We start from the raw sequence: 56,706 nt of genomic DNA on the forward strand, positions 1-56,706 counted from the left end.
GCTGATTCCTGCGACGCCGTTGATGGCGCGTAGGCTCTCAAGCGCCACATCTGTAGATAGTTCACCCTCGCTGTATCGGCGAAGGTTCCGATTGTAAATCTCCGTGAGAGATCGCAGCAGGTTTGCGATTCCGCGATTAGTTAGCCCTGGAACACTTTGCGGAGAGTTCCCTATTTGGCCAAGAGTGGATTCGATCCAGTCGGCGGAGAAGCGGAGCACGTGGATCGCGGTGTGCGGATCTCCATGAAATCTTCCGTTCAAGGTTCCAATAGTCGAGATGATCTCCTCGGCCAGCTGCGGCCATATGGGCCGCCGGCGTTTGGAATTAAGTATGGCCGTGCTGGCACTTTCCAGCGCTTGAGTTGCGGAGGCTAGAACCTTTACGTCCAGGTCTCCCTGGAAGGCAATCGTCTGACGTTGGAACTCGGACACGTGGCGCACCATTTGTTGGGCGCTGCGCGATCGTGCAATCAGATGAGCCCGATCCGCCAGCACCTGATGCGGACTGAGGCCGCGGTAGATGAATCCAATGAATGGAAAGATTAGAAAAATGAGCAATGCGGTGGATCCGATGCTGATTTGACTAATCCGCTTCCCTTGCATACAGAGGTTGTGGCCAGCAGTAAGGCAAAGGCGCCCCCCGCTCAGTTTCTCCCCATCTGCTGCATAGGCTACTAGTAGACACCACAGTACGATAGCAGCGAAAAGAAAGAGGTAAAAATTAACCTCCCAGGTGAAAGAATGTCGGTAGCTGATTCGCCCTCGCGCTTGGCCGAGATCGCTAGAAAGGAGCACCATCGAAAACGCCAGGCCGAACACGGTCAGCACGGACGCGGATACAGACAGAAAGAAGTCGGCGCGAACTTCATTTCCGTTGAGTGGCCATATTCTTGCCAGTGCGGCAGCGGCTACTGTCGAGAGGCCGCTTTGAATAAAGAGCCTTGCTCTTCGAGTGTTATTCAATGTGTCTCAGTGACTTCAATGTCAGTCAGTGCGTCAAAATGAAGGGCCCCGAAAGGGGCCCTAGGTTCACTCGTTGTTTCCGGTTTCAGACGGATCCGCGTCGCCGCTCCGCTGGCGTGCGAGTGCGACGAGGCGTCCCGTGGCACTAGAGATCACGTTGGTCATCCATGCGTCCGGATTCTCCAAGGCCGTGTACTTGTCGCTGACCTTCTCGTACAGGCGAATTGCTTCTTCGAAGTCGCCAGCATTGATGGCGGCGGTCAATGCGTTCGTCCAGAGACCAAATGCATTCTTCGAGTCTCCGAGTTCCTCGGTCCGTGTAGCGACCTTGGATACAGCAGATTGGAGGCGATCCCAGAGGTCAACATCAGTCGTCATGGCAATGGAATGTACTGCAGGAGCCGCAGCCTTGTGGGGTGAACGGGCAACATTCAGCCGCTCCAGTTGCTCCATGTTGCCCCCGCGTACGGCACCCAGTGCCGGGGGGCGCGGGAAGAGATCGTTCTTTCATGACGGTAATGCACGCATATGCAGGTAAAGCGGGCCTGCTGTGACCATATCTGCTCGGTTCGGGGGAAAGGTGATCTCTCTCGCGTCGCGCAGGTTGACAAGCAATGCTCCGCGCCTGTCGATCACGGAGAGGCCGGTGGAGCGGCTTTAGGGTCGCGCCAAAGCGGCTCCGTAAAGCCGTGGAGCCGACCGCCCCAGCCACGACGTCCCCCTTTTTTCTGGCGTCGGGCGGCTTGCCCCCGTCTTTGAATTCGATTGCCGAGGCCCATTCGTCTGCGCCGATACTTCGGGCATGAGCAGAATCGCCCAGGTCATCGTGTTGGCGCCGTATGCGGACGAGGTGATGGATCCCCTGTCCCGGCCGGATTCCCTCGCGCAGCTGGCAGGGTCACTTCGAGCCGCTCGACATGTTCGTGGGCGGATGGCTCGTTGAGTTCAATCGGATGCGCCCCCGGGAGGGGCTGATGCAGCACCCGGAGTCCCTGGCGTGGCCGGATCCGGCGAGTGTGCAGGTGCTGATCCATGACAAGGATGACGACTGCTTCGGGCTGGGGATGATGCGGACCGACGTGTTGACCGAGGTGCCACTGCCCAGCCATAGGCGCCTGTACCGCCCGGCACCAGCGACTGATGAGTTCCCTCCCGATCCGGGAGTGCTGGGGCGGACAGAGACGGCCGCGCTAACCGGCTATTCGACGGAACGCCGCGATCATCGCCCCGCCTGGGCTCAGTCGGTTATGGGAGGTTGATTGCTGTGGGTTATCTCCGGCGGTCAAGGGTAGATCGTCAGGCCGGTCCCGAAGCAGCAGCCGTCTATGAGGCTGCTTCGGTACTGGATGTGGCGTAGACCGCGTCGGATGCAGTGCCTGAGGTGCTCAGGGGTGCTGACGTTGGAGAGCCAGCCACGTCGCAGCAGGGACCAGATGCCCTCGACGGGGTTGAGGTCCGGTGCGTACGGCGGTAGGTAGTAGATGGTCAGCCAGGCCGGGGCTGCGGCGAAGTCCTGCAGTCCGGCAGCCTTATGGACGTTGAGGCCATCCCAGACGAGCACAATCGGACCGCCGAGCTGCTGGTGTGCGGCGATCAGCACATGCAGGGGTCACCCCCTCGCGACACCACGCGTTCAACCTCAGTAGGCGGCGCGTTGGGCAGGGTCGGTGGTTCGGACAGGGACGGCGGGGGACCACCTGACCCTGTCCGGGAGACGCAGCGCCGTCGAGCCGAAGGGGCGGGGTCCTTCAGCGTTGTCCGGCTGCCATGCGCTGCCGTACGGCCTCGTAGGTGAAGAGGGCGGCCGACACCGCGACATTGAGCGAGTCCACCTGACCGAACATGGGGATCTTCGCCTTGGTGTGGCTGCCCGCAAGCCACTGGTCCGACAGGCCGTACTTCTCACTGCCGACCAGGATCGCCGTGGGACCGGACATGTCGACGTCCGCCATCAGGAGATCCGTGTCGGGGGTCGTGGCGACGACCTTCACCGAGTGCTCGGCCAGCCAGTGCATGACCTCCTTGGAGTCGGCCGAGGCGATCGGGACGGCGAAGACAGTGCCCTTGCTGGCCCGGATCACATTGGGGTTGCCCCAGTCGGTCACCGGGTTGGCCGAGATGACGGCGGTCACTCCGGCCGCGTCCGCGGTGCGCAGCATCGAGCCCAGGTTGCCGGGCTTCTCGACGCTCTCGCACACGAGGAAGAGCGACCTGTCGGCGACCTCGATCCGGGAGAGGTCGGTCTCGATGTCCGGTACGACGGCGAGCCAGCCGTCCGGGCCCTCGCGGTAGGCGGCCTTGTCGAAGGCCTGCCGGCTCAGGCTGAACAAGGCGGCACCGCGTTCGGCCGCGCGCGCCAGGACGTCCCTCGGGTCCGAACCTCCGGTCAGCGCGGGGCAGAAATACAGTTCGCGGGGACGGACACCGGCCCGCAGGGCGAGATCCAGCTCCTCATATCCCTCCACGAGGGTCACTCCGGAATTCTGCCTGTTCCGTCGGCGACGGAGGGCTGCGAGTTCCTTCACATGAGGATTGCTGGGGCTGGAAATTTCCTTGGGCGAACCAGCCCGCGGGATCGACGGCATCGGCGGTGGGAATCACGGCGCCCTTCGGGCTCCGATCCTCCGTCCCCTTTCTCTTGTGCACTGCGCGCGGTCCCGGCCAGGGTACCGGACCTGGTGGGCCGCCGCTTCGCGCCGGCCAAGCGCACGACAGGGCGCGGCCACGGCTGTGTGGGGCACTGTGGGGCGGGCGATGGCGATGGTGACGTCGGTGGAGGTGTCCGGGGTTCCGTGGGACGGGGCACGGGTATTTCGGTCTGCTGGTGGAATTCGGTTAATGGTGTCGTGTGTGGAGAATGGGCTTGCAAGTGGGTTGCCGGGCGGAAATTAATCGATCCCTGGGGTCGGTGGGTCGATATTGCCGAGTTAGGTGATGGGCGGGGAATTGCCGGTTCGTGCGCTCGGCGGGCGCGATGTCTGCGATATGTTCTGGGCTCGGACGCTCGTGCGCTCCGCGTGCGTGGGACCGGGGGCATGCGCCGAGGTGGCCGGTGGGGCCGGTGGACATGCCGGCGCTTGCGTCGGGTGGCGGTGGGACGGGCCCGCTCGTCGGCGGGCGGAAATGTGCGCTACCGGTCAGAAAATCATCCGGCACGAGGAGAACCAAAGGACTCCTGGCGACCTCTTGGTTAACGGTTAGCATCGCGTGCACAGTCGTCGGCAGGGATGGGGTGGGTGTCGTGTCGCAGGCGCAGCAGGAGCCGGGGCCCCGTATCGCCGTCGCCGTCGTCACCATGGGTAACCGTCCCGCCGAGGTCGATGCCCTCCTCACTTCGGTGGCCAAGCAGGATCTCGCCCCGTCCCGCATCGTCGTCGTCGGCAATGGCTGCCCCCTCCCCGAGTTCGCCGAGCGCCTCGGCCTTCCCGGTGAGGTCACCTGCATCGAGGTCGACGAGAACCTCGGCTGCCCCGGCGGGCGAAACGTTGCCCTTGCCCGGCTCCGAGAGTTCGGGGACGTCGATGTCGTGGTCGAACTGGACGACGACGGGCTCCTGGTGGACGCCGACGTACTCCGGCGCGTACGGGATCTCTACGCGGCCGACCCCCGGCTCGGCATCGTCGGGTTCCGGATCGCCGACGAGCACGGCGAGACCCAGCGGCGGCACGTGCCGAGGGTCGGGGCCGCCGATCCCCTGCGGGGCGGACCGGTGACCGGCTTTCTCGGGGGCGGGCATGCGCTGTCGATGGCGATGCTCGCCGAAACCGGGGACTGGCCGGCCGAGTTCTTCTTCGCGCACGAGGAGACGGACCTCGCCTGGCGCGCCGTCGATGCCGGCTGGACCATCCTCTACGCGCCCGAACTGCTTCTTCAGCACCCGAAGACCTCACCCGCCCGGCACGCCATCTACTACCGCGTCACCGCGCGCAACCGCGTGTGGCTCGTGCGGCGGCGGCTGCCTCTGCCGCTCATCCCCGTGCACCTCGGGGTCTGGATCGCTGTCACCCTTCTGCGGACACGATCGGTCGGTGGGCTCAGGGCCTGGTTCGGCGGGTTCGTGGAGGGTCTGCGGACCTCGGGCGGCGAACGGCGGCCCATGCGCTGGCGCACCGTGTGGCGACTGACGAGGCTCGGCCGACCGCCTGTCCTCTAAAACGCGTCCTCGAGCGGAACGTCTGGAACCTTCTTGAGGAGAACGTGCTTGGGTGGAACCGTCCTGAGTAGAACGACGTCCTTGAGTAGATCCTCGGCGAGCCGGGGGCGGATGGCCGGGGAGAGGCTGTCGGGGCGGGTGTGGAAATCCACTCCAGGACCCCGTTCCCGGGGCCTCGTCCCAGGACCCGGCCCGTTCCCCAGGTTTCCCGAATGACGAAGGACCCGGTCGTTCACCTCCGCCGACCGGGCCCTCGTGCTTCCGGAATCCGGCCACGGCGGCGACACTCCCCCGAGCTGCGCATCTACGCGCGCACCGTCGGGCCAGATCCGATGAAGGGATCAGATCAGGCCACGCCAACAGATCGCTAACATGTGGCCAACGGTTCTGGAAGGAGCCGCGAGCCGGCCGGTCCTCCGGAGGGCAACGGGGGCCGGACGGCCGGAACTCGCCGCACGCGGATGCGAAGTCCACGGCGGAACGCGGCGGTCGTGCCGCGCGGCGGGGCGGTGCGCGGCGCTTGGGCCGCACGGCGAATGATGCACGGCGAATGATGCACGGCGGTCGGACCGTGCGGAAGGGCAGCGGGGCACCTATGCGGTACGGGCTGCGGTTCGGACTGCTGGGTCCGCCCGTCGTATACGACACCGGTGGCGAGAGCCGGGCGATCGGCAGCGGAAAGATGCGTGCTCTGCTGGTCGCGCTGTTGCTGGAGCCGGGCCGGGTGGTCTCGGTAGACGCGCTCAAGGACGCTCTCTGGGGTGGCTCCCCACCGGCCTCCTCGCAGGCGTCCTTGCAGAATCACGTCACCCGGCTGCGCCGCCTGCTCGGCGAGGACGGCCCGGAGCGGCTGCGGGCGGTGCCGCCCGGCTATCTTCTGCGGGTCGACGAGGGTGAGTTGGACGTCCGTGTCTTCGAGCGTCACGTTGTCGCGGCCCGCGCCGCACACACCGACCGCGACTGGGAGCGCACCGTCGACGAGGCGTCCGCCGCGCTCGCGCTGTGGCGCGGAGCCCCACTCAGCGGACTGTCTCCGGACGCCGGCGGACACGCGCTTGTACAGCGCCTGGAGGAGGCGCGCCTGCTGGTCCTGGAGTGGCGGTACGACGCCGAGCTGCACCTCGGTGGTGCCCGGCTCGGCGGTCTCGCGCCGGAGCTGGCCGCGCTCGTGGCCGAACACCCGCTGCGGGAGGGCTTCCACCGGCTGCTGATGCTCGTACTGCACCGCACCGGCCGTCCGGCCGAGGCACTGGCCCTCCACCGCGATCTGCGCGAACGGCTCATCGAGGAACTCGGGGTCGAGCCAGGGGGTGCGGTGCGCGAGGCCCATCTGGAGATCCTCCGGGACGATCCGGGGGTGCCCGGATCACGGCGGGGGAGCGCCGGCCCTGCGCACACCGGTGGCGCGCGGGGGGAAGGCAGGGACGCCGACGGCAGGAGCAGCGCCGACACCGAAACCGGCGGCAGGACGAGCGACGGCAGGGACACCGGCGGCAGGACGAGCGACGGCAGGGACACCGGCCGCAGGACCAGCGACCGTACAGACGCCGACCGGACGCCCCCCTCAGGACACCCCGGTGCTCCCGTTGCCCCCGGCGCGGGCGTCCCGGCCGCGTCCGACGTGCTCGGGACCGCTCATGCCGTGCCCAGGCCCGCCCAGCTTCCCCCCGCGCCCGCCCACTTCACCGGCCGCGACGACGTTCGCGGCCAACTGCTGCGCTTCCTCGGAGCCGAACGGGATGCCCCTCGCGTCGCCGTGCTCAGCGGCATGGCCGGGGTCGGCAAGAGCGCGCTCGCGCTGTATGTGGCGCATGGCTTGCGGAAACGTTTCACCGACGGCCAGCTCTACGTCAATCTGCATGGCGCCACACCCGGCATGACCCCGCTCACCCCCGAGCAGGCGCTCACCGCTCTGCTGCGCGACCTCGGCGCCGAGCCCCGCCACATTCCCGGGCATCCGGACGCGGCGGCCGCGTTGCTGCGCTCACTGCTCGCTCCCACCCGCACCCTGATGGTGCTGGACGACGCCGCGAACGCAGCCCAGGTGAGGCCACTGCTGCCCGGCGGACCCGGATGCGCGGTGATCGTGACGAGCCGTTCTCCGCTCACGGCGCTGGACGGCGCCCACCGGGTTCCGCTCGCACCGCTGTCCGATGAGGACAGTGCGGCCCTGCTCCGCGTGGTCTCCGGCCGGGACGGGCTGGACGCCACGCATCCGCTTGTGGAACTCGCCGGACGGCTGCCCCTCGCCCTGCGCGTGGTCGCCGCACGGCTGGCCGCCCGCCGCGCGCTCGCCCCGGACGTCCTGGCCGGTCAACTGGCCGCCACCGAGGGCCGGCTGCACCACCTGGAGTACGACGACCTGAGCGTGCGCAGATCGCTCGCCGTCGCCCACGACGCCCTGCGGGCCTCGGACCGCGAGGCGGACCGTGACGCCGCGCGTGCCCTCGCCCGTATCGGCGCGCTGGACCTGCCCGGCTACGGGGCGGCGCTGCTGGCCCGTCTTCTCGGCACGGACGAACGCCGGGCCGAGGCCGCTCTCGACCGGCTCGTGGATGTCGCCCTTCTGGAGGAGACGGCCTACGGGCGGTACGCACCGCACGACCTCGTCCGTGACTTCGCCCGGGAGACCGCGGTGAACGAACAGGCCGCGGACCATGGAACGGGGGACCACGGAACGAGGGAACGGGGCATGAAGGAACGTGGCCCGAGGGAACGCGGCACGACCCATCCCGAGGATCACTGCCCCGCGGATGTCGCCCTCCGCTGGTACACGGCCATGGCCGCCCGTGCGTACGAGGCAACCGTCGAATCGGGTGCCGAGCGTGAGGACCGCCTCCGGGCGACCCCGTCGCAGCCCCGGACGTACGCGGCGGACGTGGCGGCCGGGCCTGTCTTCGGCTCCGCCCGGGCCGCCACCGACTGGATCGTCCTCGAACTGGAGAACGTGGTCGCCCTGGTGGAGCGCCATGCGGACACCTCCGCCCATGTCCCGCCGCTCGTCCGCCTGATCGCTCCTCATCTCCAGCGCCGCCGTCACGTCGCCGAGTCGGAGGTGCTCGTCCGTGCCGCCCTGCAGGGCGCGCGTCGGCTCGGTGACGCGCCCGCGGAGGCGTTCGCGCTGCTGGACCTCGCCGGGCTGAACTGCCTGAAGGGCCGTGGCAACGACGCGCTCGCCCAGCTCGACGAGGCCCTGGAGATCTGGCGGCGCCTCGACCACCTCTCCTGCCTGCTCCGTGGTCTCAACCACCGCGCGGTGCTGCTGGAGCGACTCGGCCGGTACGAGGAGACCGGCGAGACGCTGCGGCAGTGCCTGGAGTACACACGTGTCCTCGACGACCCGATGCAAGAGGCCATCACCTACCGCAACCTCGGCAACCTCTACGCGCACACCGACCCGCGGGCGGCCGTCGCTCACCACCAGCGGAGCCTGGATATCGGCGAGCGGATGGGCCACGTCGTCCTCCGCCGCACCGCACACTGCAGCATCGGCTTCTCCCATCTCACGCTCGGCGAACCGGACGCCGCCGTATCGCACTTCGAGCAGAGCCTGCGGCTCCTCGGCGGCGACGGGCACTGGCAGGGCGAGTCACAGACCCGGCTCGGGCTGGTACGGGCGCTTCGGGGGCGAGGCGACTCGGAACGGGCCGTGCAGGAGTGCGATGTGCTGCTGACGCTCGCCGGCCGACGCGGCGACTGTTACGCCGAGGGTCTCGCCCGCCACCAGCGCGGTCTGCTTCACCTGGCGGACGGCGAGGCCGAGGAGGCCCACCGGCAGTGGACGGCCGCCCTGGCCGCACTGGACGGCACGGACAGCCCGGTCGCCGGGGAACTCCGGGAGCTGCTGGCGCGGCGGTGAGCCGGACGACCCGCCAACCCTCGAGGCGCACTCTCGCGAGGTCTCAGGGCCGCGCTCCTACGAGGCCCTCAGGGCGCGCTCCCACGACGGCCTCCTGGCGCACGGCATGGCGATCCGCGTGTCGCGCCCGCACGGCGTCCCGGTTTGGCACCCGCACGGCGTCCCCATTGCGCACCCGCATGGGGCCCGCGCAGCGTCCTCACTTGGCGTCCGCATAGCACTCCACGACGGCCGTGGTGAACGGAATGCGTACCGGTGTCTCGCCGAACGTCAGCCGCATGGCCAGGTCCGAGGCCTCCCGGATCGCCTCGACCACCGTGTCCGCCTCCTCCGCCGGGCAGTGCACGATCACCTCGTCGTGCTGGAAGAAGACCAGCTCGGCGGCGAGTTCAGCGCAGGAGCGGCGCAGGGCGGCGAGGAGTACCAGGGCCCAGTCGGCGGCGCTGCCCTGCACCACGAAGTTGCGCGCGAAGCGGCCGCGGGCGCGGGGGTTCGTGGACGCGTAGCCCGGCATCCAGTGCTGGGGGTCACCGGCCGCGGCCTCCGGGCCGACCTCCTGCGGAATGCCCGCCTCCTCCGTGGCGTCCTCCGAGGCACCGGCCGCCGGTGGCGAAGTCCGCCCGAGCCAGGTCCGCACGAGCCGGCCTTCCTCGCCCGCACGGGCCGCGTCGTCGACGTACCCGACGGCTCTGGGGAAGCGCCGGCGCAGGGCGGCCAGGTTCTTCAGGCCGTCGCCGGACGTCTGGCCGTAGATCGCGCCGAGCACGGCGAGCTTGGCCTGAGCGCGGTCGCCGGAGAACGCGCGGTCCGACACCGACTGGTAGAGGTCGGTCTCGCGGGCCGCCACCTCCATGAACGCCGGGTCGCGTGAGATCGCGGCCAGGACCCGTGGCTCCATCTGGGCGGCGTCGGCCACGACCAGTCGCCAGCCCGGGTCGGCGACGACGGCGCGCCGGATGACCTTGGGGATCTGCAGAGCGCCGCCGCCGTTGGTGACCCAGCGGCCGGTGACTGTGCCGCCCGGCAGGTACTCGGGCCGGAAGCGGCCGTCGCGGACCCAGTCCTGGAGCCAGGACCAGCCGTGGGCGACCCAGATGCGGTACAGGCGCTTGTACTCCAGGAGGGGCTGCACAGCAGGGTGGTCGACGGACTCGATCTCCCAGCGGCGGGTGGACCGCACCCGGATCCCGGCCTGTGCGAACGCCTTGACGACATCGGCGGGCAGATCGGGTCTCACACGGCGGCCGAAGGCGGCCGACACCTCGTCGGCCAGCTCGGCCAGCCGCCGGGGCTCGCCGCCGCCCGCATACCGCTCGCCGAGCAGTTCATGGAGCACTTCGCGGTGGACGTCGGCGCTCCAGGGTAGTCCGGAGCGGTTCATCTCGCAGGCCACGAGCATCCCGGCCGACTCCACGGCGGTGAGCAGCCGCATGCGGTCCGGGTACGCCGTGGCCTCGTGCCGGCGCTGCTGGTCCGCGTACACCTCGAGGAGGTCCTTCAGGGGGAGGCGGACGGGGCGCGGTTCGAACAGGGAGGACTGCGAGCCGGGCTCGGCGGAGCGCGGCGGAGGATCCGGCGGTACGGGGCCGCCACGCAGCCGGGCGAGCGCGGCGGCGGCCGACCTGGGCTCGCCGAGGCGTCCCTCGTGGCCGAGGAGGAGGGACTCGGCGGCCTCGACGTCGTAGCACCGGTCGACTCGCACCCCCGTGGCGAGCAGACGCGGCTGGACCTCGGCGGAGGACCGCCACACCCATCGGGTGACCTCCGGCCGTGCCCGCACGGCCGCGCCGAGATCCCCCTCCCTGACCACAGGCCCGGCGGGCAGGCCGTCCGGGCCGAGGGCGGCGACCTCCACGCCACCGTCCTCGGCCGGAGCGAGAGCCCAGCGCCCGGTCATGTCTGCGAGTCTGACAGGGGGGTCTGACAACGAGGATGTTCGTGGCCTCGAACGTGCCGTGGTGCCGTCCCGGCCCGCTCAGTCCTTCTGTCCGAGGGCCTCGCTGATCTTGGCCAGTTCGCCGGTGAGGTGTTCCTCGGTCGTCGCCTTGTCGAGCCCGAGGCCGGACAACAGGCCCTTGCCGTTCTCCAGCTCGAGGAGCGCGAGGAGGATGTGCTCGGTGCCGATGTAGTTGTGGCCCAGGCGGAGGGCCTCGCGGAAGGTGAGTTCGAGGGCCTTCTTGGCGGCGGGAGCGTACGGCACGAGTTCCGGTACCTCCTCGGCGCGGGGCGGCAGGGCCGAGACCGCCGCCTCGCGCACCGCGTCCAGTGAGACGCCGCGCGCGACGATCGCCTTGGCGGCGAGCCCTTCCGGCTCGGCGAGCAGGCCGAGGACCAGGTGCCCGGGCACGGTCTCCGCGTTGCCCGCCTCCTTCGCCGCGTTGTGCGCGGCCATGATCACGTTCCGCGCGCGGGGTGTGTAGCGGCTGAACCCCTGGCTGGGGTCGAGGTCGGCGGACTCCTTGGGCACGAAGCGTTTCTGGGCCGCCTGCCGGGTCACCCCCATGCTCTTGCCGATGTCGGTCCAGGACGCTCCCGAACGCCGGGCCTGGTCCACGAAGTGGCCGATCAGGTGGTCGGCCACATCGCCGAGGTGCTCCGCGGCGAGCACCGCGTCCTGGAGCTGGTCCAGGGCGTCGGTGTGCACCTTCTTGATGGCTTCGATGAGGTCGTCGAGGCGGAGGTTCGCTGCGATGTGAGGCTTGGCCGTCATGTGTCAACGGTAGGTTGACAGTCGGCGGTCGTCAACCTGAAGTTGACAGTTGTGGAGCGTCTGCGCGCGCGGCACTCATGTCACGATCGAACGCGTGAGTACGACGACCACCGTGGACCGCGCCTTCCGCGCCGCCCTCTACGACGACACCGACGCCGCCCTGGACACCGGTGCCTCGCTGCTTACCGCCGATCCGGGGGCCGACGGCGAACTCGTCCGGCGCGGCGAGCAGTTCGTGGGCGCGGCCTGGCGGCGCGGCTGGCAGCCCGCCGACGTCGTACGCATGGTGCGGCGCGAACTGGACGACCCGCACGTACGCCTGGTGTCGGAGCTGATCCTCAAGGAGGCCGGGCAGCGGCCGTCTCCCGGACCGCGCTGGACGGCCCAGCTGAAGGACCTCGACGCGGAACCTCCGCGCGTCCCCGACCGTTTCTCGTATGCCACCGCCGTGCTGGAGCTGTACCGCCTGCTGCTGCGCCTCCCCGCCCTCGAACCGCTCGACGCGCCCGGGCGGACCGCCGCCCCCCAGCAGCCCGAGTCCCGGATGCTCAGCCGTATCCGCGCGCTGCTCGCCAAGGCGGAGGCGACCGGATATCCGGAGGAGGCGGAGGCGCTCAGCGCCAAGGCGCAGGAGCTGATGGCGCGGCACAGCATCGACGAGGCGCTGCTCGCCGCCCGGGCGCACACCAAGGACGCGCCGGGCGCCTGCCGCATAGGCGTCGACCCGCCGTACGAGACGGCCAAGGCGGTTCTCCTGGACGCGGTGGCGACCGCGAACCGCTGCCGGGCCGTGTGGCACGAGCCCTTCGGCTTCTCCACCGTCATCGGCTTCGAGCCCGACCTGGAGGCCGTCGAGCTCCTCTACACCTCGTTGCTCGTGCAGGCCACCGCCGCCATGACGAAGGCGGAGGCGGCTCAGCGCAAGGGCGGCCGTAAGCGCACGAAGACGTTCCGGCAGTCGTTCCTGGCCGCGTACGCGCACCGCATCGGCGACCGGCTCCGGGCCGCCGCCGAGAGCGAGGTGGCCGGGACCGAGGGAGACCTGCTGCCGGTGCTGGCGGCCAGGGACGTGGCCGTCGCGGACCGCACGGAGCGGATGTTCCCGGACACGGTCACCACCCGGCTGCGCGGGGTGGACGACGCGGCCGGCTGGGAGCAGGGGGCCGCGGCCGCCGACCGTGCCCGGGTCGGGGGGCGCCCCCGGACCGAGGAGCGGCCCCGCCTCCCGTGAGCTCCCGTGAACGCCCTTCCCGGATGTGGACCCGGGTGCTCCTCCCGGCGGGTCAGTCCCCGGCGACCTGGATCGGGCCCACCGAGGCGTCGGGGTTCTTGGGGCTCTTCAGTGCCACATCTCCGTACGACCACGGGTAGCTCTTCGCGTCACCGGCGCCCGGGATGGTGATCTTCACGGCCTTCGCCGGCGCGCTGAGCGAGCCGCCGTCCCCGCGGACGTACGTGATGGTGAAGGTCGCCGCCTCGCCCTTGTCCAGCGTCACCTTCGCGGGCGTGGCGGCCTTCTCCTCCGCGACGCTCCAGGAGGACTGGCCGCCGGTCATCTCGATGGCCGGGAAGCCCTGGAAGGTGCACTTGTTGCTGCCGCGGTTCGTGAGGGTGACCGGGACGTTCCCGGTGTCGCCCGCCGAGGTGGCCGCGTTGCCGGGTCCGACCTTGACGGCGACCACGCAGTCGGGGACGACGGCCTTCGCGCCGTGGTCGCCGCTCTTGCTGTCGCAGGCGGTCAGGACGAGGGCCGCGGCGAGCGCGGTGACGGCGAGGGGGACGGGCACGGGGACGGGGATCGTACGCATGAGGGTCCTCTGGGATCGTGACGGTGTCCAAGGATCATCACGCAGGCGGGCCGGGGTGCGTTGCGCGCCCCCTGAATCGTGCGTGCGCGCCCCGGCCGTGACGGGGTGATTCGTCCTTGAAGTCCCAACCGCGAAGTCCCAAGTGCGAAGTCCGATGCGCGAAGGCCTTCGTGGCACTCGTGAGCGTCGCGGGTCAGGCCGCCGATGACGGCCGAGGTGTCACTGGCCCAGGCTCGCCGTCGGCAGCCCGCTCGGCAGCTTGCCGCCCTCGGCCTTCGTGTAGGTCTCGGTGCCGATGCCGCCCTCCCACGTCACCTTCATGCTCGTGGAGTTCACGGAGTCGACCATGCCGGTCCTTCGGTTCTTGCTGCCGTCCGTGCACTTGAGGTGGATCATCTGCATTTTCGCCTCCTCGCCCGCGGTCCCGCTGCACACGGTGCCGCCCGTCGCGAAGAGCCCGGCCTGCTTGCCCGTGATCACCAGGGCCACGGCCTGGCCGCCGGTCGTGGCCAGCCAACTGCCCTCCATTTCACCGGCCTTGGCGCTCGGGGAACCACCGGTGTCCGACGCGGACCCGGCCGCGCTCGGCGTCGGGGAGCCGCCGCCCCCCGAGTTGCCGTCCCCGGAACCGCCGCTGCAGCCGGTCAGCAGGAGCGCGGCAGCAAGGCCCGCGCAGGTGAACGAGACGCGGGCCTGCCGGCGGGTGACATGGATGACATGGACGGGCGAAGTCACGGGAGTCTCCCAAGGTTGCCGGACGAGGTCGGAGGGCGGCCGCAGCAAGCTACCAGGAGGACGTGCGCACCCCGGGGAGATATCCGGCGTGCGCTTGCTCACGCGGATCGACCCGGGCAGGCCGAACGGTCCCGAGGCAGCCACGCGGCCATCGGCCGGGCCCCCTCTACGGGCGCCGCGCCCTTCTCTAGGGGCGCCGCACGCGTCGCCGTTGCTCCCCCACGTCCCGCGTCCCGATCATCGGCGGTCGCCGGTCACCCAGCAGACAGGTAGGAGATTCCCTACGTTTGACGCGTAGGAAAACGCCTACCTATCATGTCGCGCATGACCATCACTCACGCCTCCTTCGTCACCCTCCCCGTCTCCGACCAGGACCGCGCCCTGCGCTTCTACACCGGGCTCCTCGGTTTCGAGGTCACCGCCGACCTGGACATGCCGCAGGGCCGGTGGCTCCAGGTCGCCCCCAGGGGCGCACAGACCGTCTTCACGCTCTCCGGCCCGGGCATGGGCGGTTTCCAGCCCGGTGAGGCCCGGGGGATCATGTTGGTGACGACCGATGTCGACGCCGACGCGGCGCGGCTGGCCGCGGCGGGTGTCTCCGTGCAGGGTCCGGACGACCTCCCCTGGGGCCGGATGGCCTCCTTCCAGGACCCCGACGGCAACGGTCTGATGCTGCTCACGGAGAAGGAAGGCTTCTGATCGCGCCATGACCGGGACGGGTGTGGGGAATACGGCCGCCGGCCTCCGAGCGGCCGACGAGGACCGGGTGTTCGCCGCCCTCGCCAACGCCACGCGCCGGGAGGTGCTGCGCCTGTTGCGTGACGAGGGGCCGCAGCCCGTCCAGGCCCTCGCCGACCACTTCGCGATGCGCCGGCCCAGCCTCTCGGAGCACCTGAAGGTGCTGCGGGAGGCCGGGCTCGTCACCGAGCAGCGCTCCGGCCGCCAGCGCATCTACCGCCTCGAGGCGGCCCCGCTCGCCGAGGTGCAGGACTGGCTCCACCCGTACGAGCGGTTCTGGCGCGAGCGGCTGAAGGGCCTCGGAGATCTGCTCGACCGTATGCCCGACGATGACCGGCCATGAGCACCGCAGCCGACGACGACGACCTCACCACCATCCGCGTCGACCAGTTCCTGCCGCATCCGCCGGCCAAGGTCTGGCGCGCCCTCACCGAACCCGCGCTGCTCGCACAGTGGCAGATGCCCGGGTCCGAGAACTTCCGTCTCGAAGTCGGCCACCGCTACACGATGACCTCGGTCCCACGGCCGAACGCCGACTTCTCCGGCACCGTCGACGTGCGGGTTCTCGCCTTCGAGCCCGGGCGGATGCTGCGCGTCCGGTGGGCCGACGCCGATCCCGCCCGTCCCGCGGACTGGACCATCACCTGGACGTTGGAACAGGAAGGCCGCGGAACGCGTCTGTTCCTAGTGCATGAAGGGTTCGACCCGGATGATCCGGCACAGCTGATGGCGCGGAAGATCATGGGCGGGGGCTGGAGGTCGCATGTGTCGCGGGCTCTGGGGCAAACGCTTGACAGCCTGTAGTCAGGCGGCGTTCACGCCGTAGTCAAGGGACTGTAAAAGCTGTAATCGCAGGAACACCCCCCGTGCACGTGCATATGCGCCTGCACCTGCATGTGAACGGAGTTATGATCCGGAGCAGTTGACCGCTGCATCGAAGGCCATATCAGCCAATGCACCATCCGGGAGCGACCTGTGGACCACGACGTGTGCGACGTGGATGACGTGTACAACGGCATGGCTGCGACGGAGCTGCACGGAGTGGCCTGGCAGAAGAGCAGGCACAGCAACTCCCAGGGGTCATGCGTGGAGTTCGCCCGGTTGCCCGGGGGAGGGGTGGCGGTGCGGAACTCGCGGTTCCCCGAGGGGCCCGCGCTCGTCTACACCCGCGCGGAGATAGAGGCGATGCTGCTCGGCATCAAGGACGGCGAGTTCGACCATCTGATCACGTGACCCGTGCGGGCATCGCTCACACGTGTGGCTACCCGCGTCACGCGCGGGAATCGGAGGGGTGCCCGGCCGCCCCGCCGGCCGCTCGGTCCCCCGCCGGGCCGCAAGGGGGCTCGTCCTGCGGCACGCTCAGGCGCCGCAGGAGGCAACGCGCGTAGATGCGGCCTCAGCAGGCGCCGCGGGGCGCGACTAGGTGCACGCCGGCGCGGACGGCAGCCGGAACAGGGCCCAGACCACCTTGCCGTTCAACGTGCCCGCCAGCGGATGCCAGCCCCAGCTGTCGGCGAACGAGTCGACCAGGAACAGCCCGCGGCCCGACTCGGCCGAGAAGTCCTCGGAGTCGCCCGCGACCGGACTGTCGTGACTGGGATCGCGCACAGCGCACACCAGGCGCGTGGTCCAGCGCATCAGGTGCAGCCGCACCGGAGGGTCCTGCTCGCTCGTGCGTATACAGGGTGAGGGCACGGCGTGCCGCAGTGCGTTGGTCACAAGTTCGGAGACGACGAGACAGACGTCGTCGAATCGTTCGCCCACGTCCCACTGGCCCAGGGTTCCGCGGGTGAACTGCCGTGCTTCCCGCACCGCTTCGAGGCGGGCCGGCAGAGCACAGGAGGCTGCGCTGGACACGGCCGTGAGGTCGAGCGGCGGAAGTCCCTGCCGTAAGGGCTCGAGCATGGTCGATCCATTCGTCCCCATGCGAGGCACTCCCGGGTGTTCGCGGTCGGTGCGATGCAGCGGTGGCGCGGGACCATGGTTTCGGATGAGCCAGGCAGATGCAAGGGCAGATGCACGTGCACGCGCCGGAATTGGCCGTTCCCGTACCGCTTTCTGATTATTTCTGCTGCCACTTTCTTCCCTCGTGCTCACCCTTCCTGATCTTCGTTTCGTCTCAGCTTTGACTGCTTTCCATTTCTGTAACCGTACGAGTACTGCTCGAAGTGTTTTAGTGGCAGACTGCGCGGTCTGAAGGACGGTTGGGGAGGCTGACAAGTGAGCGCTGGTGACTCGAGCGGGTCGGTGGTGCGGCGCATTCTGCTGGGATCCCATCTCAGGCGTCTCCGGGAGGCGCGCGGCATCACCAGGGAGGCGGCCGGCTACTCGATCCGGGCCTCGGAGTCGAAGATCAGCCGCATGGAGTTGGGACGGGTGAGCTTCAAGACGCGTGACGTCGAGGACCTGTTGACGCTGTACGGGATCACCGACGAGGCCGAACGGACGTCCCTGCTCTCCCTGGCGAAGGAGGCGAATGTCGCCGGGTGGTGGCACAGCTATTCGGATGTGCTGCCGAGCTGGTTCCCCACCTATGTCGGCCTGGAGGGCGCGGCACATCTGATCCGTTCCTACGAGGTCCAGTTCGTGCACGGCCTGCTCCAGACCGAGGCGTACGCGCACGCGGTCGTCGCCCGGGGCATGAAGGGTGCGAGCTCGGCGGACGTCGACCGGCGGGTGGCCCTGCGGCTCGAGCGGCAGAAGTACCTCCTCTCGGAGAACGCCCCGCAGTTTCACGTCGTTCTCGACGAGGCCGCCCTGCGGCGCCCCTACGGCGACCGAGAGGTGATGCGCGGCCAGTTGCAGCACCTGATCGACATCTCGGAGCGGCCGAACGTACGGCTCCAGATCATGCCGTTCGGCTTGGGCGGGCACTCCGGTGAGAGCGGGGCCTTCACCATCCTCAGCTTCCCCGAGTCCGACCTGTCCGACGTGGTCTACCTCGAACAGCTCACCAGCGCCCTGTACCTGGACAAGCACGAGGACGTCCTCCAGTACGAGACCGCGATGAAGGAGCTCCAGCAGGAGAGCCCCGGACCGGACGAAAGCCGTGCCCTGCTGCGGAGCTTGCTCCAGCTTTCCTGAGAGTCCTCCCGCAGTATCCCGAGGCCCCCTCCAACTCCCTTTGAACGCCAGTACGATGACGCGTGATCAGGCCGTGACGCGATCGCGGGTGTGAACGGGTGTCTGCTTCGGCTGCAAAGGGATTGAGGGATCACATGTCGTCCTACTTCACCGATCTGGCTCAGCAGTACATCGGCGGTGAGTGGCGCCAGGGCACAGGCTCCTGGGACATCATCGACTTCAATCCGTACGACGGCGAGAAGCTGGCGTCGATCACGATAGCCACGGTCGACGAGATCGACGACGCCTACAAGGCCGCCGCGGCCGCCCAGAAGCAGTGGGCGGCCACCAACCCCTACGCTCGGCGCACGGTCTTCGAGAAGGCCCTCAGGCTCATCGAGGACCGTGAGGCGGAGATCACCGAAGTGATCACCGCCGAGCTGGGCGGCACCCGGCTGAAGGCCGCCTTCGAACTGCACCTCGCCAAGGAGTTCCTGCGCGAGTCGATCCAGCTGGCGCTGCGCCCCGAAGGCAAGATCCTTCCGTCCCCGATCGACGGCAAGGAGAACCGCCTCTACCGCGTGCCCGTCGGTGTGGTCGGCGTGATCAGCCCGTTCAACTTCCCCTTCCTGCTGTCGGTCAAGTCCGTCGCCCCGGCGCTCGCCCTCGGCAACGGTGTGGTTCTCAAGCCGCACCAGAACACGCCCATCGTCGGCGGCTCCCTCGTCGCGAAGATCTTCGAGGACGCCGGGCTGCCGGGCGGTCTGCTGAACGTCGTGATCACGGACATAGCGGAGATCGGTGACGCCTTCATCGAGCACCCGGTCCCCAAGGTCATCTCCTTCACCGGCTCCGACAAGGTCGGCCGGCACGTCGCCACCGTCTGCGCGTCGCTCTTCAAACGCTCCGTCCTCGAACTCGGCGGCAACAGCGCCCTGGTGGTCCTGGACGACGCGGACGTCGACTACGCCGTCGACGCGGCCGTTTTCAGCCGTTACGTGCACCAGGGCCAGGTCTGCATGGCCGCCAACCGCGTCCTGGTGGACCGCTCGCTCCAGGACGAGTTCACCGACAAGTTCGTCGTCAAGGTGAAGTCGCTGAAGGCGGGCGACCCGCGCGATCCGGAGACCGTCGTCGGACCGGTCATCAACTCCTCGCAAGCCGACGCGATCTCTGGCGCGGTGGAGCAGGCCATCGCCGAGGGCGCGACGGCGCTCGTGCACGGCGCCACCACCGACAACCTGGTGCGGCCGACCGTCCTGACGGACGTTCCCGCCGACTCCTCGATCCTCCGGCAGGAGATCTTCGGCCCGGTCGCCCTCCTCATCCCCTTCGACGGTGAGGAGGAGGCCGTCCGTATCGTCAACGACACCCCGTACGGCCTCAGCGGCGCCGTCCACACCGCCGACATCGAGCGCGGCGTGGCCTTCGCCAAGCAGATCGACACTGGCATGTTCCATGTGAACGACGGCACGGTCCACGACGAGCCGCTCGTCCCCTTCGGCGGCGAGAAGCACTCGGGCATCGGCCGGCTGAACGGCGAGACGACGGTCGAGGCGTTCACCACCCAGAAGTGGATCTCGGTGCAGCACGGACGGAGCGCGTTCCCGTTCTGAAGTTTTCTCAAGGACGTGGCCGTGGGCCCTTGCGGACAGAAACTGACCGCAAGGGCCCGTAGCGTCGTCGGTGTCGGGAAGAGGGCGATCCAGCCAGAACCGAGGAAGGCGGCCGGTCATGGTCACACACGTAAGCGCGGAGGAGCGGGGCGATGAGCGAGGAGCACTTCTCTCCTTCCTGGAGGAACAGCGAGGCGGTATTCGCCGGGCACTGCTCGGGCTGACGGAGGAGCAGGCACGGTCCCGTCCCAGCGCGAGCCAGCTGTCCCTGGGCGGGCTGCTCAAGCATGTGGCCGAGGTCGAGCAGACCTGGATCGCCCGGGCCAGGCAGGAGCCGCCTGCGGTGCGACGGACCGAGGCGAACTGGCACGAGTGCTTCGAGCTCCTGGGCGACGAGACGGTCGAGTCCCAGCTCTCGTACTGGGAGAAGGTCGCCGCCGAGACGGAGGGGTTCATCCGCTCGGTGCCGAGTCTCGACGACACCTGCCCGCTCCCCAACGAGCCCTGGTTCCCGCCCGCCGAGCGCGTCTCGATGCGGTGGGTCATGCTCCACCTGATCCGTGAGACGGCCCGGCACGCGGGCCACGCCGACGTCATCCGGGAGTCGCTGGACGGGAAGACGGCCTTCGAGCTGGTGGCCATGGAACGCGGCACGCCCACGGACTGATCTGCCGGGCGGCCCCTGGGCGGTGTCAGTGGTGGAAGCTCGTGGCGGTCGCCTTGTCGTGCGTCTGGGGGTACGGCTGCCGCCGCAGCTTGGGCAGCAGCCGGCTCAGATCCTCGATGAACAGGTCGGACAGATCCGTCGAGAAGCCGTTGCGGCACACGATCCGCAGGACGCACAGGTCCTCGCGGTTGGGCGGGAAGGTGTACGCGGGCACCAGCCAGCCGGACTCGCGCAGCCGCTGGGAGACGTCAAACACGTCGTACGCCGTCACCTCCGGCACGGTTGTGAACGCGAAGACCGGCAACTCCTCGCCCCGTGAGAGGAGTCGGAAGTCGCCCAGCGCCTCCACCCGGTCGGCGAGCCCCCGCGCCACGTCCCGTGTCGTCTGCTGGACCGCTCTGTAGCCCTCCCGGCCCAGTCTCAGGAAGGTGTAGTACTGCGCCACCACCTGTGCCCCGGGGCGGGAGAAGTTGAGCGCGAAGGTCGGCATTTCGCCGCCCAGGTAGTTGACGTGGAAGACCAGCTCCTCCGGAAGGGCCTCCTTCTCGCGCCACAGGACCCAGCCGACGCCCGGGTAGACCAGTCCGTACTTGTGGCCGGAGGTGTTGATCGACGCGACCCGCGGCAGACGGAAGTCCCACACCAGGTGCTGGTCGATGAAGGGGGCGATCATCGCCCCGGAGGCGCCGTCCACGTGTACGGGGATGTCCAGGCCCGTACGCTCCTGGAGGTCGTCCAGGGCCGCGCACAGGTCGGCGATCGGTTCGTACGACCCGTCGAACGTGGAGCCGAGGATGCCGACCACCCCGATCGTGTTCTCGTCGCACAGTTCGGCGGCGGCCTGTGGGTCTAGGTGGAACCGGTCGCCCTCCATGGGCACCTGGCGTGCCTCGACCTCCCAGTAGGCGCAGAACTTCTCCCAGCAGACCTGGACGTTCACCCCCATGACCAGGTTGGGCCGGGCGTCCCTGGAGGGGTAGCGGTCCGCGTTGCGCCGGGCCCAGCGGCGCTTGAAGGCCATCCCGGCGAGCATGCACGCCTCACTGGAACCGGTCGTCGAACAGCCCACGGTGGAATGCGGGTTCGGCGCGTTCCACAGGTGGGCGAGCATGGCCACGCAGCGGCGCTCCAGCTCAGCCGTGCGGGGGTACTCGTCCTTGTCGATCATGTTCTTGTCGAGGCACTCGTCCATCAGCGCCCCGGCCTGGGATTCCATCCAGGTGGTGACGAAGGTGGCCAGATTCAGCCGTGAGTTGCCGTCCAGCATGAGTTCGTCATGCACGAGCTGGTACGCGATCGAGGGCGGCATCGGCCTTTCGGGCAGCCGTTCTTTGGGCGGCGCCTCGGTCATCTCGGCGACCGGGTTCGCCTCCCCGTAGAAGGGGTTCATCGACCTGGGGCGCTCGTCCGGTTTACCCCGGCCCGTGTGCAGCGGCATGGTGTCTCGTCTCCTGTCGTGTCGTGTGCCGGCGCTGTGTGCCGTCACTCGTTCATCGGCCCGGCAGTGGCTCCCGGTTCACCGGCTCCCGGCGCTTCACTCCTGCGCGTGAATCCAGTCCCGGCGGTTCACTTGCTTGCCGGCCGCCTGTTCAGCGAGGCGCTGCCCCGTCCGTCCATGGGCTCTCGGCCCGTGCGTCCATCGGCTCTCCGTCCGTCCGTTCAGCGGATCGCGGCACCGTCCTCATGGAGCTGCGTCTGCGGGCGGCCGGTCACCGGAAGCCAGGCCGGCAGGTTCGCGGTGCAGAGCAGGGCCGGGACCGTCGGGGAGGGCCCACACGCCCCCTGGCAGCCGGGGCGCGGCCCTGCGGCCCGGCCAGAACGCCGGCGCGGTGTCGGTCGCCAGGAGCGGGTTCTCCGGAGCGAGGCTGGGACCGCCGGCACGGCACCCGAGCGGCCGCCGGCGGCAGGCCCGGGAGGACGGAGGGCGGCGGCAGGCCCGGGAGGACGGAGGGCGGCAGCGGGGCCGTGCCGGACAGCCCCGGGGTCGCCGGGCCGGGGCCCGCGTGCCCCGGCGCCAGAGGACCAGAGCGACCAGGACACCCGTCGAGGCGAGCACGACCATGATCCAGACCAAGGAGGAGGGACCGACGCCCGGCGCATCGGGCAGGTTCCTCCACAGGACGTTCGGGAGCCGCGTGGCGAGGCCGCTCACGGCGGGGTGGAGGAGACTGGCCCCGGTCCCGGCGACGAGCGCGGGGAGCACCAGCGGCAGCGGTCCCCGCGCGGGAGTCGCCGGGGCGGCGGATGCCTGCTGCGCGGTGTCCTGGGCCACGGGCTCACCATAAGTGGGCAAAAGGAGCATAACCGCCCTGGCGCGCGGGCGTTCCGGGCATGCCGTGGCGCCTGGAGCACATGCGGCTTGCACCTCACGCGGCGTGAGGCCCGAGCCTTGCATGCGTACCCAGAAGGGAGCGGAAGTGAGTTACTCGGTCGGCCAGGTGGCCGGTTTCGCCGGGGTGACCGTGCGCACGTTGCACCACTACGACGAGATCGGCCTGCTCGTACCCGGTGAGCGCACCTACGCCGGTCACCGGCGTTACGGTGACGCGGACCTCGACCGGTTGCAGCAGATCCTGTTCTACCGGGAGCTGGGCTTTCCGCTCGACGAGGTCGCCGCCCTGCTCGATGACCCGGACGCGGACCCGGGCGCGCATCTGCGCCGGCAGCACGAGCTGCTGACCGCCCGGATCGAGAGGTTGCAGAAGATGGCGGCGGCCGTGGAGCACGCCATGGAGGCACGCAAGATGGGCATCGATCTCACGCCCGAGGAGAGGTTCGAGGTGTTCGGGGACCAGGACCCGGAGCAGTACGCCGAGGAGGCCGAGCGCCGCTGGGGCGGCACGTCCGAGTACGCCGAGTCCCAGCGGCGCACCGCCCGCTACACCAAGGACGACTGGAAGCGCATACAGGCCGAAGCGGCCTCCTGGGGCGAGCGCTACGACGCCCTGATGGCCGCTGGGGAGTCCCCCACCGGGGAGCGGGCCATGGACCTGGCCGAGGAACACCGGCAGCACATCCGCACCTGGTTCTACGACTGCTCGTACGACCTCCACCGCTGCCTCGGCGAGATGTACGTCTCCGACGAGCGTTTCAAGACGTTCTACGACTCCATGCGGCCGGGCATGGCCGAACACCTCAAGGAGGCGATCGCGGCGAACGCGGACCGGCACGACGGGTGAGCGCGGGGCGGGCGCGAACAAAGCGGGTAAGGAGCGCCCTTGGAGGCGCCTCTTACCCTGCCCCGGTATCCATGGCGCACGGCTTCGGCCCGGTCCGCGCAGCGTGCATCCTTGAGACACCGGTGGAACCCGGCCGGGACACCGTACGTTGATAGCTTTGTCCGGCCATCGCCGTCGTGCCGGCCGCCCGCCGGCGCGCCGCGCCTCCCCTCACCCCTCAGGAGCCAGGAACCGTGATGACGCTTGCCCTCGGCCCGAGCTGGCTGGATCCGAACCACCTCCTGGACACCTTCGGTATCTGGGGCCTGCTCCTCGTCGTCTTCGCCGAGTCCGGACTGCTCATCGGCTTTTTCCTGCCGGGTGACTCGCTGCTGTTCACCTGTGGTCTGCTGATCACCTCGAAGCAGATGGACTTCCCCCTGGCGGGAGCCATAGCGTTGATCTGCGTCGCCGCGATCCTGGGCGACCAGGTGGGTTACATGTTCGGCAAGAAGGTCGGCCCCTCGCTCTTCAACCGCCCGGACTCCCGCCTCTTCAAGCAGGAGAACGTCACCAAGGCCCACGAGTTCTTCGAGAAGTACGGTCCGAAGTCCCTGGTGCTGGCCCGCTTCGTGCCCATCGTGCGCACGTTCACGCCGATCATCGCCGGCGTCAGCGGCATGAGGTACCGCTCGTTCCTGGTCTTCAACGTCATCGGCGGCGTCCTGTGGGGAGCGGGTGTCACCCTGCTCGGCTCCTGGCTGGGCAACATCGGATTCGTCAAGAACAACATCGAGGCGATCCTCATCCTGATCGTCGTCGTCTCGGTGGTCCCGATCGCCATCGAGTTCCTTCGGGCGCGCTCCAAGGCCAAGAACGCCCCGGCGCAGGCCGAGGACCCGCGGCAGCCGTCCGTCGAGCAGTCGCCCTTCGACCGTCAGCAGCCGCCCTTCGGTCAGCAGCCGCCGGCCATGGACGACGCGACGACCCGGCTGCGCGCCGTTCCTCCGGCCCACCAGGACCAGACCGGGGGCTACGGCCACCAGGACCAGGCACACGGCCACCAGGACCAGGCCTACGGCGAGCAGAACCACGGCGGGCAGGGGCAGCGGCCGTACGGTACGAACCAGGGCGGGGGCTACGACGAGTACTACGGCCGGCCCCAGCAGCCCTACGGGGGGCAGCAGTACCCCCAGGGCCACCAGCAGCCGCAGCAGCAGCCGTACGGTTCCGACCAGGGGTACCCGCAGCAGCCGCAGCAGCCCCAGCACCCGTACGGCCAGGGATACCCGCAGCAGCCCCAGCAGCCGCACCCGTACGGCCAGGGCTACCCGCAGAGCTGACCCGGGCGCCCGGCGCCCGCGCGTCAGAAGCCGCGCGTCCGCTTGGCCGCCCGGCGCCCCCCTGCGGAGCCGCCCGGGATCCGCAGGAACAGCCGGGAGATCTCCGACCCGAGGTTCACGCCGATGGCGATGGCCATGGCGAGGGACGCGGCCTTCGCCAGTGACACCAGGCCCTTGTCGACGTTGTTCTGGGCCATCGACAGCAGCCCGAAGTAGGTCGCCGAACCGGGCAGCAGGGGCCCGATGGCGGCGGTGGTGTACGGCAGCGCGGACGCGAACCGGTAGCGCGACAGCAACTGCCCGAACAGACCCACCAGACCGGCCGCGACGGCCGTGGAGGCGACCGGCGAGATGTGGCCCGGGTAGTGCATGGCGCCGTACACGACCCAGGCGACGCCCCCGTTGAGAGTCACCCACAGCACGGTGGACCGCTCCTGCTGGAGCAGCACGGCGAAGGTCAGGGACAGCAGCATCGACGCGATGATCTGCACGACCGGCCGCTGGTAGAGGTTCAGGGCCGCGTCCGGGTCCAGCTGCGCGCCCAGCTTCACGCCGAAGTACAGGATCACCAGGACGCCGATGACGATGCCGACGAAGAAGTACATGACCTCCAGCAGGCGCGCCGCCGCGGTGATGTAGAAGCCGGTGAGCCCGTCCTGCACACCCGCCACCAGGGCACGCCCGGGCAGCAGGGCGAACAGCCCACCGGTGATCACCGCGGACGCGTTGACGTTGACATCGGCCACCGTGAGGGCGACGCCGATCGCGGCCGGGGGCATCGCTGCCGCCGTGAACTGGTAGAACTCCGGCAGTCCGCGCCCGGCGCACAGCCACGCCAGCCGGTCGCCCAGCATCGCGCCGAGCGCCGCGGCGACGAAGACCACGAGGTCACCGCCGACGAGTATGGAGGCCGCACCGGCGAGCAGTCCGCTCGCCCCGGTCAGCGCCCAGCCGGGGTAGGGGTGCCGGTTGCGGCGAATCTCTGCGAGCCGCCGGTACGCCTCCTCCAGGGAGATCGCCGTCTCCGGGTCGCTGAGTTCGTCCACGAGCCGGTAGACGGCGGCCAGGCGGGTGTAGTCCGTGCCGCGGCGGCGTACCGTCCGCGAGGCCGACACGGGGTCTTCCACGAGGGACGGCTGGTACGAGACCGACAGCAGGGTGAAGGTGACGGTCGGCTCACAGCGGTCCAGCCCGTACGACCGGCAGACCGCGAACATCGCGGCCTCCACGTCCTCGGCGCCCTCGCCGCCCGCCAGCAGCAGTTCGCCGATGCGGAGGGTCAGGTCGAGCACACGCGGTACGGCGGGGCCCGTCTCTCCGGTCTTCTGCACGGGTTCCGGCGCGGGCCGCTCGGCGACCGGCATGCGCAGCATCGTGCGCATACGGTCCTGCCAGGGCGCCTCCGGGGTCAGCCGGATCGCGGGGATGCCGTACGGCGGGGTGAAGGCGGCCGGGGCCTGCCGGGCGCTGTAGGTGCTCGGCGGGCTGAACGCCGACCCCTCCGCCTCCGCCGGGAGCGTCTGCGGGACCTCGAGCCCGTCCGGGAGGGCGAACTCGGACGTCGTCTCCGACTCGGTACCGGTGGCCGGCACATCGAGGCCTGCGGGAACGGCGAACTCGGACGTCGTCGAGGAGTCGGCACCGCCGACGGCGGGCCCCTCGAGCCTCACGGGAATCGTGAACTCTGAGGTGATCAGCGCATCGTCGTCGCCCCGCCCGGGGGGCGCGAACGCACTCCTCGCCTCGTCCGACCGCGGCTTGCGGTCCTCCGTGTCCGGTTCCGTCACCTGCTTTCCTCTTGCCTTTCGTATGTCTGTGTCCCGTACGTACCTCCGGTACGCCTCAGTATGCGACGGGTACGCGAACGGGCCGCGTCACCCCCAGGGGGATCACACGGCCCGCGGGCGACATCGGGGTCAGTGACCGCCGTGCTCCTCGAAACGCTTGTAAGAGCGCTCGATCTCGGCCTCCGCGTCCGAGCGGCCCACCCAGTTGGCGCCCTCGACGGACTTGCCGGGCTCCAGGTCCTTGTAGACCTCGAAGAAGTGCTGGATCTCCAGACGGTCGAACTCGGAGACGTGGTGGATGTCCCGCAGGTGCTCCACACGCGGGTCGGACGCCGGCACGCACAGCAGCTTGTCGTCGCCGCCGGCCTCGTCCGTCATCCGGAACATGCCGATGGCGCGGCACTTGATGAGGCAGCCCGGGAAGGTCGGCTCCTCAAGGATGACCAGCGCGTCCAGCGGGTCGCCGTCCTCGCCGAGGGTGTTCTCGACGAAGCCGTAGTCGGCCGGGTAGCTGGTCGAGGTGAAAAGTCGACGGTCCAGGCGAATACGACCGGTCTCGTGGTCCACCTCGTACTTGTTCCGCGAACCCTTCGGGATCTCGATCGTGACGTCGAACTCCACCGGTGGCTCCTCCATGATCAACACATAGTTCTGGTGGTTAAGTGTCCCTCACGCTGGTGTGTGATCGCGAAAGGGGCTGGTGGTCGTGCCGGAGCTGAAGACCTGGCGGGCCGCGAGACCGCGTCTGGCGCGGGTCGCGCAGACCGTGAAACCGCGCCTCGCACGAGTGGCCCCGGCCGTGCGACCCCGTGCGCGGCGGGTCGCCGAGACCGTGAGACCACGCGTGGCACGGCTCACCGGAGCGGTGAAACCGCACGCCACGCGGGTCGCGCACCTCGCGCGCCCGCGCGCCGGGGGGCTCACCACCCCGCAGCTGGCGGCCGTGGCCACCGTCATGGGCCTGGCACTCGCGGTCGGGACCGCGACCGCCGCCGGTCCCTGGGACTCCACCGGTCAGCGTACGGCCGAGCGTGACCGGGCCGCAGCGTGGGGCCGCGAGGGTGGCACAGATCACGGACGTGGCGCCGGCGCGAGGGCGGAAGCACCGGCGCCCGCGCCGAGCGCCGCGCCCGTCCTCGCCGGCGTCGGCGGCACCACGACCATCAAGTCGGCGCCGGGCGTACGGACCCTGGCCGCCACCCTCGACAAGCTCCTGGAGGACGACTCCCTCGGCTCCCGGCGCACCGCCTCCGTCGTCGATGTCGCGACCGGCGAGCGCCTGTACGGCAAGAGCGCGGACGACGCGCTGACCCCCGCCTCCACCACCAAGATCGCCACCGCCGCGGCCGTGCTCTCCGCGGCCGGCCCCGACCACCGTTTCACCACCCGCACGGTCCTCGAGCCCGGCACCGACCGGCTGGTCCTCGTCGGAGGAGGCGACCCCACGCTGACGGCCCGCCCACAGGCCGGCGGCTGGGCGAGCCTGCGCACCCTCGCCGACACGACGGCCGCCGCCCTGAAGAAGCGCCACCTGGCCTCGGTGACGCTCGCATACGACTCGTCCCTGTTCACCGGTGACGCGCAGCACCCCATCGGAGTCAACCCCAACATCGCCCCGGTCACCGCGCTGACGGCCGACGAGGGCCGCATGGACGACTCCACCAGTGGGCCCGCCGGCCGCAGCACGGACCCGGCGGCGGACGCGGCCCGCACGTTCGGGGGCCTGCTGCACGACCGCGGCATCAAGACCTCCGGACCCGCCGCCTCCGCCGCGAAAGCCACGTCCCGCGCCGAGGCCCTCGCCTCCGTCCAGTCGCCGCCCCTGTCCGCCGTGGTCGAGCGGATGCTCACCAACAGCGACAACGACATCGCCGAGGCCCTCGCCCGCCAGACCGCCCTGGCCACCGGCGGCCGGCCGAGCTTCGACGGGGGCGCGGCCGCGATCGCCGCCCAGCTGAAGAGGCTCGGACTCCCGCTCGCCGGCGCACAATTCCACGACGGCAGTGGGCTGAGCCGCGACGACAGACTCACGGCGGACCTGCTGACGGCCCTGCTGGCCGCCGCCGGCTCCCCGTCCCACCCCGAACTCCGCCCGGTCCTGACGGGGCTGCCGGTGGCCGGCTTCACGGGCACCCTCAGCGACCGCTACGCGGACGCGGCCGAACGCTCGGGCGTCGGCCTCGTACGCGCCAAGACGGGATCCCTGACCGGCGTGAACACCCTCGCCGGGACGGTCGTCGACGCCGACGGCCGGCTGCTGGCGTTCGCGTTCCTGACGGACGGCTCGATGGACCAGACGACCGCCCGGGCCGCCCTGGACCGTACGGCGGCGGTACTGGCGGGCTGCGGCTGCCGGTAGCGCACGGCCTCGCGCTGCCCTGCCCGGAGCGGCGGAGCTCACGTACCGTTGACGCATGACGAGCATCGGTGGTGCCGGATCTCCTGGGATGGTCGACTGGAATCTCGCGGTGGCGACCGCGACCCGGCTCGTGCGGCCGGGCCCCGAGGTGAGCCGCGAGGAGGCCCGGTCCGTCGTCGCGGAGCTGCGCCGGCACGCGAAGGCCTCGGAGGAACACGTCCGGGGCTTTACTCGTATGGGCGAAGCGGGCGTGCACGACACTCCCGTCCTCGTCGTCGACCGCCCCGGCTGGGTCCGGGCGAACGTCTCGGGATTCCGGGAGATCCTCAAACCCCTCCTCGGCAAGATGGAGCAGCGGCGCGGGAACACCCCCGGCGGAGCGGTCCTCGGCGCCGTCGGCGGCAAGGTCACCGGCGTGGAGCTGGGCATGCTGCTGTCGTTCCTGTCCTCCCGGGTCCTCGGACAGTACGAGACCTTCGCCCCGGCCACCCGCGAACTGCCCGCGGGAGCGAACGGCGGCGGCCGCCTCCTGCTGGTCGCGCCGAACATCGTGCACGTGGAACGCGAACTGGAGGTCCACCCGCACGACTTCCGCCTCTGGGTCTGCCTGCACGAGGAGACCCACCGCACCCAGTTCACCGCGGTGCCCTGGCTGCGCGATCACCTCGAGGGCGAGATCCAGTCTTTCCTGGGGGAGACCGAACTCGACCCCATGACGGTCCTGGAGCGTGTCAGGGAGGCGGTCCAGTCGCTCGCCGGGGGCCGCACGGAGGGCGAGGAGGGCGATGACGGCCACTCGTTCGTGGAACTCGTACAGACGCCCGCCCAGCGGGAGATCCTCGGCCGGCTGACCGCGGTGATGTCCCTCCTGGAAGGGCACGCGGACTTCGTGATGGACGGTGTCGGCCCCGACGTCGTCCCGTCCGTCGCCGAGATCCGCGAGAAGTTTCAGCAGCGCCGCGTCAGGGGCGCCTCCCGCCTGGACCTCGCCCTGCGGAAACTGCTCGGCCTGGACGCCAAGCTCAGGCAGTACCGTGACGGCGAGCGCTTCGTGCGGGCGGTCGTCGAGCAGGTCGGAATCGACGGCTTCAACAAGGTGTGGACCTCCCCCAACACCCTCCCGAGCAAGGCGGAGATCGCCAAACCGGCGGACTGGGTCGCACGGGTGCATCGCAGGGCGGAGTCGTGAGCCCTGCGCGAGCGGCGTGAAACGAATCCGGCCGTCGGCAGGTGAACGCCCCGCCAATCACTCGTCCGAGGGACCGTGAGCGATGGATAGGCGTGCAATGCTCGGGGAACGGCCCGTTTCTGTCACCATCTACACACTCTGAGTGACCAGTATTCGGGCTCACCCCCCGACAACTTCATGAAGGGAACCGGACATGGGTCCCCATCCTGCGGTCGCGGCGATACGCCTGGCGGTTCGCCGCGTCCTCCACGACATCCTCACCGAGCAGACAACCGAACAGAACAGCGACTCCCCCTCCCACGAGTGCCCCTCCGCGCCGCTCGTGCTCGTCGCGTGCTCGGGCGGTGCCGACTCCATGGCGCTCGCCTCCGCCCTCGCCTTCGAGGCCCCCAAGCTCGGCATCCGCGCCGGCGGCATCACCATCGACCACGGACTTCAGGCCGGCTCGGACCTGCGCGCCGACGAGGTCGTGCAGCGCCTGGGTGAGCTGGGCCTCGACCCGGTCATCTCCGTCGCCGTGAGCGTCGGCCGCGCCGGAGGGCCGGAAGCCGCCGCCCGCGACGCGCGCTACGCCGCCCTGGACGCCACCGCCGAGCGCCACGGCGCCACCGCCGTCCTCCTCGGACACACCCGCGACGACCAGGCCGAAACCGTTCTGCTCGGTCTCGCCCGCGGCTCTGGCGTCCGCTCCCTGTCGGGCATGGCCGCGGTCTCGGGGGCCGGCGGCCGCTACCGCCGCCCCTTCCTGCACATCGACCGGCAGACCGCCCGCAAGGCCTGCATGGTCCAGTCCCTGCCCGTCTGGGACGACCCGCACAACGCCGACCCCGCCTACACGCGCTCCCGGCTCCGCCACGAGGGACTGCCCGCCCTGGAGAAGGCACTGGGCAAGGGCGTCGTCGAAGCGCTCGCCCGCACGGCCAGGCTCTCCCGCGACGACGCCGACGCCCTCGACGCCTGGGCCGGCCAGGCCGAGATCTCCGTACGCGACGCCACCGGCCTCCTGGAGTGCGCGAAGCTCTACGCCCTGCCCCCTGCCGTGCGCCGCAGGATCCTGCGGCGCGCCGCCATCGAGGCCGGCGCTCCGGCCGGTTCCCTCTTCGCCCGCCACATCGAGGAAGTGGACCGCCTGATCACCGGTTGGCGCGGCCAGGGAGCCATCAATCTTCCGGGCAAAGTCGTCGCCCAGCGTCAGGGTGGCAGACTGGTGATTCGGCAAGGCTGAAACGCGCCGCCTGCGGGAGGCGCCCGGCCCCCCTTCGGGGAGGGACCGGTCAGCTGTGCCAGCGAGCCGAAGGGGCGCGCCGCCGTCGCCGGCGACGGCGCACCGGCCGTGAGGGCTGTAGCCGTCGCGGCCACCCCGCGCGGGTGTCCGCGGACGGGTGACCGTCCACGGCGGCACAGGCGCCCCGAAGGCGAGCGGGCAATCAAAGCGGCGGGACGACCGAAAGTGATGCGGGTGGACGCGAAAGACATGGGTGCCGACCTCCAGCAGGTGCTCATCACCAAGGAAGAGATCGACGCGAAGCTGGCCGAGCTGGCCGCGAAGATCGACGCGGAGTACGCGGGCAAGGACCTGCTGATCGTCGGTGTGCTCAAGGGTGCGGTCATGGTCATGGCCGACCTCGCCCGGGCGTTGTCCACCCCCGTCACCATGGACTGGATGGCGGTGTCCTCCTACGGTGCCGGAACCCAGTCGTCCGGTGTCGTGCGCATCCTCAAGGACCTCGACACCGACATCAAGGGCAAGCACGTCCTGATCGTCGAGGACATCATCGACTCCGGCCTGACGCTGTCCTGGCTGATCTCCAACCTCGGCTCCCGCGAGCCCGCCTCCCTGAAGGTGTGCACGCTGCTGCGCAAGCCGGAGGCGGCCAAGGTGGCGATCGACGTCGAGTGGGTCGGCTTCGACATCCCGAACGAGTTCGTCGTGGGCTACGGCCTCGACTACGCGGAGAAGTACCGCAACCTCCCGTTCGTCGGTACGCTCGCGCCCCACGTCTACGGCGGCTGAGCCTTCAGGGTCCGGCCGTCGGCGACGGCGGCCGGACCCGAGGTCCGGGCTCTTTCGAGACGTCCGGGAACCCCAGCGGGTCTCGCGCCGTTGGAGCATGCGTGGACGGTATTGCCAGCGGTCCCCGCGGCTGCGGGTGACAATCCTGGGGTACCGTCAGAAGAACTGTCTTTATCAAACTCACTATGGCAGGAGGGACGGGGCGGCACCGCTCCGTATGGATGGACGTGAAGCGATACTTCCGTGGGCCGGTCATGTGGATCGTGCTGGCCGTCCTTGCCGTGGTCGTGTTGATGCAGGTCGTCGGCTCCTCGGGCGGCTACAAGACGGTGGACACCGGCCAAGTCGTTGCGGCGATCAATGACAACAAGGTCCAGCAGGCCAGGCTGACCACCGGCGACGAGCAGGTCGTCAAGGTCTCGCTGAAGGACGGCGTAAAGGTCGAGGGCAGCTCCAAGATCCAGGCGAGCTACATCGGCAACCAGGGCGTGACCCTGGCCAACACCCTGCAGGACAAGTTCCAGAAGAAGCAGATCCCGGACGGCTACACGGTCTCGCCGTCCAAGCAGAACCCCTTCGTCGGGATCCTGCTCTCCCTGCTGCCCTTCGTACTCATCGTGGTCGTCTTCCTGTTCCTGATGAACCAGATGCAGGGCGGCGGCTCCCGGGTCATGAACTTCGGGAAGTCCAAGGCGAAGCTCATCACCAAGGACACCCCGAAGACGACCTTCTCGGACGTCGCGGGCGCGGACGAGGCAGTCGAGGAGCTCCAGGAGATCAAGGAGTTCCTCCAGGAGCCGGCCAAGTTCCAGGCCGTCGGAGCCAAGATTCCCAAGGGCGTGCTGCTCTATGGGCCTCCCGGTACGGGCAAGACGCTGCTGGCGCGTGCCGTCGCCGGCGAGGCGGGCGTCCCCTTCTACTCGATCTCGGGTTCCGACTTCGTCGAGATGTTCGTCGGTGTCGGTGCCTCCCGAGTCCGTGACCTGTTCGAGCAGGCCAAGGCGAACGCCCCGGCGATCGTCTTCGTCGACGAGATCGACGCGGTGGGCCGCCACCGCGGCGCCGGCCTCGGCGGCGGTCACGACGAGCGCGAGCAGACCCTGAACCAGCTGCTGGTCGAGATGGACGGCTTCGACGTGAAGGGCGGCGTGATCCTCATCGCCGCCACGAACCGCCCCGACATCCTCGACCCGGCCCTTCTGCGCCCCGGCCGCTTCGACCGCCAGATCGCGGTCGACCGCCCGGACATGCAGGGCCGTCTGGAGATCCTCAAGGTCCACCAGAAGGGCAAGCCGGTCGCCCCGGACGTCGACCTGTCGGCCGTCGCCCGCCGCACCCCCGGCTTCACCGGCGCCGACCTGTCGAACGTGCTGAACGAGGCGGCCCTGCTCACGGCCCGCAGCGACCGCAAGCTCATCGACAACCAGATGCTGGACGAGGCGATCGACCGTGTGGTCGCGGGCCCGCAGAAGCGGACCCGGATCATGTCGGACAAGGAGAAGAAGATCACCGCGTACCACGAGGGCGGGCACGCCCTGGTCGCGGCGGCCTCGCCGAACTCCGACCCGGTCCACAAGATCACGATCCTGTCCCGCGGACGTGCGCTCGGCTACACGATGGTGCTCCCGGACGAGGACAAGTACTCCACGACCCGCAACGAGATGCTGGACCAACTGGCCTACATGCTGGGCGGTCGCGCGGCCGAGGAGCTGGTCTTCCACGACCCGACCACGGGTGCCGCGAACGACATCGAGAAGGCCACGTCCACGGCCCGCGCCATGGTCACGCAGTACGGCATGACCGAGCGCCTCGGCGCGATCAAGTTCGGCGGGGACAACACCGAGCCGTTCCTCGGCCGTGAGATGGCTCACCAGCGCGACTACTCGGAAGAGGTCGCCGCCCTGGTGGACGAGGAAGTCAAGAAGCTCATCGAGAACGCGCACAACGAGGCCTGGGAGATCCTGGTCGAGAACCGCGACGTCCTCGACAACCTGGTCCTCGCGCTGCTCGAGAAGGAGACCCTGGGCAAGGAGGAGATCGCCGAGATCTTCGCCCCGGTCGTCAAGCGCCCGCCGCGGCCCGCCTGGACCGGCTCCTCGCGCCGCACGCCGTCCACCCGTCCGCCGGTGCTCTCCCCGAAGGAGCTGGCACTGACGAACGGGGCGAACGGCGCGACCCCGGCGATCGCCAACGCGACCGAGTCCCTCCCCACCGAGGTGGCTCCGGAGGACCGCCGGGAGAGCTGATCCACGCTCGCCCGGGAGCACCGAAAGGCCCGGAATTCTGCCGCGCCCCCCAGGGTTCTAGCCTGGGGGGCGCGGCATTTCCTTCAGGGCCGCACACAGACGCGCAATCCGTGCACGTGGCAGGCGCAGGAACGAGGCACCAGATGACCGACCCGGTGACGCTGGACGGCGAGGGCACGATCGGCGAGTTCGACGAGAAGCGAGCGGAGAACGCCGTACGGGAGCTGCTCATCGCCGTCGGGGAGGACCCGGACCGGGAGGGTCTGCGCGAGACTCCCGGGAGGGTGGCGCGGGCGTACCGGGAGATATTCGCGGGCCTGTGGCAGAAGCCCGAGGACGTCCTGACGACGACCTTCGACCTGGGCCATGACGAGATGGTGCTGGTGAAGGACATCGAGGTGTTCTCGACCTGCGAGCACCATCTGGTGCCGTTCAGGGGGGTCGCGCACGTCGGCTACATCCCGGCCACGAGCGGCAAGATCACGGGCCTGTCGAAGCTGGCCCGGCTCGTGGACGTTTTCGCGCGCCGACCGCAGGTGCAGGAACGGCTGACGACGCAGATCGCCGACTCGCTCATGGAGATCCTGGAGCCGCGCGGAGTGATCGTCGTGATCGAGTGCGAGCACATGTGCATGTCGATGCGCGGCATCCGCAAGCCCGGCGCGAAGACGATCACCTCGGCGGTACGCGGTCAGCTGCGGGACGCGGCCACGCGCAACGAGGCGATGAGCCTCATCATGGCGCGCTGAGGCGCGCGTAGCTCAGCGCGGTTCTACGACACGGGTGTGATGGCACCGGCGTCTGTCATGGCACCGGTGTCGCGTCGCCGTTGTGTTCGTCGTCCTCCGGGAGGCGGCAGACGCGTTCCAGGAAGAAGGCGGCCGCTATGACGGCGACGCCCGCGAGGACCGAGAAGCCGGCGTAGATGGCCTGGTCGCGGATCGTGGGGATGTCCAGGGACTCCAGGAGGAAGACACCCGCGCCGCCGTACATGCCGGCGACCAGGGCCGCGACCAGGGCGCTCGCCTGACCGAAGACGACCGCGCGGGCCGCCATCAGCGGGTCCACGCCCTTGGCGCCCGGGCGGCGCTCCCGCTGGGCCTTGAGCCGGGCACGCAGGGAGAGCGCCGTGGCCAGCAGGACCACGGCGATCAGGGCGAGGACGACCGGCGCGGCCAGGGGGACCCGGGGGAGTGTGTCCACCGCGCTCCACAGGCGGGCGGCCGCCCAGGACAGTACTCCGGCGACTACGAACACCGCTGCCAGCGTCCTGATGCGCAGCTCTTTCACGATGCCCCTTCGTCAGCCGTCGGTCGTCCGTACACGGTCGTGGCGCCGGGAGCGTCCCGACCCGGTAGACCTTAACGACTATTCCGGCAGCCGGAGTTCCAGGTCGGGGCGGGGCGTGACGCCTTCGCGGGTGACGGCGTCGAGCAGATCCGCCACCGGCCCGTGGGCGGGGAGCTGGGCCGAGGGGTCGAGGTCGTACCAGGGCGCGAGGACGAAGGCCCGCTCGTGGGCGCGTGGGTGGGGGAGCGTCAGGACCGGGTCGTCGGAGACGACTTCCGCGTACGTGATGATGTCCACGTCCAGGGTGCGCGCGCCCCAGCGCTCGTCCCGCACCCGGTGGAAGGCCTCCTCCACGGCGTGGGCACGCTCCAGGAGCGAGGAGGGGGGCAGGGTGGTCTTCACCACGACCACCGCGTTGAAGTACGCCGGCTGGCTGCCGGGGGCCACGCCCCACGGCTCCGTCTCGTACACCGGCGAGACCGCCTTGACGCGGACGCCAGGGGTGTCCTCCAGGGCGTCTATGGCGCCCTGGAGCGTCTCCAGGCGGTTGCCCAGGTTGGAGCCGATGGAGATCACGGCCCGTTTCGGGTTCTGCAGGGTGGTGTCCGCGGCGTCCACCTGCTCCACCACGGAGGCGGGCACCGGCTGTACGGTCGGGTCGCTCTGACCCCCGGCGAAGAAGGCGCTCATACTCGGCTCCGGGTGATGGTGATGGTCACGTCGTCGAAGGGGACCGTGATCGGCGCGTCCGGTTTGTGCACGCACACCTCGACCTCGCGGACCGGGGCGTGCTTGAGACAGCACAGGGCGATGCGCTCGGCGAGGGTCTCGATGAGGTCGACGGGCTCTCCTTCGACCAGGGCCACGACCTCCTCGGCGACGACGCCGTAGTGCACGGTCTTCGACAGGTCGTCGTCGGCCGCGGCCGGTCGGGTGTCCAGACCCAGGACGAGGTCCACGATGAAGGTCTGCCCCTCCTCGCGCTCCCTGGGGAAGACGCCGTGGTGCCCGCGGGCCTTCAGGCCGCGCAGCGCGACACGATCCACGCGAATCACTCCTGCAATCGTCGGTAACGACAGGTGTGCACCGAGCGCGGTCGGTACACCAGCCCCGAACGAATCTACCTGCGGGCACGGACAGCGTTCCCTCTCCAAGGCGCTCGCCCAAGCCACCGCCGGAGGCTTCGTCGGGCGTTTTCCCTGGGGAACACGGTGGCTTACGGGTCGGTCTCGTTCCCTACCCAGGGGTAGGTGATTCCCGCCACTCATGGCGGCCTACCCATTTCGGCGGTGCCTGCCACCCCCTCACGCGGGTGAGTCGTCGTCCTCTTCGTCGGCGGACTCGGTCAGGACGGGGGAGGCGTGGTGGGACCAGAGCTTCCAGCCGTCGGGGGTGCGGCGGAACACGTTCGTGGCGACCACCAGCTGGCCGACGAGCGGGCCCAGCTCCTCGCCCGCCTCCGGGGCCGGGCCGCCGCTGAGGATGTTCTCGGTGCAGGTGACCAGGGCGGTGTCGCCGGTCACCGAGACGTGGACGTCCGTGAGGAAGAACTGGATGTAGTCGGTGTTCGCCATGATCAGGGCGTATGAGCGCAAGACCTCGCCACGGCCGGTGAGGACGGGCCAGCCGGGGTGGACGCAGGAGATCACACCGGCGTCCGCCGGATCGTGGTACTCCTCGTCGACGCCCAGGTCGGCGGGCGTCAGCCAGAACGAGGACAGCGCCTCGAAGTCAGCCCGCTCCATCGCCTCGTAGAAGGCGGTGTTGGCCTGTTCGACCTGTTCGACATCGGTGTGGGCGGTGCTCACCGGGCTCCTTCGGCGGTTCCGGTGCCGGGGCGCGCGCCGCCGGTGGGGGTGCCGGGCGCGTGGTCGGCCGCGCGTGCCGCCTCGACGGCGCGTGCGACGCGTACCGCGTCCGCCGTCGCGCGGACCTCGTGCACGCGGACCGCCCATGCGCCGGCCTGGGCGGCGAGTGCAGAGACGGCCGCCGTGGCGGCGTCGCGCTCGCGGGCGGGCGGGGGCGCGCCCTCGGGGCCGGCCAGGACGCGGCCCAGGAATCGCTTGCGGGAGGCGGCGACCAGCAGGGGACGGCCAAGGGTGTGCAGGCGGTCGAGGTGGGCGAGCAGCGCCAGGTCGTGGTCGGCCTGCTTGGAGAACCCCAGTCCGGGGTCGACGACGATCCGGTCGGGGGCGATGCCGCCCTCCAGAACGGCCTCCACGCGCGCCTGGAGCTCGTCGACGACTTCGGTGACGACATCCTCGTAGACGCCCTTGATGTTGCCTCCGTCCAGGAAGCCGCGCCAGTGCATGACCACGAAGGGGGCGCCGGAGGCCGCGACGACCGGGATCATCGAAGGGTCGGCGAGGCCGCCGCTGACATCGTTGACGAGCGCGGCGCCGGCGGCGAGGGCCTGTTCGGCGACCGAGGCGCGCATGGTGTCGACGGAGACCGTGACGCCCTCGGAGGCGAGGCCGCGGACCACGGGGATGACACGCCTGAGCTCTTCGGTCTCGTCGACGCGGGTCGCTCCGGGGCGGGTGGACTCGCCACCGACGTCGACGAGGTCGGCGCCCTGCGCGACCAGGTCCAGGCCGTGTTTGACGGCGGCGGTGGTGTCGAACCAGCGGCCGCCGTCGGAGAAGGAGTCGGGGGTGACGTTGACGACGCCCATGACCGCGCAGCGGTCCCATGTAGGAAGGCCCGCCACGTGGCCCCGCCCGGTCTTCGTGCTCATACGTTCAGCGTAGGCCCCCCATGGCTCCGCCTCGGGCTCGTGGGGGCAGGGCGGCCGCATGTGTGCGGTGAGGGAAGGGGGGTACCTGTGGGACGGCCCGGTGGGTGGGTGGTCTGAGCGAGGGTTGCGGGCTGGGCGGGCCGGGGCCCTCGCTCAGACCTGTCATGGGCCGACAGGCCGGTCCGTGGCGCGCTTCGGAATTCGTCCGGGTCAGGCGGCCCGGACCCCGCGCTCGGTCACCGCGTGGGCGCAAGGGCGCCGGACCGGCGCCGAGCGGCGCAGCGGGCGGGGCAGAGCCAGGTTCACGAAGCCCTCCGCCTGCATCGCGGCCAGGCCGATGCGCGGCAGGTCGCGGGAGGACGCGTACACCACGAAGCGCGGCTCCCAGCGCGGCTGGAACTTGGCGTTGAACTTGTACAGGGACTCGATCTGGAACCATCGGGACAGGAAGACCAGCAGTCCCCGCCATGCCCGCAGCACCGGTCCCGCGCCGATCTTCTCGCCGCGGGCCAGCGCCGAGCGGAACATCGCGAAGTTCAGGGAGACGCGCTCGATCTCGAGCTTCGGTGCGGCCTGGAGGGCCGCCACGATCAGCAGTTCGTTCATGCCCGGGTCCGCCGAGCGGTCGCGGCGCATCAGATCCAGCGAGACGCCGTCCGTGCCCCACGGTACGAAGTGCAGGATCGCCTTCAGGTCGCCGTAGGGGGCCTGCGCGGCGTCCGGCTTGTGGGCCGTGGCGATCAGGCAGTCCCCGTCGGCGGGATCGCCGATGCGGCCGAGCGCCATGGAGAAGCCGCGCTCGGTGTCCGTGCCGCGCCAGTCCTCGGCAGCGCGCCGTATCCGCTCCAGTTCACCCTCGCTGAGGTCACGGATGCGCCGTACCCGGGTTTCGTAACCCGCCCGCTCGATGCGCTTCACCATCTGGCGCACGTTGCGCATCGCGCGCCCGGCGAGCGAGAAATCCTTGACGTCCACCACCGCCTCGTCGCCCAACTCCAGGGCGTCCAAGCCGGTTTCGCGGGTCCAGACCTCGCCGCCCGTCTCGGAGCAGCCCATGACCGCGGGGGTCCAGGAGTGGGCCCTGGCCTCGTCCATGAACCGCTCGATGGCGCCGGGCCACGCCTCCACGTCGCCGATCGGGTCCCCGCTGGCCAGCATCACACCCGAGACGACGCGGTATGTGACCGCCGCCTTGCCGCTCGGTGAGAAGACGACGGCCTTGTCGCGGCGGAGTGCGAAGTGGCCGAGCGAGTCGCGGGCGCCGTGCTTCTCCAGCAGGGTCCGCAGCCGGGACTCGTCCTCCTCGGTGAGTTGGGCGGCCGGGTGTTCGGGGCGGAAGGCGAGGTAGATCGTGGTGACCGCGGTCAGCAGGCCGAGCGCGCCGAGCGAGAAGCCCACCGTCCAGGAGGTGTCGCCGGTGTAGTCGACCGGGCCCTCGAAGCCGAACAGGCCGCACAGGACGTGCTCGATACGGTCGGACAGGCTCGGGTCGCCGACCATGCGGTTCGTGTGGACGCTGACGATGACCAGGCCGAGGCCCAGGGAACCGGCGCCCATGAGCACGAAGTTGGCGAGCGCCCGCCAGCGGCTGCGCGGGTCGGGCAGGGCCGCGAACTCGCTTCGGTGGCGCAGCAGCGGCAGGAGCAGCGCCACCGACAAGAGGACGCCGATGATGGAGTGGCGGTAGACGAACTGCGCCACGGCACCCGCCGGCAGGAGGATCACGGCCGCGCGCCATGCCCTGCGCTTGCGGCGCCGCAGCCCGTGGGCGAGGAGCAGCAGGAGGACGCCGGCGCTCAGCGAGAGGGCGGCCGCGAACGGGCCGAACGCGCCGGGCAGGACCTCGACGATGCGGTGCATGCGGCTGTGCCGGAAGCGTGGGAAGACGCCTGCGGCGATGTCCAGGACTCCCACGAAGGTGCAGGCTCTGGCGACGAGCGTGGGTACGGACTCCGGGCGCGGGCCGCGCAGTATGCGGCGCACCATGTGGGATCCCCCCGGAACCTCACCCGACTTTTCCTCATCTATCCTGACAGACATCGCATCCTGTAGTTCTGCGAGAGACCTTGTGTGTCCGGTGCCGATTCGGGCATCCGGCGACATTGCGCCCTCTAGGACGGTGTCGCGGGGAGAGAGGTTCACTCCCCATCACAAAGCCGGTTCAAAGGCGAAGGAAAGTCCGGGGCAAGCCCTCGCGAAAGTGCGGGTGATGCCCCATGGGTCGGAAAGCGCAGGCAGGAAAAGAGCCCATGGGTCTCACGAGCAACAAAGTGCTGGTGCTGGCGGTCGTGCTCGCCGTGCTGCTGTTCGTCGGCACGGTGTGGTACTGGCCACGGCTGGCGCGGCGAACCTGGCGCGCCGTCGGCGGACGCGTCGGTCTGCTGTTCGCCACCCAGGTCGCGGTCTTCGCGTCGGTCGGGCTCGCCGCCAACCAGGCCTTCGGGTTCTATGCCAGTTGGGCTGATCTGTTGGGCCGGGAGAGCACGCCGGGTGTGGTGGTCAACCACGGCATGGCCGGTTCGAGCGGTGGCCCCGTCCAGGTGGTGGGCACCCGCCAGGTGAATGTGCAAGGTGGCGCCCAGCCACAGGTGGGTGGGCAGATACAGAAGGTCGGCATCGTGGGGCGCACCACGCGTATCGCCTCGCCCGCGTACGTGTATCTGCCGCCGGAGTACTTCCAGCCCCAGTACCGCGCGCGGAGCTTCCCCGCGGCCGTCGTCCTCACCGGATACCCGGGTACCGCCGAGGCGCTCATCAAGGGGCTGCACTACCCGCAGACGGCGCACGACTTGGCCGAGAACGGCAAGATGCAGCCGATGATCCTGGTGATGCTGCGGCCGACCGTGGCGCCGCCGCGGGACACGGAGTGCGTGGACGTCCCGCGCGGCCCGCGGACCGAGGCGTTCTTCGCGAAGGATCTTCCCGACGCGGTCGGCGCGCACTACCGGGTGGGCAAGGGGCCGGGCAGCTGGGGAGTCATAGGCGATTCGACGGGCGGCTACTGCGCGCTGAAGCTGGCGATGCACCACCCGGACGTCTATGCCGCCGGGGCGGGCCTGTCGCCGTACTACAAGGCGCCGATCGACCCGACCACGGGGGACCTCTTCCATGGCGACAAGGATCTGCGCAACCGTGCCGACCTCTGGTGGTGCCTCAAGCACCTCCCCGCACCCGACACCTCACTGCTCGTCAGCAGCAGCAGGGCCGGGGAGGGCGACTACCGGTCCACGCTCAAGTTCATACGGCAGGTGCAGGCCAGGAAGCCGACCCGGATCTCGTCGATCATCCTCGACAGCGGCGGTCACAACTTCAACACGTGGCGACGGGAGATCCCGGCGGCACTGGAGTGGATGAGCGGGCGGCTCAGCGATCGCTGAGCGGATGAATGCGCGGGCGGATCCGCCCGTAATTCCGCGCAATCCGGTGGTGGCCGGGTCCGGCAGGGAGCCGGCCGCCACCGGTCGTGTCTGCATGGGCGTCCGGAATTCGCCGAACGGTATGTCCTGGAGTCGCTTTCGGGCAGGGGAGTACGGGCCGGGAGACCGCTCGCACTTCATCAGAAAAGTGATCTTGAAAAGGGGGGGCGGCGCATCCGCCGGGGTGGGGCACGGCACTCCGGCGGACGCCGGGACGCCGTGCGGCAGCCGTCAGGGGGCCGGCGGTACGGGCGCCGACGGTACGGGCGCGGACTGCCTCGGGTTCCCGTGCCGTATGGGCGGCGGAAGGGAATACGCCGGGATTTTGGGGCGGCTCTTCCGTTTCCGGTGTCCCGGCACCGTGTGAAGGTGCCGGGGTAGCCGTGTTTTTACCGGGTGGGGCTCCATCATTCGCCTACGCGCGGTAAGTTTCTGGCCATGCCACGTGGACGTCACCGCCATTCTCCGCCCTTGCACAGGTTGTTGCCCTCTTCGGTGATCGCCGGCGTCTCGGTCGTCTGCGCCGCGGGGCCCTGGCTGTTCACGGAGCCGCTGGTGCTCCGTGGGCTGGCCGCGGCTGCCGCGGTGACGACGATCCTGGGCGCGGTGGTCATGCGCCGCTGGGACGTGGCCGCGGGTAAACACGTCGCGGAGCTCACGCGCGCGCGGGCGAGTGACGAATGGCGCCACGAGGAGCGGGTCGCCGAGCTGGAGAGCGATCTGGAGGAGTCGCGCGAGCTGCGCGTGAAGCTGGAGCAGAAACTGCGCGCCAAGCGCACGGAACTGGCGAAGCTGCGCAACGAGCACGCGGCCCTGCTGCGGCGGTACGCCACGGCGGAGACGGAGCGCGCCACCGCCCTGGAGGGCCGCCGTCTGCTCGCCATAGAGACGACGGTCCCCGAGGCGCGGGCGCTGCCCGCCGCGCGGTCCAGCACGCCGGACGACCCCGGGACGCCGGACGCCGCCGGCGGCGGGTCGCCGGAGGACGCGGACGTACGGGACGCCGAGGGCGGCACCGGTTCCGCCGCGGCCGAGCCGGAGCGGGATGCCACCCCCGGGCCGACGGCGCCCCAGGTGTTCTCCCCGGAGGGATCCGCGCTCTTCCTGAGGGCCGACTCGGCGCTGGCGCGCCTGGCCAAGGACGACGCCGACGCGGCACCGGAGGACGCCGGAGCGAAGAGCGGCACCGCGGAGGCGACGGACGCGCCCGCGCGGGACGGCGACACGGCGCAGGGGACCACCGGGGAGACCACGGAGGGCGTCGGCGAGCCGACCTCCGGCCCTGTGGAGGCGACCGCTTCCGCCGACGAGGACGGGGCCACGGACGGGGGTGGCCCCGCCGAGGCGATGGCCGGTACCCCGGACCCGGCCGACGCCCGCAACCAGTCAGGGCCGCCCGCGACTCCCGCGCCTTCCGGCCCGTCCGCGCTGTCCGCGCTGGTCGCGGCACAGGGAAAGACCTCTCCCAAGCCCACTCCCCCCGAGGGCGGCGGCCCGGGCAACGGCGGCGGGAAGTCCCGCTCCACGGGGGCCGGTGCCGGACGGGGGCGCTCCGGCGAGGAGGACGAGGCGGAGGGGAAGCCCGTGGCGGTCGCCGGGCAGCACGCGGCCGCCCCCGCCGCGCAGCAGCCCCGGCCGGCCGCCGGCAGACCGGCCCACGCCACCGGGCACTTCACCGTGCCCACCGCCGTGGCCGTCGTACCGGCGGCCCCGCCGCGCCGACCGGCCGCGGAGGGCGGGTTCGACTTCTTCGGCACCAAGAAGTCCGGGGAAGCCCTCGCGTCCGTGCAGAACGAGGACCTGGCGGACGTCGTCGGCCAGGAGGCCCTGGCGATGCACAAGGAGGAGTCCGAGTCCGGCTTCAAGCCCGTGGATCCTGAGGCGCGTGGCGTCGGCCAGGTCATCGACCTGACGGCCCACGACGAGACGGAACAGATCGACGTCCAGGGGCTGCGCACCGCGGCGTCCTGAGCACGGACCAGACGAGTGAGGGGCGGCGGCACACCGGGTGCCGCCGCCCCTCACCTCGTGTCGAACCGGCCGCCTACGAGGCCATCCACCGGTCCGGCCGGGCGTCCCGCCGTCCCGTGCGCGACCGGTCCGCCTGTGCGTACAGCAGTGCCGCCGCCTCCTCGGCGTCCCGCAGCCGGGCCCGCACCGTCTTGTCGGCGCCGGTGTCCACGTGGACGTCGGCGACGCCCTTGAACCGCTCCCACGGCCCCTGCGTCAGCCGTACGCTCTGCACCTTCGCATGCGGGACGAGGGACAGGTTCCGGCGCAGCAGGCCGTGCCGCGCGGCGAAGACCGCGCCGGTGACGGCTAGTCCGTGGCCGCGCCACCACAGCGGCAGGCACCAGCCCGCGCGACGCGGCGGCCGCGAGAGGACCGGGGGGACCGTCACCCCGGGCAGCACCCGAGCGATCAGGGACTCGGCGTGTGCGCGGGCGGCGACCGGAACCAGCACCGAGTTGGACGAGCCCGCCACATCCAGCTCCACCCGGACCCAGCCGAGCCCCCGCCACAGCAGCGGCTCCACGATCCGTACGGTCTGCACCCGCCCCGGCGGCACCGTCTCATGCGCCCGGTCGAGCAGCCCGTGGTCGATCCGGAGCCCGTCCGGCGACTCGCCGACCGTCCAGTCGTACGCGCGGACGAACCGCCCCGCGCTCCTCGTGACCGCCCCGCCCGCCAGCGGCAGCCCGGCCACGAGCACCGACCAGACGTTGTGGGTGCCGAACCACACCAGCGTCGGTACGGCGAGGGCGCCGAGCAGCGAACCCCAGGTGGTGCCCATGAGCAGCAGCGAGACGGCGAGCATGCCCGGCGGCACGTGCAGCAGCCGCCGCACCGGCGCCTCACCGACCTCGTGGGCCGTCTCGGGCGCGAAACCGGCCGCGCGCGCCAGGAGTTCGGCGCGCAGCGCGCGGGCCTCACCCTCGCCGAGATAGGCGAGTTCGTCCTTCTTGTCGGTTCCTATGGCGTCGAGTTTGAGTTTGGCGACGCCGGCGATCCGGGCCGGCAGCGGCTGGGTGATGTCGACGGCCTGGAGCCGGTCCAGGCGGATGTGCGCGGTGCGGCGGAACAACAGGCCCGTACGGATACGCAGTTCGGTGTCGGTCACCGAGAAGTAGGTGAACCGCCAGCTGAGGAAGCCGTACAGGGAGGCGGCCGCGACGACGACGGCGAGTGCCACGAGAAGTGTGGTCGCGGTCAGCCTCGTCAGCTGCTGCTGGGCCTGGCCGGGGTCGTGCACGGCCCAGCCGGCGATCACGGCGACCGGAGCCCAGGCGCGTCGCAGGGGCGTGACCGGGTGCAGCCGCCGCTCGGCGGCCTCGCGGCCCCCGGGTATGGCGGTCGGGGCTTCGGGTGCGCTCACAGCCCCGCCGATCGGGCCTCGCCCAGCTCGGTCAGCCGGTCCCGCAGCCGCTCCGCCTCGGCCGGGTCGAGGCCCGGAAGGGTGGCGTCCGTCGCCGCGGCGGCGGTGTGCAGCTGGACGCTCGCCAGCCCGAAGTGGCGTGCCAGGGGACCGGAGGTGACCTCGACCAGCTGCATCCGCCCGTACGGCACCACGGTCTGCTCGCGCCACAGCACGCCCCGGCTGATCAGCAGGTCGTCGGCGCGCTCGGTGTACCGCCAGGAGCGCCAGTTGCGGCCGAGCAGGACCCAGCCCCAGCCCAGCGCGGCCAGCGGCAGCAGCGCGAACAGGGCCCACACCGGCCCGGCGAGCAGACCGAGGAGCAGCCCCCCGACAAGGGACGACAGCCCCAGCCACACCACCAGCAACAAGCGCCGCATCCGCAGCAGCCCGGGCGGCAGGGCCCTCCAGACCGGCTCGCCGTCCTCGCCCGCAATCCCCGTTTCCATGCCGCAAGCGTACGTACGAGAGACTGTGTCCATGACTCCTACGACGGAGACCATGGTCGGGATCGGCGGTGCCGCGGAGAGCACCGACATGGTGCTCAACATCGGACCACAGCACCCGTCCACGCACGGGGTGCTGCGGCTCAGGCTCGTGCTGGACGGCGAGCGGATCCTGCGCGCCGAGCCGGTCATCGGGTATATGCACCGCGGCGCGGAGAAGCTGTTCGAGGCGCGCGACTACCGCCAGATCATCATGCTGGCCAACCGCCACGACTGGCTCTCCGCCTTCTCGAACGAGCTGGGCGTGGTCCTGGCCGTCGAGCGGATGCTCGGCATGGAGGTGCCCGAGCGCGCGGTGTGGATGCGCACGCTCCTCGCGGAGCTGAACCGGGTCCTCAACCATCTGATGTTCCTCGGCTCCTACCCGCTGGAGCTGGGCGGGATCACACCGGTGTTCTACGCCTTCCAGGAGCGCGAGGAACTCCAGAACGTCATGGAGGAGATCTCCGGCGGGCGCATGCACTACATGTTCAACCGGGTCGGGGGGCTCAAGGAGGATCTCCCGGCCGGCTGGACGGCACGCGCGCGTACCGCCGTGCGGGACGTGCGCTCGCGGATGGACCGGTTCGACGACCTCGTGCTCGGCAACGAGATCTTCCGGGGGCGCACCCGGGGCGTGGGCGCCCTCGCGCCCGAGGCGGTGCACGCGTACGGCGTGAGCGGCCCGATCGCGCGCGCCTCCGGTGTCGACTTCGACCTGCGCCGCGACGAGCCGTACCTGGCCTACGGGGCACTCCAGGACACGCTGAAGGTGGTCACCCGGCAGGAGGGCGACTGTCTCGCCCGCTTCGAGTGCCTCCTGGAGCAGACGCACAACGCCCTCGACCTGGCCGACGCCTGTCTGGACCGGCTGGCCGAGCTGCCGCCCGGGCCGGTCAACCAGCGCCTGCCGAAGGTGCTCAAGGCGCCCGAGGGCCACACCTACGCCTGGACCGAGAACCCGCTCGGCATCAACGGCTACTACCTGGTGAGCAAGGGCGACAAGACCCCGTACCGGCTGAAGCTGCGCTCGGCCTCGTACAACAACATCCAGGCGCTGACCGAGCTGCTGCCGGGGACACTGGTGGCGGACATGGTGGCGATCCTGGGATCACTGTTCTTCGTGGTCGGGGACATCGACAAGTAGCCCCCCGAGCGAGGCCCCCGCGATTCCCACGGGCTGAAGCAGCCAGCCGAAGTCGCCGAGGCCGCCCGGCGCGGTCAGCTCGGCGGCGGCTCCGGCGTGCGCGAGGGCGCGCACGTAGGCCGTGGGATCCGTGGACGCCAGCGTCAGCGGGGGGCGTGCGCCGGTGAGCCCGAGCGTGCGCAGGGCGGCGCGCTGGGTCAGCAGGCGCGCGCCTGGCAGGGCGCACGCGTCCAGCGCCACATGCGCGGTGATGTCGCAGGAGCCGTCCGGCACCGGGGCGACCTCCCGGCCCGCACGGAACCCGGTGAGCGTCCCGAAGGGCGGCCGGGCCTTCGCGCGGTGGGCGTAGTCGACGGCGACGGCGAGTCCGCGGTCGACGGTGGCGACGGCCGCGGCCCAGGCGGCATCCCTGGTCAGGCCGATCTCGGCGCGGCAGCCCTCGGCCGGCAGCGGCCACCAGCGCTCCAGCCACTCCGCCTGGGCGCCGGTGACCGGCTCCCCGAGGCGCTCACCGCCGTCCGGACCTACGAGGACGAGCCGGGGTACGCCGTCGGAGCCGGCCTCCGCGACCTCGACCGGGACGTTGTCCAGCCACTCGTTCGCGAACAGCAGTCCCGTGATGCCCCGCGGGGGCTCGTCGAGCCACTCCACCCGGGGGTCGAGGCCCTCGGGACGGCCCGCGATCTCGACGGCGTACGCGCGCGTGCGGGCGGCGACGTCCGGGGGCAGCGCGTCGAGGACCCCGGCGGCCAGCTCGCCCCGGCCGGCCGCCATGTCCACGAAGGCCAGCTCGGCGGGGCCTGCAAGGGCCTCGTCCACGGCGCACAGCAGCCGCGCCACGGCCACGGCGAAGAGGGGGGAGGCGTGGACAGACGTGCGGAAGTGGCCCGCGGGCCCCTCGGGCCGCCGGTAGAACCCGTGCGCCCCGTACAGCGCCTCCTCGGCCGCCGCCCGCCATCCCCGCCACTCGTCGTCCGCCTGCTGTGCCACGGGGCCAGGCTAGGCCGGGTGCGGGTGCGGGTGCGGGTGCGGGGCCGGGGCCGGGGCCGGGGAGGGGAGAGGAGGGCTCGGAGGTGCGGTGAGGCGTGTGCGCCCGGTGTGCGCCGCTCACGGTTTACGCGGGTGCGCCCCCGGGGGCAGCCCTAGGCATCCGGGATCATGGAACATCCACCTTGCGGAGTACACGTGTCCGCCTCGGATCGAACCTCCGGTTGACCCCCGCACACGCAGCACTTCCCTACGCTGGGTTACGTGCAGCGCCTCTATGACCTTCTCCGCAGGTACCCCACGTGGGTCGACAGCTTCTGGGCCGTCGTCCTGTTCGGGCTCGCCTGCGTGAGCGTGACGAATCTCGCCGAGGCGCCGAACTACCACGGAACGATCCCCGCGGGCCTCGCGATCTCCGCCGTCCTGTGCCTCGTCGTCGCGCTGCGCCGCCGTATGCCCGAGAAGATGCTGGTGCTGGCCCTCGCGATGGGGCTGGCCCAGCTGATCCTGGACCAGCAGTCGATGATCGCCGACTTCGCCATGCTGGTGATCATCTACACGGTCGCCGCGGACGGTGCCCGCTGGGCGTCCCGTACCGGCCTCATCGGCGGTCTGTGCGCCGGTCCCCTGGCTCTGATCCGCTGGCCGAACCCCCACTCGAGCGCGCTGGGCAACATCGCGGTCGCGGTCTTCCAGACCGTGCCCTTCGCCCTCGCCTGGGTTCTCGGGGACTCCCTGCGCACCCGCCGCGCCTACCTCGCCCAGCTGGAGGAGCGCGCCGCCCGGCTGGAGAAGGAGCGCGAGGCGCAGGCGAAGGTGGCGGTCGCGGCCGAACGCGCCCGCATCGCCCGTGAGCTGCACGACGTGGTGGCTCACAACGTCTCGGTGATGGTCGTGCAGGCTGACGGCGCGGCCTACGTCCTCGATGCCGCGCCCGACCAGGCCAAGAAGGCCTTGGAGACGATCTCCGGAACCGGCCGCCAGGCCCTCGCCGAGATGCGCCGTCTGCTCGGCGTGCTGCGCACCGGCGAGCACAAGGAGGGCGGCGAGTACGTGCCACAGCCCGACGTCGAACAGATCGACGAACTGGTCGCACAGTGCCGCAACGCGGGCCTGCCCGTCGACTTCAGGGTGGAGGGCACCCCGCGCCCGCTGCCCAGCGGCGTCGAGCTGACGGCGTACCGCATCGTCCAGGAGGCGCTCACCAACACCCGCAAGCACGGGGGTCCCAACGCGGGCGCCAGCGTGCGCCTGGTGTACTTCGACGACGGCCTCGGACTGCTCGTGGAGGACGACGGCAAGGGCGCCCCGCACGAGCTGTACGAGGAGGGCGGTTTCGACGGCCAGGGCCACGGACTGATCGGCATGCGGGAGCGCGTCGGCATGGTGGGCGGCACCCTGGACGCCGGCCCCCGCCCCGGAGGAGGCTTCCGGATCAGTGCCCTGCTGCCGCTGAAACCGGCCAACTGACACGTGCACCCCCGACCGCCCGCCTCGACACCGCCCCAGCCCACCGACCCAAGGCCGACCGGAGGACCCCCGCCATGCCGATCCGCGTGATGCTCGTCGACGACCAGATGCTGCTGCGCACCGGGTTCCGGATGGTGCTCGCCGCCCAGCCGGACATGGAGGTCGTCGCGGAGGCGGGCGACGGCGTCGAGGCCCTCCAGGCGCTGCGCTCCACCGAGGTCGACGTGGTCCTCATGGACGTCCGTATGCCGAAGCTGGACGGCGTGGAGACCACCCGCCGCATCTGCTCGGAGCCGGGCGCCCCGAAGGTGCTGATCCTGACCACGTTCGACCTCGACGAGTACGCGTTCTCCGGGCTGAAGGCGGGTGCCTCCGGGTTCATGCTGAAGGACGTGCCGCCCGGCGAACTGCTCGCCGCCATCCGCTCCGTGCACAGCGGCGACGCCGTGGTCGCTCCCTCCACCACCCGTCGCCTCCTCGACCGGTTCGCGCCGATGCTGCCGGGTGGCACCGCCGAGCCCCGGCACAAGGAGCTGGAGCGGCTCACCGAGCGCGAGCGCGAGGTGATGGTGCTGGTCGCGCAGGGTCTGTCCAACGGCGAGATCGCGGCCCGGCTCGTGCTGTCCGAGGCGACCGTGAAGACCCACGTCGGCCGTATCCTGACCAAATTGGGTCTCCGGGACCGGGTCCAGGTGGTCGTCCTCGCCTATGAGACCGGTCTCGTGCGGGCGGGCGGCCACGGCTGAGCCTCCCCCCGTCGCAGGCGGCCTCCCCGCGCCGCAGGCGGCCACCCCCCGCCGCAGGGCTGACCCGGCCCGCTAGGGTCTGGCGCATGCTCCTGTGGATCAACGGCCCCTTCGGGGGCGGCAAGACACAGACCGCACACGAGATCCAACGGCGTCTGCCGGGCAGCGTCATCTGCGATCCGGAACACGCCGGCTTCGGACTGCGCCGCATGCTGCCGCCCGCACTGCGCGGCGACTTCCAGGACCTGGTGTCCTGGCGGCAGGGCGTGGTCGAGGTCCTCGACCTGGCGCTGAGCAAGCACGACGGCACGGTCATCGCCCCCATGACCGTCACCGACCCGCGCTACTTCGCGGAGACCGTCGGCCGGCTCCGGGAACTCGGCCACGACGTACGGCACTTCACGCTTCTCGCAGAACGCGAGACCGTCCTGGAGCGGCTGCGGGAGCGCGGCTTCGGACACGTGCTGCGGTACGTCGCCGGGAGGGACGCCCCGCTGCGCAGGGAGAGCTGGGCCGTCCGGCAGCTCGACCACTGCCTGGAGCGGCTGCGCGAGCCGGAGTTCGCCGAGCACCTGTGGACGGACCGCTCGACGGTGCCCAAGACGGCCGACCGGATCGCCGTGCTCGCCGGACTGACGCTCAGGCCCAACCACGAGGGCGCCGTGCGGACCCGGCTGCGCCAGGCGAAGACCGGGCTGAAGCACATCCGCCTCGACTGATCGGGCGGCCCGGCCCGGGCACTACCGGAGTATCCCCTCGAGGAAGTCGCTGCCCAGCCGGGCCACCGCGGTCACGTCCAGCTGGTGCATGACGTACCGGCCGCGGCGGCGGGTCGTGAGCAGGCCCGCCTTCTTCAGGGTGCCCAGGTGCCGGGATATCTCGGGCGCCGTCATGCCGTGGACGTGGGCCAGCTCGCCCGTGGTGAACGCGCTGCGGGCGAGGCTGCGGCACAGGCGCATGCGCACCGGATGGGAGAGGGCGGCCATCCGCAGGGTCAGCTGCTCCAGCGACGGCGGCGGCGCCAGCTCCGGGGAGCTGACGGGATAGTGCAGCACGGGCTGCCAGCCGTACCGGTGCAGCACCATCAGGTGTGGCCACCCCAGGCTGGTGGGGACGAGCAGCAGACGGCCGTCCGCGGTGGCCGTATGGCCATCGCCGAGCTTGTCCACGGTGATCCGGGCCGCGGTCTCGTCGAGCGTCACCGCGGACGACACCGATGCCAGCGCCTCGGCCAGGCCCTTGCGCCGCAACAGGTCCGTCTTGTGGCGGGCGTCCGCCGCGAGCTGGTGGCGCAGCCGGGACCAGGTGTCCGCGAAGAACGCCGCGTAGCAGTCCTCCAGGAACTGCCGCAGCCAGGCCCGGGTGCGCGGCGGGTCGGCCAGCAGCCGCTCGCCGAACAGCAGTTGCTGCGGGCCTCGCGCGGCGGCCAGCTCCAGGGCGCGCCGACGGGATTCGGCGTCGGCGAGCGCGCCGGCTCCCGGCAGGCTGTACGGCAGCGCGCAGGTGAACTCCAGCGCGGCGTCCACGAACTGCTCGTCGCTGAGCTTGTCCAGCAGGTCCAGCTCCTCGGCGAGGGTGGCGCCGGGGAGCGTGCTCCTGCCCGGTATGCCCGCGTACGGCTGGAAGAGGTCCGAGAACGTCGTACGCCACAGGAAGTCGGCCTCGCACATCTGATCGGCGAGGTGCGAGTCCAGGCCGCAGGTCACGGTGGTCGCCCAGCCCTGGAGCCCGGGGTGGTGGCCGGGCTCGGACAGCGCGTGCAGGGCCATCCCGAGCTCGGCCAGCGGGGAGGTCACGACGGCGATCTTCTCCCGCCGTAGCCCGGTGATGTCGATGCGCACGCTCATGACCTCATGGTGCACCGCGCCACCGACACCGCGGGCGTCGGTTGACGGCGGTCGTCAATCGACGCGACGGCGGCCGCGTCCCGGGCGCAGCCTGGGACGACCGGGGCAGCCGCGGAGCCTTCGGATCCCTGTCTCCTACATTCCGAAGAGGCGACATCCCATGAGCATCACCCAGCAGTACCTGCTCGACACCTACCGCGCCCGGCGGCTGGGCGAGCCCACCCCGCCCGCCCCCGGCACCCACGACTGGCAGCTCGTGCGCGAACTGGGCGGTTACCGGGAGTTCCGTGCCGTCGTGGCGGGCCGCCCGGCGCGGGGGCGGCTGCGGACGGCCCTGTCCCGCCGGCTTCCCGCGCGCCGCCCTCGCCCTGGCTGCTGACGACCCGCCCGTCCCGCCCGTGACCGCCCGCCCGGCTGAGGACAGCTCCGCCCGCCCGCCGCAGGGCCGCCCTCCCGCCTCCCGCCCGGCGGCGCCCTACCGCCCGCGCGGCCGGGAAGGCCCCTCCAGGTCCCCGGTCTCCGGCAGGCGGGCCACGAACTCCGTCACCGCCGCCTTCACATCGTCCGCCGTCCACGCCAGCCCGTCGGCCCGTACGGAGACCTCGGTGAAGGCCAGGTCCGGGCCGCCGCGCCGCCAGGGGTTGGCGAACAGCAGGGTGCCCGTCTCCTCGCCCTGCCGGAACGCGGTCTCCGTGAGCACGTCGGCGTCGTACGGCAGCCAGAGCTGGAAGTCGTGGGTGTGCGGCTCGGCGGGGTGCACGCGTGTCCAGGGCAGCCCGGCCGCCGCGAACCCCTCGCGCAGCGCCGCGGCGACCACGCGCGCGTGGCGCACATATTCCGGCAGCCGGGGCAGGTGCCGCTCCAGGCCGGCGACGGCCGCGAGCGCCGTCGGGAACTGCTGGAAGACCATGCCGCCGTAGCGATGGCGCCAGGCCTTGGCCTCCTCCACGAGCGTCCCGGGGCCGGCGAGGGCCGCGCCGCCGTACCCGTCCAGCGACTTGTAGAACGACACATAGACGCTGTCCGCGAGGTCCGCGATCTCCCTCAGCGGGCGGCCGAAGTGGACCGTGGTCTCCCACAGGCGCGCGCCGTCGAAGTGCACCACCGCGTCGCGTTCGTGCGCTGCCTCCACGACCTCGGCCAGCTCCTCGAAGGAAGGCAGTACGAAACCGGCGTCCCTGAGGGGCAGTTCGAGCATCAGCGCCCCGAAGGGCTCTTCGAACGCCCGCACCTCGTCGGCCGTCGGCAGCCGGGGCTCGTTCGTGATGTGCACCGGGCGCAACCCGCTGACCTCGCTGAAGGCCTTCCGTTCGTGTGTCTCCGGGTGGGCGAGGGGGTGCAGGGCGACCGTGGGGCTGCCGGTGCGGCCCGCCCAGCAGCGCAGGGCCACCTGCTGGGCCATCGTGCCGGTGGGGAAGAAGGCGGCGGCCTCGGTGCCCAGCAGCCCGGCGACCTTCTCCTCCAGCGCCTCCACGACGCCCGTTCCGTAGATGTCCGAGGGCTCGTCGAGGTCGTACAGATCCTCGACGCCGTCCAGCAGCGCCAACCGCTCCCGCAGCGTGCCCAGGAAGCCCGGACGCGCCAGGACGCGCTCGGCGCCCCGCAGTACGGCGATCCGGCGCGCTCGCCGCAGCTCGTCCGGCGCCGGCGTCGGCCGCCGCTCCAGGTCGTCCGCCGCCCGGCCGTCCCCGTCCGCCCTCTCCGCCTCTGCCCCTTCCATCCCGTCCGCCCCTTCCGTCGTCCGCTCCATGTCCCGCTCCGCCGTGCTCACGCCATGGATGATGCCGCGCGCCCGCGCCGCCCGGCACCCGCATTTCCCTGCCCCCACGGCGTGCGAAAACCCACAGCCTGTGGACGCCTGGCCGCCCGGCGAACCGATCGCGTTAACATGACGAGAAATCGTCCGGTACCCAGAGCGGACTGGAACGGGAAGGCCACCGCCGAGTGAGTACATTCCAACAGCCAGACCCCAAGGACCGCCCCGCGCGGCTGACCGTGGGCGTCGTCGGAGCGGGCCGCGTCGGGCCGGCGCTCGCCGCGTCCCTTGGACTTGCCGGGCACCGCCCGGTCGCGGTGTCGGGGGTGTCCGACGCCTCCCGACGGCGGGCGGCGCTGATGCTTCCGGACGTGCCCCTCGTCCCGCCCGCCGAGGTCCTGGACCGTGCCGACCTGGTCCTGCTGACCGTCCCCGACGACACCCTGCCGGGCCTCGTGGAGGGCCTCGCCGAGACCGGCGCGGTACGGCCCGGACAGCTGCTCGTGCACACCTCCGGGCGGTACGGCGCACGGGTGCTCGACCCCGCCCTGCGCGCGGGAGCGCTGCCGATCGCCCTGCACCCGGCGATGACCTTCACCGGCACCCCCGTGGACGTCCAGCGCCTGGCCGGCTGTTCCTTCGGCGTCACCGCGCCCGAGGAGCTGCGGCTGGCCGCCGAGGCGCTCGTGATCGAGATGGGCGGCGAGCCCGAGTGGATCGCCGAGGAGATGCGCCCGCTTTACCACGCGGCCCTCGCTCTCGGCGCGAACCACCTGGTCACCCTGGTCGCCGAGTCCATGGAGCTGCTGCGCGCGGCGGGCGTCGAGGCCCCCGACTGCATGCTCGGCCCGCTGCTCGGCGCCGCCCTGGACAACGCCCTGCGCTCCGGCGACGCGGCCCTGACCGGCCCCGTCGCGCGCGGCGACGCGGGCACCGTCGCGGCGCACATCGCCGAGCTGCGCAAGCACGCCCCGGAGACCGTCGCCGGCTATCTGGCCATGGCCCGCGCGACCGCCGACCGGGCCCTCGCGCACGGACTGCTGAAGCCGGAGCTGGCCGAGGACCTCCTCGGGGTACTCGCCGACGGGACCGAAGGGGACGCCCGATGACCACCGCCCTGCTGCGCACCGCCGACGAACTGCGCGCGCGCGTGAAGCCCGGCCGCCGTGCCGTCGTGATGACCATGGGCGCCCTGCACGAGGGCCACGCGACCCTGGTGCGCGCCGCCCGCCAGATCGCCGGACCGGACGGCGAGGTCGTCGTCACCGTCTTCGTCAACCCGCTCCAGTTCGGCAAGGGCGAGGACCTCGACCGCTATCCGCGCACCCTGGACGCCGACCTCAAGGTCGCGGAACAGGCCGGGGCGGACGCGGTGTTCGCCCCCTCCGTGGACGAGGTCTACCCGGGCGGCGAGCCCCAGGTGCGGATCACCGCCGGCCCGATGGGCGAGCGCCTCGAAGGCGCCTCCCGCCCCGGCCACTTCGACGGCATGCTCACGGTCGTCGCCAAGCTGCTGCACCTCACACGCCCCGACGTGGCCCTGTTCGGGCAGAAGGACGCCCAGCAGCTGGCCCTGATCCGCCGCATGGTGCGCGACCTGAACTTCGGCGTGGATATCGTCGGCGTGTCCACCGTGCGCGAGTCCGACGGGCTCGCCCTCTCCAGCCGCAACCGCTATCTCTCGCCCGCCGAGCGGCACACCGCGCTGGCTCTCTCCCGGGCCCTGTTCGCGGGACGCGACCGGCACGCCGCCCAGGAGGCGCTGCGCGCCCGTGCCCGTGAGGTGCCCTCCACGCACGCGCGTGCGGAGGCCCTCAGCGCGATAGGCGAGTCGCGCGCCGCCGCCGACGCGCACGCCGTGGCGCAGGCCGCGCCCGGCGGTCCCGCCGCCGTCCGCGCCACCGCGCGGCTCGTGCTCGACGAGGCCGCCCAGCTGGACCCGCCGCTGGTGCTGGACTACCTGGCGCTGGTCGATCCCTCGGACTTCACCGAGGTCCCCGACGACTTCACCGGCGAGGCCGTCCTCGTCGTCGCCGCCCGGGTCGGGACGACCCGGCTCATCGACAACATCCCCCTCTCCTTCGGAGCCCCCGAGCCCGTCGACCCCCACGGAGCCGCATCGTGACCAGCACAGGCATACGACTGCACGCGCCCGCACCGGGCTGGTCCATCTCCGCGGACGTCGTCGTCGTCGGCTCCGGCGTCGCCGGCCTCACCGCGGCCCTGCGATGCGAGGCCGCGGGCCTGCGGACGGTCGTCGTCACCAAGGCGCGGCTGGACGACGGCTCCACCCGCTGGGCGCAGGGCGGCATCGCGGCGGCCCTCGGCGAGGGCGACACCCCGGCGCAGCACCTTCAGGACACGCTGGTGGCGGGTGCGGGCCTGTGCGACGAGAAGGCGGTCCGCATCCTGGTCACCGAGGGCCCCGACGCGGTACGCAGACTCATCTCCACCGGAGCGCACTTCGACACCGACGACGAGGGCGGCATCGAGTTGACCCGGGAGGGCGGCCACCACCGCCGCCGGATCGCGCACGCCGGCGGCGACGCGACCGGCGCCGAGGTCTCCCGGGCGCTGGTCGAGGCCGTACGCGCGCGTGGGCTGCGCACCATCGAGAACGCGCTGGTCCTGGATCTGCTCACCGACGCCGAGGGCCGTACCGCGGGCGTCAGCCTGCACGTCATGGGCGAGGGCCAGCACGACGGCGTGGGGGCCGTGCACGCGCCCGCGGTGGTCCTCGCCACCGGCGGCATGGGCCAGGTCTTCTCCGCGACCACCAACCCGTCGGTGTCCACGGGCGACGGCGTGGCGCTCGCACTGCGCGCCGGCGCCGAGGTCAGCGATCTGGAGTTCGTGCAGTTCCACCCGACGGTGCTGTTCCTCGGCCCCGACGCGGAGGGCCAGCAGCCCCTCGTCTCCGAGGCGGTGCGCGGCGAGGGCGCCCACCTGGTGGACCGGGACGGGGTGCGCTTCATGGCCGGTCAGCACGAGCTGGCCGAACT

At 70.9% G+C, this 56,706-nt stretch carries 50 protein-coding genes and 1 pseudogene (2 of these 51 running past the window's edge); 28 read left to right on the forward strand and 23 right to left on the reverse strand.

The window, feature by feature from the left end; all coding sequences use genetic code 11:
• From ABZ823_RS22535 to ABZ823_RS22550, 4 genes and pseudogenes are all read right to left on the reverse strand, one after another.
• Positions 1–828 carry the 5' portion of a hypothetical protein gene (locus ABZ823_RS22535; protein ID WP_361663130.1) on the reverse strand. The gene continues 636 nt to the left of window position 1, outside the view, so only the first 828 of its 1,464 coding nucleotides appear in the window; its start codon is at positions 826–828; its stop codon lies beyond the left edge, outside the window.
• A 201-nt stretch (positions 829–1,029) separates the two neighbouring features.
• The gene (locus tag ABZ823_RS22540) at positions 1,030–1,416 is read right to left on the reverse strand and encodes a hypothetical protein (protein WP_361663133.1); all 387 of its coding nucleotides are present in this window, start codon (positions 1,414–1,416) and stop codon (positions 1,030–1,032) included.
• A gap of 829 nt (positions 1,417–2,245) precedes the next feature.
• A pseudogene (locus ABZ823_RS22545) lies at positions 2,246–2,563 on the reverse strand (transposase); the annotation flags it as partial.
• A 148-nt stretch (positions 2,564–2,711) separates the two neighbouring features.
• Entirely contained in the window at positions 2,712–3,437 is a 726-nt protein-coding gene (locus tag ABZ823_RS22550; protein ID WP_361663136.1) for an RNA methyltransferase, read from the reverse strand.
• A 758-nt stretch (positions 3,438–4,195) separates the two neighbouring features.
• Here ABZ823_RS22550 and ABZ823_RS22555 point away from each other — a divergent pair.
• Both ABZ823_RS22555 and ABZ823_RS22560 read left to right on the forward strand, forming a co-directional pair.
• Positions 4,196–5,116 (forward strand): glycosyltransferase, encoded by a 921-nt coding sequence (locus ABZ823_RS22555; RefSeq protein WP_361663139.1) that lies wholly within the window; start codon positions 4,196–4,198, stop codon positions 5,114–5,116.
• A gap of 595 nt (positions 5,117–5,711) precedes the next feature.
• On the forward strand, positions 5,712–8,975 hold the full coding sequence (locus tag ABZ823_RS22560; RefSeq protein WP_361663382.1) for a BTAD domain-containing putative transcriptional regulator: 3,264 nt from the start codon (positions 5,712–5,714) through the stop codon (positions 8,973–8,975).
• Between the two features lie 199 nt (positions 8,976–9,174).
• Here ABZ823_RS22560 and ABZ823_RS22565 read toward each other — a convergent pair whose 3' ends face one another.
• A complete protein-coding gene (locus tag ABZ823_RS22565; protein ID WP_361663142.1) occupies positions 9,175–10,872 on the reverse strand; it encodes a bifunctional 3'-5' exonuclease/DNA polymerase in 1,698 nt (565 codons plus the stop codon).
• Positions 10,873–10,950: 78 nt separating this feature from the next.
• A complete protein-coding gene (locus ABZ823_RS22570) occupies positions 10,951–11,685 on the reverse strand; it encodes a Clp protease N-terminal domain-containing protein (RefSeq protein WP_361663145.1) in 735 nt (244 codons plus the stop codon).
• Positions 11,686–11,779: 94 nt separating this feature from the next.
• Between ABZ823_RS22570 and ABZ823_RS22575 the strand changes: the two genes are divergently transcribed.
• Positions 11,780–12,916, forward strand: coding sequence for a DUF2786 domain-containing protein (locus ABZ823_RS22575; RefSeq protein WP_361663148.1), 1,137 nt, complete (start codon positions 11,780–11,782; stop codon positions 12,914–12,916).
• A 52-nt stretch (positions 12,917–12,968) separates the two neighbouring features.
• Here ABZ823_RS22575 and ABZ823_RS22580 read toward each other — a convergent pair whose 3' ends face one another.
• Together ABZ823_RS22580 and ABZ823_RS22585 are read right to left on the reverse strand one after the other, a co-directional pair.
• Complete coding sequence (locus tag ABZ823_RS22580) at positions 12,969–13,493, reverse strand: DUF4232 domain-containing protein (RefSeq protein ID WP_361663151.1); 525 nt, start codon at positions 13,491–13,493, stop codon at positions 12,969–12,971.
• A 219-nt stretch (positions 13,494–13,712) separates the two neighbouring features.
• A complete protein-coding gene (locus ABZ823_RS22585; protein ID WP_361663154.1) occupies positions 13,713–14,228 on the reverse strand; it encodes a hypothetical protein in 516 nt (171 codons plus the stop codon).
• 324 nt (positions 14,229–14,552) lie between these two features.
• On the opposite strand from ABZ823_RS22585, the gene ABZ823_RS22590 reads away from it, so the two are divergent.
• The 4 genes from ABZ823_RS22590 to ABZ823_RS22605 all read left to right on the forward strand — a co-directional run bounded on the left by ABZ823_RS22590 (position 14,553) and on the right by ABZ823_RS22605 (position 16,199).
• On the forward strand, positions 14,553–14,927 hold the full coding sequence (locus ABZ823_RS22590) for a VOC family protein (RefSeq protein ID WP_361663157.1): 375 nt from the start codon (positions 14,553–14,555) through the stop codon (positions 14,925–14,927).
• Between the two features lie 7 nt (positions 14,928–14,934).
• A complete protein-coding gene (locus ABZ823_RS22595; RefSeq protein ID WP_361663160.1) occupies positions 14,935–15,309 on the forward strand; it encodes a metalloregulator ArsR/SmtB family transcription factor in 375 nt (124 codons plus the stop codon).
• The gene (locus tag ABZ823_RS22600) at positions 15,306–15,770 is read left to right on the forward strand and encodes an SRPBCC domain-containing protein (RefSeq protein WP_361663163.1); all 465 of its coding nucleotides are present in this window, start codon (positions 15,306–15,308) and stop codon (positions 15,768–15,770) included. The genes ABZ823_RS22595 and ABZ823_RS22600 overlap by 4 nt, the downstream gene beginning before the upstream one ends.
• Positions 15,771–15,941: 171 nt before the next feature.
• Positions 15,942–16,199 carry a DUF397 domain-containing protein gene (locus ABZ823_RS22605; RefSeq protein ID WP_361663165.1) on the forward strand — a complete coding sequence of 86 codons (258 nt, stop codon included), beginning with the start codon at positions 15,942–15,944 and terminating at the stop codon, positions 16,197–16,199.
• Between the two features lie 186 nt (positions 16,200–16,385).
• On the opposite strand, the gene ABZ823_RS22610 is transcribed toward ABZ823_RS22605, so the two are convergent.
• Positions 16,386–16,871 (reverse strand): ATP-binding protein, encoded by a 486-nt coding sequence (locus tag ABZ823_RS22610; RefSeq protein WP_361663168.1) that lies wholly within the window; start codon positions 16,869–16,871, stop codon positions 16,386–16,388.
• Between the two features lie 342 nt (positions 16,872–17,213).
• Between ABZ823_RS22610 and ABZ823_RS22615 the strand changes: the two genes are divergently transcribed.
• From ABZ823_RS22615 to ABZ823_RS22625, 3 genes are all read left to right on the forward strand, one after another.
• A complete protein-coding gene (locus tag ABZ823_RS22615) occupies positions 17,214–18,050 on the forward strand; it encodes a helix-turn-helix transcriptional regulator (RefSeq protein WP_361663385.1) in 837 nt (278 codons plus the stop codon).
• Positions 18,051–18,184: 134 nt separating this feature from the next.
• Positions 18,185–19,645 carry an aldehyde dehydrogenase family protein gene (locus ABZ823_RS22620; protein ID WP_361663172.1) on the forward strand — a complete coding sequence of 487 codons (1,461 nt, stop codon included), beginning with the start codon at positions 18,185–18,187 and terminating at the stop codon, positions 19,643–19,645.
• Between the two features lie 118 nt (positions 19,646–19,763).
• A complete protein-coding gene (locus ABZ823_RS22625; protein ID WP_361663175.1) occupies positions 19,764–20,312 on the forward strand; it encodes a DinB family protein in 549 nt (182 codons plus the stop codon).
• A 25-nt stretch (positions 20,313–20,337) separates the two neighbouring features.
• Here ABZ823_RS22625 and ABZ823_RS22630 read toward each other — a convergent pair whose 3' ends face one another.
• Positions 20,338–21,750 (reverse strand): glutamate decarboxylase, encoded by a 1,413-nt coding sequence (locus tag ABZ823_RS22630; RefSeq protein ID WP_361663178.1) that lies wholly within the window; start codon positions 21,748–21,750, stop codon positions 20,338–20,340.
• 979 nt (positions 21,751–22,729) lie between these two features.
• On the opposite strand from ABZ823_RS22630, the gene ABZ823_RS22635 reads away from it, so the two are divergent.
• Positions 22,730–23,491 carry a MerR family transcriptional regulator gene (locus ABZ823_RS22635; protein WP_361663180.1) on the forward strand — a complete coding sequence of 254 codons (762 nt, stop codon included), beginning with the start codon at positions 22,730–22,732 and terminating at the stop codon, positions 23,489–23,491.
• A gap of 233 nt (positions 23,492–23,724) precedes the next feature.
• Entirely contained in the window at positions 23,725–24,813 is a 1,089-nt protein-coding gene (locus ABZ823_RS22640; RefSeq protein ID WP_361663183.1) for a VTT domain-containing protein, read from the forward strand.
• A 23-nt stretch (positions 24,814–24,836) separates the two neighbouring features.
• Here the strand turns inward: ABZ823_RS22640 and ABZ823_RS22645 are convergent, their stop codons facing one another.
• Both ABZ823_RS22645 and ABZ823_RS22650 read right to left on the reverse strand, forming a co-directional pair.
• The gene (locus ABZ823_RS22645) at positions 24,837–26,600 is read right to left on the reverse strand and encodes a threonine/serine exporter family protein (RefSeq protein ID WP_361663186.1); all 1,764 of its coding nucleotides are present in this window, start codon (positions 26,598–26,600) and stop codon (positions 24,837–24,839) included.
• A gap of 129 nt (positions 26,601–26,729) precedes the next feature.
• On the reverse strand, positions 26,730–27,221 hold the full coding sequence (locus ABZ823_RS22650) for an inorganic diphosphatase (RefSeq protein ID WP_361663189.1): 492 nt from the start codon (positions 27,219–27,221) through the stop codon (positions 26,730–26,732).
• Between the two features lie 79 nt (positions 27,222–27,300).
• On the opposite strand from ABZ823_RS22650, the gene dacB reads away from it, so the two are divergent.
• From dacB to folE, 6 genes are all read left to right on the forward strand, one after another.
• Positions 27,301–28,959, forward strand: coding sequence for a D-alanyl-D-alanine carboxypeptidase/D-alanyl-D-alanine-endopeptidase (dacB, locus tag ABZ823_RS22655; protein WP_361663191.1), 1,659 nt, complete (start codon positions 27,301–27,303; stop codon positions 28,957–28,959).
• Positions 28,960–29,014: 55 nt separating this feature from the next.
• Positions 29,015–30,148, forward strand: a complete 1,134-nt coding sequence (locus ABZ823_RS22660; RefSeq protein WP_361663194.1) for a zinc-dependent metalloprotease — start codon at positions 29,015–29,017, stop codon at positions 30,146–30,148.
• A 193-nt stretch (positions 30,149–30,341) separates the two neighbouring features.
• Positions 30,342–31,373, forward strand: a complete 1,032-nt coding sequence (gene tilS / locus ABZ823_RS22665) for a tRNA lysidine(34) synthetase TilS (RefSeq protein ID WP_361663197.1) — start codon at positions 30,342–30,344, stop codon at positions 31,371–31,373.
• A 228-nt stretch (positions 31,374–31,601) separates the two neighbouring features.
• Complete coding sequence (gene hpt / locus ABZ823_RS22670) at positions 31,602–32,162, forward strand: hypoxanthine phosphoribosyltransferase (protein ID WP_031115895.1); 561 nt, start codon at positions 31,602–31,604, stop codon at positions 32,160–32,162.
• 221 nt (positions 32,163–32,383) lie between these two features.
• On the forward strand, positions 32,384–34,408 hold the full coding sequence (gene ftsH, locus ABZ823_RS22675) for an ATP-dependent zinc metalloprotease FtsH (protein WP_361663201.1): 2,025 nt from the start codon (positions 32,384–32,386) through the stop codon (positions 34,406–34,408).
• A 143-nt stretch (positions 34,409–34,551) separates the two neighbouring features.
• A complete protein-coding gene (gene folE, locus ABZ823_RS22680) occupies positions 34,552–35,157 on the forward strand; it encodes a GTP cyclohydrolase I FolE (RefSeq protein ID WP_361663204.1) in 606 nt (201 codons plus the stop codon).
• 55 nt (positions 35,158–35,212) lie between these two features.
• On the opposite strand, the gene ABZ823_RS22685 is transcribed toward folE, so the two are convergent.
• The 6 genes from ABZ823_RS22685 to ABZ823_RS22710 form a co-directional block, all read right to left on the reverse strand.
• Complete coding sequence (locus ABZ823_RS22685; RefSeq protein ID WP_361663207.1) at positions 35,213–35,698, reverse strand: DUF3180 domain-containing protein; 486 nt, start codon at positions 35,696–35,698, stop codon at positions 35,213–35,215.
• A gap of 78 nt (positions 35,699–35,776) precedes the next feature.
• Positions 35,777–36,388, reverse strand: a complete 612-nt coding sequence (gene folK, locus ABZ823_RS22690; protein WP_361663210.1) for a 2-amino-4-hydroxy-6-hydroxymethyldihydropteridine diphosphokinase — start codon at positions 36,386–36,388, stop codon at positions 35,777–35,779.
• The gene (folB, locus tag ABZ823_RS22695) at positions 36,385–36,744 is read right to left on the reverse strand and encodes a dihydroneopterin aldolase (RefSeq protein ID WP_361663213.1); all 360 of its coding nucleotides are present in this window, start codon (positions 36,742–36,744) and stop codon (positions 36,385–36,387) included. The genes folK and folB overlap by 4 nt, the downstream gene beginning before the upstream one ends.
• Before the next feature lie 258 nt (positions 36,745–37,002).
• Entirely contained in the window at positions 37,003–37,506 is a 504-nt protein-coding gene (locus ABZ823_RS22700; RefSeq protein ID WP_361663216.1) for a nuclear transport factor 2 family protein, read from the reverse strand.
• The gene (folP, locus tag ABZ823_RS22705; protein WP_361663219.1) at positions 37,503–38,435 is read right to left on the reverse strand and encodes a dihydropteroate synthase; all 933 of its coding nucleotides are present in this window, start codon (positions 38,433–38,435) and stop codon (positions 37,503–37,505) included. The genes ABZ823_RS22700 and folP overlap by 4 nt, the downstream gene beginning before the upstream one ends.
• A 210-nt stretch (positions 38,436–38,645) precedes the next feature.
• On the reverse strand, positions 38,646–40,421 hold the full coding sequence (locus tag ABZ823_RS22710; RefSeq protein WP_361663222.1) for a phosphatidylglycerol lysyltransferase domain-containing protein: 1,776 nt from the start codon (positions 40,419–40,421) through the stop codon (positions 38,646–38,648).
• 263 nt (positions 40,422–40,684) lie between these two features.
• On the opposite strand from ABZ823_RS22710, the gene ABZ823_RS22715 reads away from it, so the two are divergent.
• Both ABZ823_RS22715 and ABZ823_RS22720 read left to right on the forward strand, forming a co-directional pair.
• Positions 40,685–41,812, forward strand: a complete 1,128-nt coding sequence (locus ABZ823_RS22715) for an alpha/beta hydrolase-fold protein (RefSeq protein WP_361663225.1) — start codon at positions 40,685–40,687, stop codon at positions 41,810–41,812.
• A 477-nt stretch (positions 41,813–42,289) separates the two neighbouring features.
• Positions 42,290–43,822, forward strand: coding sequence for a hypothetical protein (locus ABZ823_RS22720; protein WP_361663228.1), 1,533 nt, complete (start codon positions 42,290–42,292; stop codon positions 43,820–43,822).
• Positions 43,823–43,895: 73 nt separating this feature from the next.
• On the opposite strand, the gene ABZ823_RS22725 is transcribed toward ABZ823_RS22720, so the two are convergent.
• Together ABZ823_RS22725 and ABZ823_RS22730 are read right to left on the reverse strand one after the other, a co-directional pair.
• Positions 43,896–45,227 carry a PH domain-containing protein gene (locus ABZ823_RS22725; protein ID WP_361663231.1) on the reverse strand — a complete coding sequence of 444 codons (1,332 nt, stop codon included), beginning with the start codon at positions 45,225–45,227 and terminating at the stop codon, positions 43,896–43,898.
• Positions 45,224–45,748: a PH domain-containing protein gene (locus tag ABZ823_RS22730; RefSeq protein ID WP_361663236.1), complete on the reverse strand. Its 525-nt coding sequence runs from the start codon at positions 45,746–45,748 to the stop codon at positions 45,224–45,226. Before ABZ823_RS22730 ends, ABZ823_RS22725 begins: the two co-directional genes overlap by 4 nt.
• Between ABZ823_RS22730 and ABZ823_RS22735 the strand changes: the two genes are divergently transcribed.
• Positions 45,747–46,898 carry an NADH-quinone oxidoreductase subunit D gene (locus ABZ823_RS22735; protein ID WP_361663239.1) on the forward strand — a complete coding sequence of 384 codons (1,152 nt, stop codon included), beginning with the start codon at positions 45,747–45,749 and terminating at the stop codon, positions 46,896–46,898. The genes ABZ823_RS22730 and ABZ823_RS22735 overlap by 2 nt on opposite strands.
• Here the strand turns inward: ABZ823_RS22735 and ABZ823_RS22740 are convergent.
• On the reverse strand, positions 46,863–47,888 hold the full coding sequence (locus ABZ823_RS22740) for an SAM-dependent methyltransferase (protein WP_361663242.1): 1,026 nt from the start codon (positions 47,886–47,888) through the stop codon (positions 46,863–46,865). The genes ABZ823_RS22735 and ABZ823_RS22740 overlap by 36 nt on opposite strands.
• Positions 47,889–48,149: 261 nt before the next feature.
• Here ABZ823_RS22740 and ABZ823_RS22745 point away from each other — a divergent pair, with 261 nt between their 5' ends.
• The 3 genes from ABZ823_RS22745 to ABZ823_RS22755 all read left to right on the forward strand — a co-directional run bounded on the left by ABZ823_RS22745 (position 48,150) and on the right by ABZ823_RS22755 (position 50,820).
• Positions 48,150–49,355 carry a sensor histidine kinase gene (locus ABZ823_RS22745; RefSeq protein WP_361663245.1) on the forward strand — a complete coding sequence of 402 codons (1,206 nt, stop codon included), beginning with the start codon at positions 48,150–48,152 and terminating at the stop codon, positions 49,353–49,355.
• Positions 49,356–49,429: 74 nt separating this feature from the next.
• A complete protein-coding gene (locus ABZ823_RS22750) occupies positions 49,430–50,101 on the forward strand; it encodes a response regulator transcription factor (protein ID WP_361663248.1) in 672 nt (223 codons plus the stop codon).
• Positions 50,102–50,187: 86 nt separating this feature from the next.
• Positions 50,188–50,820, forward strand: coding sequence for an AAA family ATPase (locus ABZ823_RS22755; protein WP_361663251.1), 633 nt, complete (start codon positions 50,188–50,190; stop codon positions 50,818–50,820).
• A gap of 21 nt (positions 50,821–50,841) precedes the next feature.
• On the opposite strand, the gene ABZ823_RS22760 is transcribed toward ABZ823_RS22755, so the two are convergent.
• Complete coding sequence (locus ABZ823_RS22760; RefSeq protein WP_361663254.1) at positions 50,842–51,948, reverse strand: DUF5937 family protein; 1,107 nt, start codon at positions 51,946–51,948, stop codon at positions 50,842–50,844.
• Positions 51,949–52,108: 160 nt separating this feature from the next.
• On the opposite strand from ABZ823_RS22760, the gene ABZ823_RS22765 reads away from it, so the two are divergent.
• Complete coding sequence (locus tag ABZ823_RS22765; protein WP_361663257.1) at positions 52,109–52,327, forward strand: hypothetical protein; 219 nt, start codon at positions 52,109–52,111, stop codon at positions 52,325–52,327.
• Positions 52,328–52,423: 96 nt separating this feature from the next.
• Here the strand turns inward: ABZ823_RS22765 and ABZ823_RS22770 are convergent, their stop codons facing one another.
• Positions 52,424–53,719, reverse strand: a complete 1,296-nt coding sequence (locus tag ABZ823_RS22770; protein ID WP_361663260.1) for a beta-eliminating lyase-related protein — start codon at positions 53,717–53,719, stop codon at positions 52,424–52,426.
• Positions 53,720–53,892: 173 nt separating this feature from the next.
• Between ABZ823_RS22770 and ABZ823_RS22775 the strand changes: the two genes are divergently transcribed.
• The 3 genes in view from ABZ823_RS22775 to ABZ823_RS22785 are tightly spaced (each overlapping or abutting the next) and all read left to right on the forward strand, a layout consistent with a single transcriptional unit that may run on beyond the window.
• Positions 53,893–54,813 carry a DUF2520 domain-containing protein gene (locus ABZ823_RS22775; RefSeq protein ID WP_361663263.1) on the forward strand — a complete coding sequence of 307 codons (921 nt, stop codon included), beginning with the start codon at positions 53,893–53,895 and terminating at the stop codon, positions 54,811–54,813.
• On the forward strand, positions 54,810–55,829 hold the full coding sequence (panC, locus tag ABZ823_RS22780) for a pantoate--beta-alanine ligase (RefSeq protein ID WP_361663266.1): 1,020 nt from the start codon (positions 54,810–54,812) through the stop codon (positions 55,827–55,829). The genes ABZ823_RS22775 and panC overlap by 4 nt, the downstream gene beginning before the upstream one ends.
• A protein-coding gene (locus ABZ823_RS22785; RefSeq protein ID WP_361663269.1) for an L-aspartate oxidase crosses the window boundary here: on the forward strand, positions 55,826–56,706 show its 5' portion. Its footprint extends 880 nt past the window's final position; only the first 881 of its 1,761 coding nucleotides appear in the window; the start codon lies at positions 55,826–55,828; its stop codon lies beyond the right edge, outside the window. Before panC ends, ABZ823_RS22785 begins: the two co-directional genes overlap by 4 nt.

The sequence above is a fragment of the Streptomyces sp. NPDC047079 genome (assembly GCF_040643755.1).
Classification (GTDB): domain Bacteria; phylum Actinomycetota; class Actinomycetes; order Streptomycetales; family Streptomycetaceae; genus Streptomyces.

What these genes read in the sequence shown, in the direction of transcription:
- ABZ823_RS22760 (WP_361663254.1), bottom strand. Translation starts at nt 51,948, where the DNA reads ATGAGCGTGCGCATCGACATCACCGGGCTACGGCGGGAGAAGATCGCC.
- hpt (WP_031115895.1), top strand. Translation starts at nt 31,602, where the DNA reads ATGCGGGTGGACGCGAAAGACATGGGTGCCGACCTCCAGCAGGTGCTC.
- ABZ823_RS22755 (WP_361663251.1), top strand. Translation starts at nt 50,188, where the DNA reads ATGCTCCTGTGGATCAACGGCCCCTTCGGGGGCGGCAAGACACAGACC.
- panC (WP_361663266.1), top strand. Translation starts at nt 54,810, where the DNA reads ATGACCACCGCCCTGCTGCGCACCGCCGACGAACTGCGCGCGCGCGTG.
- ABZ823_RS22625 (WP_361663175.1), top strand. Translation starts at nt 19,764, where the DNA reads ATGGTCACACACGTAAGCGCGGAGGAGCGGGGCGATGAGCGAGGAGCA.
- ABZ823_RS22730 (WP_361663236.1), bottom strand. Translation starts at nt 45,748, where the DNA reads ATGGACACAGTCTCTCGTACGTACGCTTGCGGCATGGAAACGGGGATT.
- ABZ823_RS22715 (WP_361663225.1), top strand. Translation starts at nt 40,685, where the DNA reads ATGGGTCTCACGAGCAACAAAGTGCTGGTGCTGGCGGTCGTGCTCGCC.
- ABZ823_RS22630 (WP_361663178.1), bottom strand. Translation starts at nt 21,750, where the DNA reads ATGCCGCTGCACACGGGCCGGGGTAAACCGGACGAGCGCCCCAGGTCG.
- ABZ823_RS22710 (WP_361663222.1), bottom strand. Translation starts at nt 40,421, where the DNA reads ATGGTGCGCCGCATACTGCGCGGCCCGCGCCCGGAGTCCGTACCCACG.
- ABZ823_RS22565 (WP_361663142.1), bottom strand. Translation starts at nt 10,872, where the DNA reads ATGACCGGGCGCTGGGCTCTCGCTCCGGCCGAGGACGGTGGCGTGGAG.
- ABZ823_RS22750 (WP_361663248.1), top strand. Translation starts at nt 49,430, where the DNA reads ATGCCGATCCGCGTGATGCTCGTCGACGACCAGATGCTGCTGCGCACC.
- ftsH (WP_361663201.1), top strand. Translation starts at nt 32,384, where the DNA reads ATGGACGTGAAGCGATACTTCCGTGGGCCGGTCATGTGGATCGTGCTG.
- ABZ823_RS22570 (WP_361663145.1), bottom strand. Translation starts at nt 11,685, where the DNA reads ATGACGGCCAAGCCTCACATCGCAGCGAACCTCCGCCTCGACGACCTC.
- ABZ823_RS22540 (WP_361663133.1), bottom strand. Translation starts at nt 1,416, where the DNA reads ATGGAGCAACTGGAGCGGCTGAATGTTGCCCGTTCACCCCACAAGGCT.
- ABZ823_RS22600 (WP_361663163.1), top strand. Translation starts at nt 15,306, where the DNA reads ATGAGCACCGCAGCCGACGACGACGACCTCACCACCATCCGCGTCGAC.
- folP (WP_361663219.1), bottom strand. Translation starts at nt 38,435, where the DNA reads ATGAGCACGAAGACCGGGCGGGGCCACGTGGCGGGCCTTCCTACATGG.
- ABZ823_RS22660 (WP_361663194.1), top strand. Translation starts at nt 29,015, where the DNA reads ATGACGAGCATCGGTGGTGCCGGATCTCCTGGGATGGTCGACTGGAAT.
- ABZ823_RS22560 (WP_361663382.1), top strand. Translation starts at nt 5,712, where the DNA reads ATGCGGTACGGGCTGCGGTTCGGACTGCTGGGTCCGCCCGTCGTATAC.
- ABZ823_RS22610 (WP_361663168.1), bottom strand. Translation starts at nt 16,871, where the DNA reads ATGCTCGAGCCCTTACGGCAGGGACTTCCGCCGCTCGACCTCACGGCC.
- tilS (WP_361663197.1), top strand. Translation starts at nt 30,342, where the DNA reads ATGGGTCCCCATCCTGCGGTCGCGGCGATACGCCTGGCGGTTCGCCGC.
- ABZ823_RS22735 (WP_361663239.1), top strand. Translation starts at nt 45,747, where the DNA reads ATGACTCCTACGACGGAGACCATGGTCGGGATCGGCGGTGCCGCGGAG.
- ABZ823_RS22720 (WP_361663228.1), top strand. Translation starts at nt 42,290, where the DNA reads ATGCCACGTGGACGTCACCGCCATTCTCCGCCCTTGCACAGGTTGTTG.
- ABZ823_RS22765 (WP_361663257.1), top strand. Translation starts at nt 52,109, where the DNA reads ATGAGCATCACCCAGCAGTACCTGCTCGACACCTACCGCGCCCGGCGG.
- ABZ823_RS22580 (WP_361663151.1), bottom strand. Translation starts at nt 13,493, where the DNA reads ATGCGTACGATCCCCGTCCCCGTGCCCGTCCCCCTCGCCGTCACCGCG.
- folE (WP_361663204.1), top strand. Translation starts at nt 34,552, where the DNA reads ATGACCGACCCGGTGACGCTGGACGGCGAGGGCACGATCGGCGAGTTC.
- ABZ823_RS22590 (WP_361663157.1), top strand. Translation starts at nt 14,553, where the DNA reads ATGACCATCACTCACGCCTCCTTCGTCACCCTCCCCGTCTCCGACCAG.
- ABZ823_RS22620 (WP_361663172.1), top strand. Translation starts at nt 18,185, where the DNA reads ATGTCGTCCTACTTCACCGATCTGGCTCAGCAGTACATCGGCGGTGAG.
- folK (WP_361663210.1), bottom strand. Translation starts at nt 36,388, where the DNA reads ATGAGCGCCTTCTTCGCCGGGGGTCAGAGCGACCCGACCGTACAGCCG.
- ABZ823_RS22595 (WP_361663160.1), top strand. Translation starts at nt 14,935, where the DNA reads ATGACCGGGACGGGTGTGGGGAATACGGCCGCCGGCCTCCGAGCGGCC.